We start from the raw sequence: 56734 nt of genomic DNA on the forward strand, positions 1-56734 counted from the left end.
GGCCTTGGCGTTGGCGATGGCCTCCTCGATCGCGACGACGTTCTCGCCGCCCTCGATCTCCTGCACGTGCCAGCCGTAGGCGCGGTACCGCGCGGCGGTGTCCTCGCACAGCGCGATGTTGGTGTCGTCCTCGATGGAGATCTCGTTGTGGTCGTAGAAGACGATCAGGTTGCCCAGCTGCTGGACGGCCGCCAGCGACGAGGCCTCGGAGGTGACGCCCTCCTCGATGTCGCCGTCGGAGGCGATCACGTAGATGAAGTGGTCGAACGGGCTGGTGCCCGGGGCGGCGTCCGGATCGAACAGCCCGCGCTCGTAGCGCGCGGCCATCGCCATGCCCACCGCGGAGGCCAGGCCCTGGCCCAGCGGGCCGGTGGTGATCTCAACGCCCTTGGTGTGCCGGAACTCCGGGTGCCCGGGGGTCTTGGACCCCCAGGTGCGCAGCGACTCGATGTCGGACAGCTCCAGCCCGAAACCGCCCAGGTACAGCTGCAGGTACAGCGTCAGGCTGCTGTGCCCGCAGGACAGGACGAACCGGTCGCGGCCCAGCCAGTAGGTGTCGCTGGGATCGTGGCGCATCGTCCGCTGAAACAGGGTGTAAGCCAGCGGCGCCAGGCTCATCGCCGTCCCGGGATGGCCGTTGCCGACCTTCTGCACCGCGTCGGCGGCCAGCACCCGAATGGTGTCGACGGCGGCCGAGTCGAGCTCGGACCAGTCGTCGGGAAGGTGCGGTTGGGTCAGCGTGGAGATCTCTTCGAGTGTCGTCACAGACTCAGTCCTTGGGTCATCGAGCTGATCAATCCCACCCTAGTGCGGGAGGGCCGGCTCTTGCAGCGCAGGATTTCGGGTACCCACGGCCGGCAGATGTGAAAATTACGCGCCCGTCGAAACCCGCTAACATTCAGTTCGCCGAATCTGGGAAAAGGCTGCGGGAACGGACCCGTGGGCGGGCCATCCCCACAGCGCGGTCTACCATCGTGTGTAGTAGATGCTGCGCGCCGCTGCGACCCCAAGGAGTTATTGCGTGAGCGTTCGCGGGCGCGTCGCGCCGAGCCGATTGCCAAGCCGGATACAAGGCACGGTGCTGGCTTATCTCGCGCTGACCAAGCCGCGGGTCATCGAACTGCTGCTCGTCACCGCGATCCCGGCCATGCTGCTGGCCCAGCGGGGCACGGTGAACCCGCTGCTGATCGTCAACACGCTGATCGGCGGGATGCTGGCCGCCGGCGGCGCCAACACGCTGAACTGCGTGGCCGACGCCGACATCGACAAGGTGATGAAGCGCACGGCCCGCCGGCCGCTGGCCCGCGCGGCGGTGCCCACCCGCAATGCCCTGGTGTTCGGCCTGGTGCTGACGGTGGCGTCGTTCTTCTGGCTGTGGTGGACGAGCAACCTGTTGTCCGGGCTGCTGGCCCTGGCGACGATCGCGTTCTACGTGTTCGTCTACACCCTGCTGCTCAAGCGCCGCACCTCGCAGAACGTGGTGTGGGGCGGCGCGGCCGGCTGCATGCCGGTGATGATCGGCTGGTCGGCGGTCACGGGCACCATCGGCTGGCCCGCGCTGGTGATGTTCGCGATCATCTTCTTCTGGACGCCGCCGCACACCTGGGCGCTGGCGATGCGCTACAAGGACGACTACAAGGCGGCGGGCGTGCCGATGCTGCCGGCCGTGGCGACCGAGCGTCAGGTGACCAAGCAGATCCTGATCTACACCTGGCTGACGGTCCTGGCCACGCTGGCGCTGGCGCTGGCGACCGGCTGGCTGTACGCCGCGGTCGCCCTGGCGGCCGGGGTGTGGTTCCTGGCGATGGCCCACCAGCTCTACGCGGGGGTCCGCGCCGGCGAGCCGGTCAAGCCGCTGCGGTTGTTCCTGCAGTCGAATAACTATCTGGCGGTGGTGTTCTGCGCGTTGGCCATCGACTCCGCCATCGGGCTGCCGCACCTGTTCTGAGCCGGTCGTCGACTCACGTCGCCCGGCGAACTCAAGAACTGATTTCTTATCTGGGATCGGTAGCCGGTCCACCGGATCACACTTCAGGCATGGCAACTAACCGCATCGTCAGGACGTTGGCCGCCGCAACGCTGCTTTCGGCCGGCCTGTCCTTCTGCGACATGGGGATCACCACGGGTATCGCCGAAGCCCGACCCGGGCCGATGCCGCTGGACGCGTGGCCCGGCTGTCCCAACGACCACCCCCAGGGGCCGTGCCGCTGGTGCCCCGGGCAACCGTTGCCGCCGACCGGCAACCATGTCACCAACCCCGTCGTCTGGGACAACAACGTCTGCCACACCTACTACTACGTCTGGTTCGGACAGGGCAATGTCGCCCAAAACATCTGGGACGGCGACGACCCGCCGGCACCGCCACCACCACCGCCGCCGGGCCTCATCAATAGAGACAATTGCCAGCAGCTTCTGGGCATCTTCTGTCCCCACGCGTAGCGGCTCGAAATAGCTAGGGCAGCAGCACGATCGAGCCGGCCGTCTTGCGGCCCTGCAGATCCTGGTGGGCGCGCGCCGCGTCGGCCAGCGGATAGCGGCCGCCGACCTCGACGGTGATGTCGCCGCCGGCGATCGCGGTCAATAATTCCTCTGCCCGCCAACTGAATTCCTGGCCGGTGCGGACGAAGTGCGCCAGCGACGGCCGGGTCAAGAACACCGAACCGGCGGCGTTGAGGCGCTGCGGGTCGAACGGCGGAACGGGCCCGCTGGCCGCGCCGAACAGCGCCAGCGTCCCCCGGACGGCCAGGCTGGCCAGGCTCGCGTCGAAGGTGCTCGCGCCCACGCCGTCGTACACCGCGGCCACCCCGGCGCCGTCGGTCAGCGAGCGGATCCGCTCGCCGAACGCCGCGGCGTCCTCGGGGTAGGGGAGCACCTCGTCGGCGCCCGCCCGCCGGGACATCCGCTCCTTCTCCGGCGTCGAGACCGTGGTGATCACCCGCGCCCCGAGCAGGTTGGCCCACTGCGTCAGGATCAGGCCGACGCCCCCGGCACCGGCGTGCACCAGCACCGTGTCACCCGCCTGCACCGGATACACCGACTTGAGCAGGTAGTGGGCGGTCAGGCCCTTCAGCAGCGCCGAGGCCGCCACGTCGGCGCTCACACCGTCGGGCACCTCGGCGGTCAATTGCGCTGGGGCCGTGGCATATTCGGCATAACCGCCGGACGCCGCGGCGCTGACAACCCGGTCGCCGACGCCGAACCCGTCCACGCCGTCGCCGAGGGCTTCGACGGTGCCGGCCAGCTCCGAACCGAGGACGAACGGCAACTCGCGCGGGTACTGCCCGGAGCGGAAATAGGTGTCGATGTAGTTGACGCCGATGGCCTCGGCCTTGATCAGTACCTCGCCGGGCCCGGGAGCCGGCTGGGGCGCCTCGACGTAGCGCAGCACCTCGGGGCCGCCGGTCTCGCTGACTTCGATAGCGTGCATCCGCTTATCATGCCCGGGCATGAAACTCGCTCGCCCGGACGTCTTCCATCCCCGCATCGTGCTGGCGGGGTCGGCCGACGACGCCGGCCTGGTGGCCGCGCTGCGCCGGCGCGGGCTGCACGCGCGCTGGCTGTCCTGGGACGACCCGGACGCCGCCCAGGCCGATCTGGTGATCCTGCGGGCCGCGCCGCACGAGCGGGGCCGCCGCGACGAATTCCTGGCCTGGACGCGCCAAGTGCGCCACCTGCTCAACCCGCCCGCCGCGATCGCGTGGAATTTCGATGAGCGCTATCTGCGCGATCTCGCGGACGACGGAGTCCCGACGGCACCTGGCGCGACGGGTCGGACGACGTTGATCTTTCTCGGCGGGAAGCAATCGCACGCCTGGCCGGTCGAGGCGGAGTTCGAAGCGTGGGACCTCGGCCACGCCGCGCTCGCATCGGCCGCGCGCCGTGCCGGTATATCCCCGGGGGAGCTGCTCTACGCCCGCGTGGACCTGGCGGGCGAAAGGGTGGCCGCGCTCGACCTGGTCGCGCCGGTGCTGGGCTGGCGCCGGCTGGACCCCGCGGCCCGCGAGCGCGCCCAGCGCCAGTTCGCGGTGGCCGTGCAGTCAGCCTGCGAGCGGCTCGGCCTGGGCCCGCTCTCGCATCGCCGCCCATAGCGCCGCGGTGGCCGCGGTGCACGCCGCGGCCCCGGCCACGTGCAGGGCGACCAGCACGGCCGGAACCCCCGTGTAGTACTGCGCGGTGCCGACGGCGGCCTGGGCGACCACCAGGACCAGCAGCACCGCGAGCCGCACCAGCACGGGCCGGGCGGCACGCACCGCCAGCAGCCCGAAGCCCAGCCCCACCAGCAGCGTCAGGTAGGCGATCAGCAGCGACGAGTGCAGGTGCACCAGGGTGTCGACCTCGACCTTGAGTCGCGGCACCGTGCGGGTGGGGCTGCGATCACCGGCGTGCGGGCCGGCGGCCGTCACCAGCGTGCCGGTGACCAGCACCGCGGCCAGGTTCAGGCCGGACAACGCGGTCAGCGCGCGCAGCGGCCGGACCACGCGCTCGCGGACCACCCCGTCGTCGGGCTCGCCCACTTTCACGTAGAGCAGCACCGACAGCCACACCATCGTCATCGAGGTCAGCAGGTGGACGGCCACCGTCCACCACAGCAGCCCGGTGCGCACGGTGATGCCGCCGATCACCGCCTGCACGACGGTGGACACCGGCATCAGCCAGGCGTAGACGAGTACCTCGCGGCGCCGGCGCGCCCGCGTCACCGCCAGCACGGCCAGCGCCGCCGTGATGACCACGGCGAAGGTGACCATCCGATTGCCGAATTCGACGGCCTGGTGGATGCGCGGCACCTCGGCGTGGGCCACCGGCACGAAGCTGCCTGGAAAGCACTGCGGCCAGGTGGGGCAGCCCAGGCCCGACGCGGTGACCCGCACGATCGCGCCGGTGATCGCGATGCCGCCCTGGGTGAGGATGACGGCCGCGGCGATCAGGCGCTGCACGCCCGCGCTGGGGTTGGGCAGCAGGTCCACCACGCGCAACAGCATCCGTCCCACCACGGCCCGATCCTAAGCCACCGAAAACTACGGCCTGTAGTACGCCCGGGCGCGCCGAGACTTAAACCACGTACACCGGTCTCGGCGTGTCGTGTGCGTGGTTTAAGTGTCGCGAGTCCGACGCGACCGTCAGGTGAAGAAGCCAGGCCCGCGGGCGAGCGTCAGGTGAAGCGGAACCAGCGCAGCGCGCTCAGCGCGCCGACCGCGCCCCACGCCACCAGGACGATCACGCCGAACCAGTCCACCGACATCGTCATCGCCTGCGAGAGCGCCTCGGTGAGCGCTCCCGACGGGGTCAGCCGGGCCGCCAACTTGACCGCAGTCGGGGTGATGCCGGTTTCCAGCGTCAGCGCGCCGAGGCCGGCGAAGACGAACCACATCAGGTTGGCGACCGCGAGCACGATCTCGGCCCGCAGCGTCCCGCCCAGCAGCAGCCCCAGGGCCGCGAAAACCACGGTGCCCAGCGCGATCACGCCCGCCCCCAGTGCCAGCGCCGCCGGCGCGGGCCGCCACCCGAGCGCAAAACCGATGGCGCCCAACAGGATTGCCTGCAGGAACACCACGGTGACCACGGCCAGCGACTTGCCGGCGATGATGCCCCACACTGGCAGCGGGGTGGCCCCGAGCCGCTTGAGCGCGCCGTAGCGCCGGTCGAAGGCGACCGCGATCGCCTGCCCGGTGAACGCCGTCGAGATCACCGCCAGCGCCATGATGACCGGGGTGAACGTGGCCGCGCGGTGCTGTCCGAACGAGCCGAGCGGCAGCAGCGTCAGCCCGACCAGCAGCGTGATCGGGATGAACATGGTCAGCAGCAGCTGCTCGCCGTTGCGCAGCAACAGCTTGAGCTCCAAACCGAATTGCGCGGCAAGCATTTTCGGCACCGCGCTGGGCCGCGAATCGGGTGCGAAGGTGCCCGCGGGAAAGACGCTGGATTGAATCTCGTTGTCCGTCAAGGCCGTAACTTCCTGCCGGTGAGGTCGAGGAAGACGTCCTCGAGGCTGCGTTGCTCGACGCGCATGTCGGTGGCCAGCACGTCGATCCGCGCGCACCACGCGGTGACGGTGGCCAGCACCTGGGGGTCGACGTGGCCCTCGACCAGGTACTCACCCGGCGTCACCTCGGTCGCCTTGTAGTCCTCCGGCAGGGCGGCCGCGAGCAGGGACAGGTCCAGGCGCGGCGGGGCGCTGAACCGCAGCTGGTCCTTGGCGCCGCTGCGCATCAGCTCCGTCGGCGTGCCCGAGGCCACCGTCGCCCCGTGGTCGATGATCACCAGCCGATCGGCCAGCTCCTCGGCCTCCTTGAGCTGATGCGTGGTCAACAGCACCGTCACCCCGTCGCGGCGCAGCGCGTCGATCAGTTCCCACACCAGCAGCCGCGCGTGCGCGTCCATGCCCGCGGTGGGCTCGTCGAGGAACACCAGCTCGGGGCGGCCGACCAACGCACACGCCAGCGCCAGCCGTTGCTGCTGGCCGCCGGACAGCCGACGGTAGGTGGTGCGGGCGGCGTCGGTGAGGCCGAGCGTGTCCAGCAGCCACGCGGGGTCCAGCGGGTCGGCGGCGTAGGAGGCCACCAGGTTGAGCATTTCGCCGGCCCGGGCCGCGGGATAGCCGCCGCCGCCCTGCAGCATCACCCCGATCCGCGCCCGCAGCCGCGTGTTGTCGGCGATCGGGTCCAAGCCCAGCACCTCGATCGTGCCGGCGTCGGGGCGAACGAAGCCCTCGCACATCTCCACCGTCGTGGTCTTGCCGGCGCCGTTGGGGCCGAGCAGGGCCAGCACCTCGGCGGCGTGCACCTCGAGATCGAGGTTGGCGACAGCCTCGACGGCCGTCGAGCCGGACCCGTACGTCTTGGTGACCCCGCGCAGCCGCACCACTGTGTCGGGGGATCTGCGCGATTCTGGAAAGGCCGAGCTCACGTGGAATCAGCGTAGGCGTCGTGCGCCGGCGCCGGGCGGGGGGTCGACGGATGCTGCGGCGGTGCCGTGGTGCCGGTGACGGGTTGTCCGTTGGATTCGGGGCCCCGGACGGGCGGGCGGCGCCACGGCAGGCGGGTGTAGGTCAGCGCGATGAGCGCCACGACGATCACGGTGCTGGCCAGGGTGGCGTCGATGATCTGGAACAGCGCGAACCGGTCGCCGTTCGCGGTGGGGCCGAAGATCCCGACGACCAGGCTGATGACGATGGCCGCCACCCGGAAGCCGGTGCGGGTCGCCCAGGCGGCCAGCGGGATGATCGCCCACAGCAGGTACCAGGGCTGCACGACGGGGAACAACAGCACGGTGATGCCCAGCGCCACACCCAGCCCGCCGATCGGGTGCAGCCGGCCGCGGAAGACGGCCAGCAACAACCAGGCCACCATGACCGTGATGATCAGCACGCCGATCGCACGGGTCAGCCCCAGCACCGCGGTGGTGTGATCGCCCAGGCCCAGCAGGATGCCCACCTGCCCGGTGCCCAGCGCCAGCAGGGTCGGCGGCGACATCCAGCTGCGCACCACGTTGGCGGTGCCCAGCGTGTAGATCCAGCCGAAGCCCAGGCCGCTGGCCCAGCCCACCACCGCCATCACCGCCAGCGACAGCGCCGCCATGCCGCCGCCCGCCAGCAGCAGCGCGCGCAGGGTGCCACCGCAGCGGTAGGCCAGGGCCATCGTGACGAAGCCCAGCGCCAGCAGCGACGGCAGCTTGACCTGCGACGACAGCACGATCAGCACGGCGCCGGCGGCCAGCATCCCCAGCGGCTCCCAGTCGGGGGCGATCCTCCAGGACGAGGGCAGCAGCCGCGGGGCGTCGATGCCGCGCAACGCGAATTCCGCGCCGGCCAGCATCAGGCCCAGCATCAGCGCCTCGTTGTGGACGCCGGCCACCAGATGCATGATCAGCAGCGGATTGGCCGCGCCCAGCCACAGGGCGCTGACCTCCGCGACGCCGCAGCGCCGGGCCAGGCGCGGGGTCGCCCACACGATCAGGGCCACCCCGAGCAGCTCCACCAGGCGGTGACAGAGCACGGCGGCGACGATGTTCTCCCCGGTGATCGCCGAGATGCCGCGCCCGATCCACAGGAACAGCGGACCGTACGGCGCGGGGGTCTCGCGCCACAGCGTCGGCACGGACAGCGTGAAGATGTGGGACAGGCCCAGGCCGGAGGCCGGGCCCACCCGGTAGGGGTCCAGGCCCTCCAGCGAGATCTGGCTCTGCGCCAGGTAGGAGTAGACGTCCTTGCTGTACATGGGCGGGGCGATCAGCAGCGGCAGCACCCATAGCAGCAGGGTGCGGTCCAGGTCGCCGCGCGACATCCGCCGGCTGCCCAGCGCGAACCGGCCCAGCATCAACCAGGCCAGCGCCATCATGACCGCGCCGGTGGTGGTCATGGTCAACGACACCGTCTGGATCCGCGACGGGAGGTTGAGCAGCCGCACCCCGAAGGTGGGGTCCTGCACGACGGGACGCGCGCCGGCGCCCAGCGCGCCGATCGCCATCACCACGGTGCCGGTGGCGCCGAACAGGCGGGTGCGGCGCAGCGTGGTGAGCTCGGTATCGTTCAGCGGCGAGCCCACCGCTTGCTCGTCGCCGTGCAGACTCGCGATCGACGAGCTCAGCGTGTGGTGGCGGGCTGCCATCAGAGCAGCCTAGCCCGGCCGACGAGGCGGGCCGCACGTTGCGGACCGGTGTGAGCAGTGCAACGCCAGGACAGGGGACCCTTGCTAGACCGATCCCCGGAATTGCGTCACACTGGTGTTGTGAAAATCCGAACCAGCCCCGATGGGGCCACTGGTGTCGGCGCCGCCGCGACCGGGGTGGCGGACGTCGGTGCGCCGGTGCCGGATGGTCACACCCGCCGCGCGATCGTGCGCCTGCTGCTCGAGTCCGGATCGATCACCGCCGTCGAGATCGGCGACCGGCTGGGTCTGGCCGCCGCCGGCGTGCGACGCCACCTCGACGCCCTGATCGAGGCCGGCGACGCCGAGGCCACGCCGCCCGCGGCGTGGCAGCAGGTCGGGCGCGGCCGTCCCGCCAAGCGCTACCGGTTGACCGCGGCCGGGCGGGCCAAGCTCGACCACGCCTACGACGACCTGGCGGCGGCGGCCATGCGGCAACTCCGCGAGATCGGCGGCGAAGAGGCCGTGCAGGCGTTCGCCCGGCGGCGGATCGACACCATCCTGGCCGACGTCCCCGCGGCCGCCAGTGCGGCGGACACCGACGTCGAGGCGGCCGCGGACCGGATCGCCACCGCCCTGACCAAGGCCGGCTACGTCACCACCACCACGCAGGTCGGCGGGCCGATCCACGGCGTGCAGATCTGCCAGCACCACTGCCCGGTGTCGCACGTGGCCGAGGAATTCCCCGAGCTGTGCGACGCCGAACAGCAGGCCATGGCCGAGGTGCTGGGCACTCACGTCCAGCGGTTGGCGACCATCGTCAACGGCAACTGCGCCTGCACGACGCACGTACCCCTGACCCAGGCATCCACGGCGCCCAGCCCGCGCCACACGACCGACACCACGAGCATCAAAGGAGCGTCTCGATGACCCTCACCCCCGAGGCCAGCAAGACGGCTACCGCGCCGTTGACCCAGGAAGAGGCGATCGCCTCCCTGGGGCGGTACGGCTACGGCTGGGCGGACTCCGACCTCGCCGGCGCCAGTGCCCAGCGCGGGCTGTCCGAGGCCGTCGTCCGCGACATCTCGGCGAAGAAGAACGAGCCCGAGTGGATGCTGCAGACCCGGCTCAAGGCGCTGCGCATCTTCGACCGCAAGCCGATGCCGAACTGGGGTTCGAACCTCGACGGCATCGACTTCGACAACATCAAGTACTTCGTGCGCTCCAGCGAGAAGCAGGCGGCGACGTGGGACGACCTGCCGGCGGACATCAAGAACACCTACGACCGGCTGGGCATCCCGGAGGCCGAGAAGCAGCGGCTGGTCTCCGGCGTCGCGGCGCAGTATGAGTCCGAGGTCGTCTACCACTCCATCCGTGAAGACCTGGAAAAGCAGGGCGTCATCTTCCAGGACACCGACACGGCGTTGCGCGAGCACCCGGAGATCTTCCAGGAGTACTTCGGCACCGTGATCCCCGCCGGGGACAACAAGTTTTCCGCGCTGAACACCGCGGTGTGGAGTGGGGGCTCGTTCATCTACGTCCCCAAGGGCGTGCACGTCGACATCCCGCTGCAGGCCTACTTCCGGATCAACACCGAGAACATGGGCCAGTTCGAGCGGACGCTGATCATCGCCGACGAGGGCTCCTACGTGCACTACGTCGAGGGCTGTACCGCGCCGATCTACAAGTCGGACTCACTGCACTCGGCGGTGGTCGAGATCATCGTGAAACCCAATGCGCGCGTTCGCTATACGACGATCCAGAACTGGTCGGGCAACGTCTACAACCTGGTCACCAAGCGGGCCCGCGCCGAGGCCGGCGCCACCATGGAGTGGATCGACGGCAACATCGGGTCGAAGGTCACCATGAAGTACCCGGCGGTCTGGATGACCGGCGAGCACGCCAAGGGCGAGGTGCTTTCGGTCGCCTTCGCCGGCGAAGACCAGCACCAGGACACCGGCGCGAAGATGCTGCACCTGGCGCCGAACACGTCGAGCAACATCGTGTCCAAGTCGGTGGCCCGCGGCGGCGGCCGCACCTCCTACCGCGGCCTGGTCCAGGTGAACAAGGGCGCGCACGGATCGCGTTCCAGCGTGAAATGCGATGCGCTGCTGGTGGATACGATCAGCCGCAGCGACACCTACCCCTACGTCGACATCCGCGAGGACGACGTCACCATGGGCCACGAGGCCACCGTGTCCAAGGTCAGCGAGAACCAGCTGTTCTACCTGATGAGCCGCGGCCTGACTGAGGACGAGGCGATGGCCATGGTGGTCCGCGGCTTCGTCGAGCCGATCGCCAAAGAGCTGCCCATGGAGTACGCGCTTGAGCTCAACCGGCTGATCGAGCTGCAGATGGAAGGCGCGGTCGGCTAGTGACGAATCTGACCGAAGCGGTTGAGGGTTCAGCCCTCACCGCGGCCAACAAGGGCGAGGTCTTCTCCTCGTTCGACGTGGACGCGTTCGAGGTCCCGCACGGCCGCGACGAAATCTGGCGGTTCACCCCGCTGCGTCGGCTGCGCGGCCTGCACGACGGCTCGGCGCGCGCCACCGGCAAGGCCGGGATCAGCGTCGCCGAGCAGCCCGGCCTGCGGGTCGAGACCGTCTCCCGCGGCGACGAGCGGCTCGGCCAGGCCGGTGTGCCCACCGACCGGGTTGCCGCGCAAGCGTTTTCGTCGTTCAACTCCGCGACCCTGGTCACCGTCGAGCGCGGCACCCGCATCGCCGAGCCGGTCGGCATCACCGTCACCGGACCCGGCGAGGGCGCGGTCGCCTACGGGCACCTGCAGGTCCGGGTCGCCGAGCTCGCCGAGGCCGTCGTCGTCATCGATCACCGGGGCAGCGGAACCCTGGCCGACAACGTCGAATTCGTCGTCGACGACGCCGCACGGCTCACCGTGGTGTGGCTCGCCGACTGGGCCGACGACGCCGTGCACGTCAGCATGCACCACGCCAAGCTGGGCAAGGACGCGGTGCTGCGCCACGTCGCCGTCACGCTCGGCGGTGAAGTGGTGCGGCTGACGGCCAACGTGCGCTACACCGCCCCGGGCGGGGACGCCGAGCTGCTGGGCCTGTACTTCGCCGACGACGGCCAGCACCTGGAGTCGCGGCTGCTGGTGGATCACGCCCAGCCCGACTGTAAGTCGAACGTGCTGTACAAGGGTGCGCTGCAAGGCGATCCGGACTCCGCGCTGCCCGACGCGCACACCGTCTGGATCGGCGACGTGCTGATCCGGGCCGAGGCGACCGGCACCGACACGTTCGAGGTGAACCGCAACCTGGTGCTCACCGACGGGGCGCGCGCCGACTCGGTGCCCAACCTGGAGATCGAGACCGGCGAGATCGTCGGCGCCGGACACGCCAGTGCCACCGGCCGTTTCGACGACGAGCAACTGTTCTACCTCCGCTCCCGCGGCATCCCCGAGGAGCAGGCCCGGCGCCTGGTGATCCGCGGCTTCTTCGCCGAAATCATCTCCAAGATCGCGGTGCCCGAGATCCGGGAGCGCCTGACCGCAGCCATCGAACACGAACTGGCCTTAACGGAAAAGACGGAAACAACAGCCTCATGACCACTCTGGAAATCAAAGATCTGCACGTCAGCGTCGTCAACCCGAACGCGGCCGAGTCCGAGCGCGAGATCCCCATCCTCAACGGCGTCGACCTGACGGTGAAATCCGGTGAGACGCATGCGTTGATGGGCCCCAACGGGTCGGGCAAGTCGACGCTGTCCTACGCCATTGCCGGTCACCCCAAGTACACGGTGACGTCGGGCTCCATCACGCTGGACGGCGAGGACGTGCTGACGATGAGCATCGACGAGCGCGCCCGGGCCGGAATCTTCTTGGCCATGCAGTATCCCGTCGAGGTGCCCGGCGTCTCGGTGTCGAACTTCCTGCGCTCGGCGGCGACCGCCGTGCGCGGTGAGGCCCCGAAACTGCGGCACTGGGTCAAAGAGGTCAAGGCGGCGATGGGCTCGCTGGAGATCGACCCGGCATTCGCCGAGCGCAGCGTCAACGAGGGTTTCTCCGGCGGTGAGAAGAAGCGCCACGAGATCCTGCAGCTGGAACTGCTCAAGCCCAAGATCGCCATCCTCGACGAGACGGACTCCGGGCTCGACGTCGACGCCCTGCGCGTGGTCAGCGAGGGCGTGAACCGATACGCCGAGGCAGAGCACGGCGGCGTGCTGCTGATCACCCACTACACCCGCATCCTGCGCTACATCCGGCCCGAATACGTGCACGTGTTCGTCGGCGGGCGCATCGCCGAATCCGGCGGTCCCGAGCTGGCCGACGAACTCGAGCAGAACGGCTACGTCCGCTTCACCCAAGCGGCGGCCGCCGGGGCCTGACATGGCTACACCTGCGGCGGCCTCATCTCTGGATGTCGCGGCCATCCGTGCCGACTTCCCGATCCTCAAGCGGGTCATGCGCAGCGGAAACCCGTTGGCCTATCTGGATTCCGGTGCGACGTCGCAGCGCCCGCTCCAGGTACTCGACGCCGAACGGGAGTTCCTGCTGACCTCCAACGGCAGCGTGCACCGCGGCGCGCACCAGCTGATGGAGGAGGCCACCGACGCCTATGAGCAGGGGCGCGCCGACATCGCCGCGTTCGTGGGCGCCGACGCCCACGAGCTGGTGTTCACCAAGAACGCCACCGAGGCGCTCAACCTGATCTCGTACGTGCTGGGCGACAAGCGTTTCGAGCGCGCGGTCGGACCGGGCGACGTCGTCGTCACCACCGAGCTCGAGCACCACGCCAATCTGGTGCCGTGGCAGGAACTCTGCCGGCGCACCGGGGCGACCCTGCGGTGGTACGGCGCCACCGACGACGGGCGCATAGACCTCGACTCGCTGCAGCTCGACGAACGCGTCAAAGTCGTCGCCTTCACCCATCATTCAAATGTGACCGGTGCGGTGGCCCCGGTGGCCGAACTGGTCAGCCGGGCGCGGGCCGTGGGCGCGCTGACCGTGCTGGACGCCTGCCAGTCGGTGCCGCACCAGCCCGTCGACTTCCATGCGCTGGACGTCGACTTCGCCGCATTCTCCGGACATAAGATGTTGGGCCCCAACGGTATCGGTGTGTTGTACGGCCGCAGCGAGGTGTTGTCGGACCTGCCGCCGTTTTTGACCGGCGGCTCGATGATCGAGGCCGTCACCATGGAAACGTCCACCTACGCGTCGGTGCCGCAGCGGTTCGAGGCCGGCAGCCCGATGACGTCGCAGGTGGTCGGGCTCGGCGCGGCCACCCGCTATCTCGGCGCCCTCGGCATGGAGGCCGTGCAGGCCCACGAGCATCAGCTGGTCGCCGCGACCATCGACGGGTTGTCCGGCATCGACGCCGTGCGCATCGTCGGGCCGGCGTCCATGGCGAACCGCGCCTCGCCGGTGTCGTTCGTCGTCGACGGCGTGCACGCCCACGATGTCGGGCAGGTGCTCGACGACGAGGGCATCGCCGTGCGGGTGGGTCACCACTGCGCCATGCCGCTGCATCGCCGGTTCGGCATTGCGGCCACCGCCCGGGCGTCCTTCGGGGTGTACAACACCGCCGAGGAGGTCGAGCGTCTGATCGCCGGCGTGCGGCGTGCTCTGGATTTCTTTGGGAAAGGCTGACGTTGCGGCTCGAGCAGATGTATCAGGACGTGATCCTGGACCACTACAAGCACCCGCAGCACCGCGGGCTGCGGGAACCGTTCGGCGCCGAGGTGTTTCACGTCAACCCGGTCTGCGGTGACGAGGTCACCCTGCGGGTCGCGCTGTCCGACGACGGCGACACCGTCGCCGACGTGTCCTACGACGGGCAGGGCTGCTCGATCAGCCAGGCGGCGACCTCGGTGCTCACCCAGCAGGTGATCGGGCACACCGTCGGCGACGCGCTCAAGACCGTCACCGCCTTCACCGAGATGGTGTCCTCGCGTGGCACCGTCGAGGGTGACGAGGACGTGTTGGGCGACGGGATCGCGTTCGCCGGGGTGGCCAAATACCCGGCGCGGGTGAAATGCGCGCTGTTGGCATGGATGGCGTTCAAGGATGCGTTGGCCAAGGCGGCTACGGACTTCGAGGAGGTCAGGAGATGAGCGAAACCACCGCGCAGGACGAGGAATTCCTCGCCGACCTCGAGGAGGCGATGCGCGACGTCGTCGACCCCGAACTCGGCATCAACGTCGTCGATCTGGGACTGGTCTACGGCCTGAACGTCGAGGCGGGTGATGAGGGGACCGTCGCGCTGATCGACATGACGCTGACCTCCGCGGCCTGCCCGCTGACCGATGTCATCGAGGACCAGTCGCGCAGCGCGCTGGTGGGCGCCGGCCTCGTCGACGACCTGCGGATCAACTGGGTGTGGAACCCGCCGTGGGGGCCGGACAAGATCACCGAGGACGGCCGCGAGCAACTGCGTGCGCTCGGCTTCACCGTCTGAGCAAGGCTTTTCGCTCCCAGGCCACTAGATGTGGAACGGGAGATGCGGCAGATGCAGGTGGTGGTGCGGGTGCCCCATCGGCGGGCAGGTCTCCACACTGATCATCGTCGCGTGCAAGACGCCGCCGTCCTGAGTCCCTTGTGCCCCAATGCATTTACCGTTGGTGATCGCCTGGGTGTCCGAGGGGACCTGCCGCTGGTATGACGTCGAGCCGGCGACCGTCACGTTGGTGGAGGCGCCCGGGCCGCCGGGGCCCAGACCGTTGACGGCGATGGTGTTGCCCGAGACGGAGGCGACCGTGCCGTAGAACCCGGCGGGTGGAGGGCATTTCCCGTCCACGGATGGGGTGACGGTCACCGCCTGCGCCGTGATGGCACCCGGCGGCGGCGCGCTCTGCGGGGTGGCCTTAATGTTCACGCAACTGCCGGGCGTCACATCGGCCAGCTTGGCCGGGGTGACGTCGACGACCCGGGTCTGGGGCGTGTAGTTCACCGTCGCCGAGCCGGTCCGCGTCCGAAGTGCGACCGTGCCACCCGAATTCGACTGCACCATGCCCTCGACGTAGTCCTTGCCCATCGGCGGCGGTGGCGGGGGCCCCGGTGCCGGTGGCGGCGCCGCGCTGGGTGCCGCGCCGGGCGGCACGGCCGTGACGGCGCGCGGGGCGGCGCCGTTCGACGCGTCGTGGGAGGGCCCACACATGGCGACGCACAGCGCGACGAAGGCGATGACTGCGCCGAGCGCGATCTGCGTCCGCCGCGTCTTCAACGATAGGGCAGGCACAGCACTCATCTCCGATCACGCGTTCGGCCGTCCCCGCCAAATACCCCCGCCGGACGCGGTTTTCACGCCGCGCCGGCGGGAGTGACGACAATCTCAGTCAGCCCTGGGTCAGTGACCCTGGCCGGGCTGCTTGGGCTTGCCGCATTTGCCGTCGACAGCCTGTCGTAGGTTGATGCTCGTCGCCTGCAGCGCGCCGCCGTTGTCCTGCGTTCCACGCGCGTACAGGCATTTGCCCGGCGTGATCGCGTCGGTGTTCGCGGCCGTCCGCTTGGTGTATTTGGTCTTGTCGTCGACCGTCACGGTCGTCTGGGTGGTGTTGCCGCTGGGATCGGTGTTGGTGAGGTTGATGGTGTTGCCGGACACCGACGCCACCGAGCCGCGCACCCAGGCCGGCTTCGTGGGCGCATTCGACGGCGGGAGGGACGGCGGCGTGGTGGTGGAGGCGCCGGGCGCGTTCTGCGGCGGCTTCGGGCAGGCGCCGTTGACGGACTCGCTGATCTTCACCGACGCGGCGGTGACGGCCTGTCCGGGCGCCGATCCCTCCGTCGGCTTCACGCTGAGACAGCTGCCTGGGGTGACGTCCGGCAGCCCGGCCGGCACGGCCTCGGTGATCTTGGTGGTCGAGGTGAAGTTCACCGCGGCGGTCGCGTTGTCTTCCTTGGTGACTTGAATGGAGTTGCCCGCCACCGAGGCGATCAGGCCGTTGACCCGCGCTTCGGCGTTCGGGGTGGCCGAGGTGGTCGTCGACGTCACGACCGAGGTCGAGGTCGAGGTCGAGGTGGACGGGGGACTGGATTTGTTCGAGGAGCCGCAGGCGGACAGGGATAGTGCGGTGGCCCCCGCGACGGCGACGACCGCGAGTCGGGTGAACCGGGGCACGTGAGGGCTGGCAGACATCAACGTTTCTCCATTCGTCGGTTAAAGCCAACGTAATGGTTTACCCGTTTAACCTGTGCCCAACCTGTGGGCAGCACTCAGAAGGCCTCTTCGGCCACCTTCATGATGTCGTCGTCGATGGATTCGATCACCCCGCGCAGCGCGGTCAGCCTGGGCAGCAAGTTCTTGGCGAAGAAGCCCGCGGTCGCGATCTTGCCCCGATAGAACGGTTCGTCGTCGCCCGCGCCATCGGCCAGCGCCCGGTGCGCGATGTCGGCCTGCGCCAGCAACCTCCAGCCGATCAGCAGATCGCCGACCGCCAGCAGATAGCGCACCGATCCCAGCCCCACCTTGTAGATCTCGTCGGCCTGCTGCGCCGCGGACATCAGGTAGCCCGTCAGCGCGCCGGTCATCGCCGTCACGTCGTCGTACGCGGTCTGCACCAACTGCGCGACCGGCTTGAGCGCCTCGTCCACGTTGTCGATGGTCGCCGTGATCTGAGCCGTCAGGAACTGCAGGGCCTGGCCCCGGTCGCGCACGATCTTGCGGAAGAAGAAGTCGAGCGCCTGGATCGCGGTGGTGCCCTCGTAGAGCGAATCGATCTTCGAATCGCGGATGTACTGCTCGAGCGGATAGTCCTGCAGGAAGCCCGAACCGCCGAGCGTCTGCAGCGACTCGGTCAGCACCTCGTAGGCCCGCTCCGAGCTCACCCCCTTGACGATCGGCAGCAGCAGATCGTCTATCCGGTGCGCCATTTCGTGATCGGCGCCCGAAACACGTTGTGCCACAGCGTCATCCTGATGGGCGGCGGCATACATGTAGAGCGCGCGCAGGCCCTCCGCGTACGCCTTCTGCGTCATCAGGCTGCGACGCACGTCGGGATGGTGAATGATCGTCACCCGCGGCGCGGTCTTGTCCGACATCTGCGTCAGGTCCGCACCCTGCACCCGCTCCTTGGCGAAGGCCAGCGCGTTCAGGTAACCCGTGGACAGCGTGCCGGCGGCTTTGACACCGATCGTCATGCGCGCCTGCTCGATGACGGTGAACATCTGCGCGATGCCCCGGTGCACGTCGCCGACGAGGTAGCCGACCGCGGGCACATCCGTTGCGCCGAAAGTCAATTCGCACGTGGGGGAGGACTTGATGCCCATCTTGTGTTCCACCCCGGTGACGTACACACCGTTGCGCGGGCCGAGCTCGAAGGTGTCCGGGTCGAACAGGAAGTTGGGCACGTAGAACAGGCTCAGGCCCTTGGTGCCCGGGCCCGCACCCTCGGGACGGGCCAGCACCAGATGGAAGATGTTCTCGGCGGTGTCGCCCACGTCGCCGCCGGAGATGAAACGCTTGACGCCCTCGATGTGCCACGTGCCGTCGGGTTGTTCGACGGCCTTGGCGCGCCCGGCGCCGACGTCGGAACCCGCGTCGGGTTCGGTGAGCACCATGGTGGCCGCCCAGCCCCGCTCCACGCCTTCGGCGGCCCATCGCCGCTGCTGCTCGTTGCCCTCGAGGTACAACGCCTGAGACATGAAGGGGCCCAGGCAAAAGAAATTCGCCGACGGGTTCGCGCAGATCAGCATCTCGTTGACCGCCCAGGCCAGCGGCGGCGGGGCGGGCATGCCGCCGATCTCTTCGGCCATGCCCAGCCGCCACCAACCGGCCTCCTTGAGCGCGGCCACCGTCTTGGCCAACTCCTCGGGCACGCTGATTTTGTGCTCGGCCGGGTCGAATACCGGCGGATTGCGGTCGGCGAACGCGAAGGATTCGGCCACCGGCCCCTCGGCGAGGCGCGCGGCTTCGGCCAGGATCGTTTTGACCGTGTCCTCGTCGAGATCGCTGTAGCCGCCGGCGCCCAGGACGGCGCCGACATCGAGAACCTCGAACAGGTTGAATTCGATATCGCGGACGTTAGCGATGTAGTGGCCCAACGCGATTCCCTCACTGGTCCTCGAGGCGGCGGATCGTCAGGCACAGTCTGTCGGACGCGGGAAAACGTACGCAACCGTAACCAACGGCGGTCCGGCGCCGGCGCGACGCCGCGCGACGGGAACATCGCGTCGGGTCCGGGCGTTGTGGCAAATGTGACAACACTTGATCTCACCGCTGAGAAGTTCAACGAAACCATCGAGGGCAACGACATCGTGCTCGTCGACTTCTGGGCGTCATGGTGCGGTCCGTGCCGCCAGTTCGGTCCCACCTTTCAGGCGTCCTCGGAGAAGCACCCCGACATCGTGCACGCCAAGGTCGACACCGAGGCCGAACAGCAGCTGGCTGCGGCCGCGCAGATCCGTTCGATCCCCACGCTGATGGCCTTCAAGAAGGGCAAACTGCTGTTCAATCAGCCCGGCGCCCTGCCGCCGGCCGCCCTGGAGGACCTGGTCGCGCAGGTCCGCGCGTTCGACGTCGACGCCGCCGAGGCCGGACAGGGCGAATAGGCCCCCGCCGCGCTGCAGCGCAAGGGCACGGTCGGCGACGCGCTAGGTTGCATGGGTGAGTTTGGTACTGGTAGACCGCCCGCGGCCCGGCGTCGCGTTGATAACCCTGAATCGGCCCGAGCGGATGAACTCGATGGCGTTCGACGTCATGGTTCCGCTCAAGGAGGCCCTGGACAAGGTCACCTACGACAATTCGGTGCGCGTGGTCGTGCTGACCGGCGCCGGCCGGGGCTTTTCCTCCGGCGCCGATCACAAGTCAGCGGGCTCGGTGCCCCACGTCGAGGGCCTGACCCGCCCGACCTATGCGCTGCGCTCCATGGAGATCCTCGACGAGGTCATCCTGGCGCTGCGCCGGCTACATCAGCCGGTGATCGCCGCGGTCAACGGCGCGGCCATCGGCGGCGGGCTGTGCCTGGCCCTGGCCGCCGACATCCGGGTGGCCTCGACCGGCGCCTACTTCCGCGCCGCCGGCATCAACAACGGGCTGACCGCCAGTGAGCTGGGCCTTTCCTACCTACTGCCGCGGGCCATCGGCTCGTCCCGCGCGTTCGAGATCATGCTGACCGGCCGCGACATCACCGCCGAGGAGGCCGAGCGCATCGGGCTGGTGTCTCACCAGGTTCCCGACGAGCAGCTGCTGGACACCTGCTACGCCATCGCCGCGCGCATCGCGGCGTTCTCCCGCCCGGGAATCGAGTTGACCAAGCGCACGCTGTGGAGTGGACTGGACGCCGGTAGCCTGGAAGGGCACATGCAAGCCGAAGGCTTGGGACAGCTATTCGTCCGCCTGCTCACCGCCAACTTCGAAGAAGCGGTTGCCGCGCGCGCAGAACGACGACCACCGGTGTTCACCGACGACAAATAGGCGTCTTTTCCCCCAAGGAGAGCGATCGTGATCACGGCCACGGACCTCGAGGTCCGCGCTGGTGCGCGCATCCTGCTCTCACCGGACGGGCCCGATCTGCGCGTGCAGCCCGGCGACCGCATCGGGCTGGTGGGCCGCAACGGCGCCGGTAAGACGACCACCCTGCGCGTCCTGGCGGGGGAGACCGAACCCTATGCCGGCGCGATCAACCGCGCCGGTGAAATCGGTTATCTGCCACAGGATCCCAAAGAGGGCGACCTCGACGTGCTGGCCCGCGACCGGGTCCTGTCGGCCCGCGGGCTCGACGTGTTGCTGACCGATCTGGAAAAACAGCAGGCGCTGATGGCCGAGGTCGCCGACGACGACGCCCGCGACCGCGCGATCCGCCGCTACGGGCAGCTGGAGGAGCGTTTCGTCGCGCTGGGCGGCTACGGCGCCGAGAGCGAAGCCAGCCGCATCTGCGCGAGTCTGGGCCTGCCGGAACGGGTGCTGACGCAGCAGTTGCGCACCCTGTCCGGTGGGCAGCGCCGCCGGGTGGAACTGGCCCGCATCCTGTTCGCCGCGTCCGAGGGCGGTGCCGGGGTGTCGGGCTCGTCGACCACGCTGCTCCTCGACGAGCCGACCAACCACCTGGACGCGGATTCCATCGGCTGGCTGCGGGACTTCCTGCGCGCCCACACCGGCGGCCTGGTGATCATCAGCCACAACGTCGAATTGCTCGCCGACGTCGTCAACCGGGTGTGGTTCCTGGACGCGGTGCGCGGCGAGGTCGACGTCTACAACATGGGCTGGCAGAAGTACCTCGACGCGCGGGCCACCGACGAGCAGCGCCGCCGCCGGGAACGCGCGAACGCCGAACGCAAGGCCACCGCCCTGCGCTCGCAGGCCGCCAAGCTCGGCGCCAAAGCCACCAAAGCCGTTGCCGCACAAAATATGTTGCGTCGCGCCGACCGGATGATGGCCGCGCTCGACGACGAGCGGGTGGCCGACAAGGTGGCCCGGATCAAGTTCCCCAACCCGGCCCCCTGCGGGCGCACACCGCTGGTGGCCACCGGGCTGAGCAAGTCCTATGGGTCGCTGGAAGTGTTCACCGGCGTCGATCTGGCGATCGACCGCGGCTCGCGGGTGGTGGTGCTGGGCCTCAACGGCGCCGGCAAGACCACGCTGCTGCGCATCCTGGCCGGCACCGAGGCCCCCGACACCGGCGGCCTCGAGCCCGGGCACGGGCTGCGGATCGGCTACTTCGCCCAGGAGCACGACACGCTCGACAACGATGCGACCGTGTGGGAGAACATCCGCCACGCCGCACCGGATTCGGGCGAGCAGGATCTGCGCGGCCTGCTGGGCGCGTTCATGTTCAGCGGTCCCCAGCTCGACCAGCCGGCGGGCACGCTGTCCGGCGGTGAGAAGACCCGGCTGGCGCTGGCCGGTCTGGTGGCCTCCACGGCCAACGTGCTGTTGCTCGACGAACCGACGAACAACCTCGACCCGGCCTCACGCGAACAAGTGCTCGACGCGCTGCGCAGCTACCAGGGAGCGGTGGTCTTGGTGACGCACGACCCCGGCGCCGCCGAGGCCCTCGACCCGCAACGCGTCGTGCTGTTGCCCGACGGCACCGAGGACTTCTGGTCCGACGAATACCGGGATCTCATCGAACTCGCCTGAGTCGATGGTTTTTGGCGAAAGCCGCCCGCGGCCGACAGTGGGTTCTTACTCTGGGTGCTTGCGATCGTGTCCCGCGTCGGAGGAGCCATGAAGAGAACACTGCAAAGGTCGGCCAAGGCACGCGACCAGTTGCTGGACGAGCTGCGCCACGCCTACGAAGGCGGCGCCAGTATCCGGACTCTGGTCGCCACGACCGGGAGGTCGTATGGGTCGATCCATAGCCTGCTGCGGGAGTCGGGCACCACGATGCGCAGCCGCGGCGGCCCCAACCGGACCGCCAAAACCGCGCGGGCGTAGCGTCACTGCGAAATCTCGTCCCCTTGTTCGCAGTGACGTTACGATCGCGTCCTAAGAATCGTTGCGGCGCACCGAGTTTTCCACCAGGTCGAGGACCGCGGATAGTCGCCGCGGATCCTCGCCGGACGCCGACCGGGCCACCAGGCCGTCGAGCACCAATTCCAGATAGCACTGCAGCACGTCCCCGGGCACGTCGTCGCGCACCCGGTGTGCCTCCATCTGCCGACGCAGCCGATCGGTGGTGGCCGCGCGCAGCTCGGCGGACCGCTCCGCCCATCCTTGGCTGAACGCGGGATCGTTGCGCAGTTTGCGCGCGATCTCCAATCTGGTTGCCAGCCAATCGAACTGCTCCGGCGCGGCCAGCATGTCGCGCATCACCTGGATGAGTCCCGCGCGCGAAGCCACGTCGGCCATCCGCTCGGCGTCCTCGTGGGCCAGCGCGAAGAACAGCGCGTCCTTGTCCCGGAAGTGGTGGAAGATCGCGCCGCGCGACATTCCGATCGCCTTCTCCAACCGGCGCACCGTCGCTTGCTCATAGCCGTATTCGGCGAAGCAGCGGCGGGCGCCGTCGAGGATCTGGCGGCGGCGAGCCGCCAGATGGTCCTCGCTGACCTTTGGCATCAGATGATCGGATTGGGTTGGGGTTAACCCGACTTGAGCATGTTGCGCAGCACGTACTGCAGGATGCCGCCGTTGCGGTAGTAGTCGGCCTCACCGGGGGTGTCGATGCGCACCACCGCGTCGAATTCGACGTCGTTTCCATCCTTACTTGCCTTGACCTTCACCGTCTTCGGCGTCTTGCCGTCGTTGAGCTCTTCGATGCCGGTGATGTCGAAGACCTCGGTGCCGTCCAGCCCCAGATCCGTGGCGGACTTGCCGTCGGGGAACTGCAACGGGATCACACCCATGCCGATCAGGTTGGAGCGGTGGATGCGCTCGAACGACTCGGCGATCACCGCGCGCACGCCCAGCAGGCGGGTACCCTTGGCGGCCCAGTCCCGCGACGAGCCGGAACCGTATTCCTTGCCACCCAGCACCACCAGCGGAATGTCTTGTGCCGCATAGTTTTGCGCCGCGTCGTAGATGAACGCCTGGGGCCCGTCGTCCTGGGTGAAGTCGCGGGTGTAGCCGCCGGACACGTCGTCGAGCAGCAGGTTACGCAACCTGATGTTGGCGAAGGTGCCGCGGATCATCACCTCGTGGTTGCCGCGCCGCGAGCCAAAGGAGTTGTAGTCCTTGCGCTCCACGCCGTGCTCGTCGAGGTATTGCGCCGCGGGGGTGCCCGGCTTGATGCTGCTGGCGGGGGAGATGTGGTCGGTGGTCACCGAGTCGCCCAGCAGCGCCAGCACCCGGGCTCCGGTGATGTCGCTGACCGGCTCGGGCTCGGCCGGCATGCCCTCGAAGTACGGGGGCTTGCGGACGTAGGTCGAATCCGCGTTCCACTCAAAGGTGTTGCCGCTGGGCGTCGGCAGGTTGCGCCAGCGTTCGTCGCCCTTGAACACGTCGGCGTAGTTCTTGGTGAACATTTCGGAGTTGATCGCCGAGGCGATGGTGTCGGAAACGTCCTTCTGGGAGGGCCAAATGTCTTTCAGGAAGACGTCATTGCCCTCCTTGTCCTGGCCCAGCGGCTGCTCGTCGAAGTCGAAGTCCATGGTGCCGGCCAGCGCGTAGGCCACCACCAGCGGCGGCGACGCCAGGTAGTTCATCTTGACGTCGGGGTTGATGCGGCCCTCGAAGTTCCGGTTGCCCGACAGCACCGCGGTCACCGAAAGGTCGTTGTCGTTGATGGCCTTCGAGATTTCCTCGGGCAGCGGACCGGAGTTACCGATGCAGGTGGTGCAGCCGTAGCCGACCAGGTAGAAGCCGAGCTTCTCCAGGTACGGCCACAGGCCGGCCTTGTCGTAGTAGTCGTTGACCACCTGCGAGCCGGGCGCCATGGTGGTCTTCACCCACGGCTTGGACGCCAGCCCCTTCTCAACGGCGTTGCGGGCCAACAGCGCCGCGCCCAGCATCACCTCGGGGTTGGAGGTGTTGGTGCACGACGTGATCGCGGCGATCACCACCGCGCCGTGGTCGAGCACGAATTCGCCACGCTCGTCGGAGCGCACCTGGACCGGGTTGCTCGGCCGGCCCTTGGCGTGCGCGGCGGCCGACTGCACGACGGGCCGGTCGTCGGCGTGTCCGTTCGACACCGCGCCCGGATCGCTGGCCGGGAAGGTCTCGTCGACCGACTCGTCCAGTTTCGAATAGCCCTGCTGGCCGTCCTCGTCGCCGTCGACGTAGCTGAGGATCTGCTCGCGGAACGTGGACTTGGCTTCCGACAACTGAATTCGGTCCTGCGGGCGCTTGGGTCCGGCGATCGACGGCACCACCGTGGACAGGTCGAGCTCGAGGTACTCGGAGAACACCGGCTCGTGGTCGGGGTTGTGCCACATGCCCTGTTCTTTGGCGTAGGCCTCCACCAGCGCCAGCTGCTCGTCGCTGCGGCCGGTGAACTTCAGGTAGGAGATGGTCTCCTCGTCGATCGGGAAAATTGCTGCGGTGGAACCGAATTCGGGGCTCATGTTGCCCAAAGTGGCGCGGTTGGCCAGCGGCACCTCCGACACACCCTTGCCGTAGAACTCGACGAACTTGCCGACGACGCCGTGCTTGCGCAGCATCTCGGTGACGGTCAGCACGACGTCGGTGGCCGTGACGCCCGCCTGGATCTCGCCGGTCAGCTTGAAGCCGACGACCCGCGGGATCAGCATCGACACCGGCTGACCCAGCATCGCGGCCTCGGCCTCGATACCGCCGACGCCCCAGCCCAGCACGCCCAGGCCGTTGACCATGGTGGTGTGCGAGTCGGTGCCCACACACGTGTCGGGGTAGGCCACGCCGTCGCGGGACATCACCACGCTGGCCAGGTATTCGATGTTGACCTGGTGCACAATGCCGGTGCCCGGGGGCACCACCTTGAAGTCCTGGAACGCGCCCTGGCCCCAGCGCAGGAACTGGTAGCGCTCGCCGTTGCGCTCGTACTCGATCTCGACGTTGCGCTCGAACGCGTCGGCGGTGCCAAACAGGTCGGCGATCACGGAGTGGTCGATCACCAGGTCGGCGGGGGCCAGCGGGTTGACCTTGTCCGGTTTGCCGCCGAGGTCGCCGATGGCCTCGCGCATGGTGGCCAGGTCGACGATGCACGGCACACCGGTGAAGTCCTGCATCACCACGCGGGCGGGGGTGTACTGGATCTCAATGCTGGGTTCCGCCTTGGGATCCCAGTTCGCGATGGCCTCGATGTGGTCTTTGGTGATGTTGCTGCCGTCTTCGTTGCGCAGCAGGTTTTCGGCCAGCACCTTCAGGCTGTAGGGGAGCTTCTCGGTGTTGGGGACGGCGTCTAGGCGATAGATTTCGTAACTCTGGTCGCCGACCTTCAGCGTGTCGCGGGCTTCGAACGAATTCACAGAATCAGTCACTTCAACTCCCAGAGTCTTTAGTTCTCCCACCGCGACGGGCCGTGTCGGCGGTGCCGTGCCAACTTTAACAGTACGCTTGTCCTGCATTACGAGGGCACTCCTGACTTCAGTCTTGTCGCCGCGGCCGCCGGTTTAAACCCTCGACGGTGAAGTCGCGGACGGTGCCGCGCCCGTGGGGCGTCACACTAGAGTGACCGCCGAGGCCGAGAGTCACGCTGGCGTGACGGCGCAGTAGGAAGGACGCGATGACCGGGCAACAGATGCTGCCGCTCTACATTCCGGTGGACGTCGACATGACGATGGTCAAGGCTCAGGTCGCCGCCACCGGCGTCAGCGCCCCGCCCGCCGCGATGCCCGGACTGCTCGATGTGGTCAACCAGGCGCATGCCGAGGGCATCAACCTCAAGATCGTGCTGCTCGACCACAACCCGCCGAACGACACCCCGTTGCGCGACATCTCGACGGTGGTCGGTGCGGACTATCACGATGCGACGGTGCTGACGCTGAGCCCGAGCTACGTCGGGAGCTACAGCACCCAGTTCCCGCGCGTGACGCTCGAGGCCGGCGAGGACATCGCCAAGACCGGCAACCCGGTGGTCTCCGCGCAGCATTTCCTGCACGAGCTCGACACGCCGGAGTTTCCCTGGACCGGCCTGACGATTTTCCTGTTGATTGCGGTGTTCGCGGCGGCCGTCGCGACGCGTCTCCTGCAAGTGCGCGGTCGGCGTTCAGCAACGCCGGATCTTTCGACCGGTGCGGAGGAAGTGACGCCCACCAACACGGCCTAGGCGCGCATATCGGTGCGGCCGGACCGCCCCGAATACTTCCTCGCTCGGCCGTGTGGCAAACCGGCCAGGTCACCGTTCGGTCACAGTAAACGCACGTAGAGAGTGCGATTTCGGTGGAGCGTTTGCACGCCCACGGGTGTGACGTACGGTGCAAATGATGCTGGTGTTGTCTTTGGCGCCTTTCGGGGAATCTGTGGCTGGCGCCACCCGTCGTGAGCCTTAGGAGACCTGAGTCGAATGAGACGCACACGCTGGGGGTCTTCTGCGCGACCGGCCGCAAGGCTGGTGCGGCCGATCGTTCCATCCGTTTTGAGCCTCGCCCTGCTGATCGCCACGCCGGGCCTCGCGGAGGCCGATCCCACCGCCGACAACCTGGCCGCCCTCATCGCCAACGTCGCCAAGGCCAACCAGCGGCTGCAGAACCTGAGCGCCGAAATCCAGACCGAACAGGAAAGCGTCAACAAGGCCCTCGTCGACGTGGAGACCGCGCGGGACAACGCGGCCACCGCCGAGCACGATCTAGAGGCCAGCCAGCAGGCGGTCAAAGACGCCAACATCGCCATCGCCGGTGCGCAGCGCCGCTTCGACACCTTCGCCGCGGCCACCTATATGAACGGCCCGTCGAACAGCTACCTGACGGCGAGCAGCCCCGACGACATCATCGCCACCGAAGCCGCCGCCAAGAACCTGACCACCAGCTCGCAGACCGTGATGGCCAAGCTGCAGCAGGCCCGCACCGAGCAGGTGAACAAGGAATCGGCGGCGCGGCTGGCCAAGCGGAACGCCGACAAGGCCGCCGCCGACGCCAAGTCCAGTCAGGACGCCGCCGTGGCGGCGCTGACCAACTCCAAGCAGAAGTTCGACCAGCAACGCGAGGACATCATTCGCCTTGCGGCCGAACGGGATCAGGCTCAGGTCAAGCTGGAGGCGGCCAAGCGCGAGGCCGCCCGGCAGTGGTCGGCGGGCGCCGGCGGGTCCGGCGCTGCGTCGTCGGGCGACCGGTGGGACAACGGGACGCCGGGCGCGCCGGCACCGTCGGCCGGGGGCCGCAAGTGGGACGGCGCCTGGGACCCGACCTTGCCGATGATCCCCAGCGCCAACGTCCCCGGCGACCCGATCGCGGTGATCAACCAGGTGCTCGGCATCTCGGCCACCTCGACTCAAGTCACCGCCGGGCTGGGCCGCAACTTCCTGCAGCAGATGGGCATCCTCAAGCCCGATGACACCGGCATCACCAACGCCGCCCCGGGCGGGGTCGGCGGACGCATTCCCCGGGTCTACGGGCGGCAGGCCACCGAATACGTGATCCGGCGCGGCATGTCGCAGATCGGCGTGCCCTACTCCTGGGGCGGCGGCAACGCGGCCGGCCCGAGTAAGGGCATCGACTCCGGGGCCGGCATCACCGGCTTCGACTGTTCGGGCCTGGTCCTGTACTCGTTCGCCGGCGTCGGCATCAAACTGCCGCACTACTCCGGCTCGCAGTACAACCTGGGCCGCAAGATCCCGTCCTCCCAGATGCGCCGGGGCGACGTCATCTTCTACGGCCCGGGCGGCAGCCAGCACGTGACGATCTACCTCGGCGACGGCCAGATGCTCGAGGCCCCCGACATCGGGTTGAAGGTGCGCGTCGCCCCGGTGCGCACCAGCGGCATGACGCCCTACGTGGTCCGGTACATCGAGTGGTGATCGAGTGAGCACTGAACGGACAGCCATGCGCCGCAACCGGTTTCGTCTCATCAATCTCGCCTGGATCACCGCTGTGGTGTCCGGGCTGATGTTGTCTGTGGCGGCGCCGGCTCCCCTCGCCATGGCCGACCCCGGCCAGTGGGACCCCACCCTGCCGGCCCAGATCAGCGCCGGCGCCCCCGGAGACCCGCTCGCCGTCGCCAACGCCTCGCTGCAGGCCACCGCCCAGGCCACCCAGACGACGATGGACCTGGGCAGGCAATTTCTCGGCGGTCTCGGGATCAACATCCTGGGCGATCCCGCGCCCGCCGCCGCGGCCACGCCCACCAACCCCGGCGGCAAGATCCCGCGGGTCTACGGCCGGCAGGCCATCGAGTACGTGATCAAGCGGATGGGGTCGCAGATGGGCGTGCCCTACTCGTGGGGCGGTGGCTCGCTGGACGGCCCCAGCAAGGGCGTCGGCGACGGCGCCAACATCACCGGCTTCGACTGCTCGGGGTTGATGCGCTACGGCTTCGCCGGGGTCGGCGTGCTGATCCCGCGGTTCTCCGGTGACCAGTACAACGCCGGGCGCCACATTCCGCCGGATCAGGCCAGGCGCGGCGACCTGATCTTCTACGGCCCGGGCGGCAGCCAGCACGTCACCATGTACCTGGGCAACGGGCAGATGCTCGAGGCATCGGGCAGCGCCGCCAAGGTTACGGTCAGCCCGGTTCGGAAGCCCGGCATGACACCGTTCCTGACCAGGATCATCGAGTACTGACCCCGGGTGCGTCCGGGCCGGCACGCCCCCAGGGCGGGTGCACCAGCGTCGACGGAATTCGGCGGGCCTGGAATAGTTGGACGCGGGCGCGTCGTGTCCGATTGAGCTTTGTCGGTTGAGCCGTGGAAGGTAGCAGTTCATGACATCAGCAGGTGGGCCGCCGCCAGGCGCCAGCGGTTACTCGGGCCCGGGCGGGCAATCCGGCCCGGCTCACGAAGCGCCGGCGGGCGGCGGTAACGGACTGGCCGCCGAGGTGCAGACTCTGGAACGCGCCATCTTCGAGGTCAAACGCATCATCGTCGGCCAGGACCAGCTCGTGGAGCGCATGCTGGTCGGCCTGTTGTCCAAGGGACACGTCCTGCTCGAGGGTGTGCCCGGCGTGGCCAAGACGCTGGCCGTCGAGACGTTCGCCAAGGTGGTCGGCGGGACGTTCGCGCGCATCCAGTTCACGCCGGACCTGGTGCCCACCGACATCATCGGTACCCGCATCTATCGCCAGGGCAAGGAGGAGTTCGACACCGAGCTCGGCCCGGTGGTGGTCAACTTCCTGCTCGCCGACGAGATCAACCGCGCGCCGGCCAAGGTGCAGTCGGCGCTGCTGGAGGTCATGCAGGAGCGCCACGTGTCGATCGGCGGCAAGACCTTCGCGCTGCCCAACCCGTTCCTGGTGATGGCCACGCAGAACCCGATCGAGCACGAGGGTGTCTACCCGCTGCCCGAAGCCCAGCGTGACCGCTTCCTGTTCAAGATCAATGTCGGCTATCCGTCGCCGGAGGAGGAGCGGGAGATCATCTACCGGATGGGCGTGCGCCCGCCGGAGCCCAAGCAGATCCTCAACACCGGCGACCTGTTGCGCCTGCAGGACATCGCGGCCAACGTCTTCGTCCACCACGCGCTGGTGGACTACGTGGTGCGCGTGGTGACCGCCACCCGCCATCCCGAGCAGCTGGGCATGAACGACGTCAAGACGTGGATCTCGTTCGGGGCGTCGCCGCGCGCGTCGCTGGGCATCATCGCCGCGTCGCGTTCGCTGGCGCTGGTCCGCGGCCGTGACTACGTGATCCCGCAAGACGTCGTCGACGTCATTCCCGACGTGCTGCGCCACCGGCTGGTGCTCACCTACGACGCGCTGGCCGACGAGATCTCGCCGGAGATCGTCATCAACCGGGTGCTGCAGACGGTGGCCCTGCCTCAGGTGAACGCCGTTCCGCAGCAAGGTCATTCGGTGCCCCCGGTGATGCAACCCGCCGGCGCGGCCAGCGGTCGGTGACCGATCCCAACAGGCGGGCGGTGGTGCATCCGCCGTCGATGCAGCGGGGCCAGATCGATGACCCGAAGCTGTCGGCGGCGCTGCGCACCCTCGAGCTCACCGTCAAACGCAAGCTCGACGGTGTGCTGCACGGCGACCACCTCGGGCTGATCCCGGGCCCCGGCTCCGAGCCTGGGGAGTCGCGCGAGTATCAGCCCGGCGACGACGTCCGCCGGATGGACTGGGCCGTCACCGCCCGCACGACGCACCCGCACGTGCGGCAGATGATCGCCGACCGGGAGCTGGAAACCTGGCTGGTGGTCGACATGTCGGCCAGCCTGGACTTCGGGACCGTGGGGTGCGAGAAGCGCGACCTGGCGGTGGCGGCGTCGGCCGCGATCACCTTCCTCAACAGCGGGGGCGGTAACCGGCTGGGGGCGATCGTCTCCACCGGGGCCAACATCACGCGGGTGCCCGCCCGCTCCGGTCGCCAGCACGAGCAGACGCTATTGCGCACCATCGCCACCACGCCGCGGGCGCCGGTCGGGGTGCGCGGCGACCTGGCGACGGCGATCGACGCCCTGCGCCGGCCGGAACGCCGCCGCGGCATGGCGGTGATCATCAGCGACTTCCTCGGGCCGATCAACTGGATGCGCCCGCTGCGGGCGGTCGCCGCCCGCCACGAGGTGCTGGCCGTGGAGGTGCTCGACCCGCGCGACGTCGAGCTGCCCGACATCGGCGACGTCGTGCTGCAGGACGCCGAGTCCGGCGTCACCCGCGAGTTCACCATCGACGCGCAGCTGCGCGACGATTTCGCCAAGGCCGCCGCGGCGCATCGCGCCGAGGTGGCGCGCACCATCCGGAGCTGCGGGGCCCCGATTCTGACGCTGCGCACCGACCGCGACTGGATCGCCGACATCGTGCGGTTTGTCGAATCCCGCCGGCGCGGTGCATTGGCAGGGCGGCAGTGACATTGCCGCTCCTGGGCCCGATGTCGTTGTCGGGCTTCGAACATTCGTGGTTCTTCCTGTTTTTGCTCGTCGTCGTCGGGCTCGCCGCGCTCTACATCCTGATGCAGCTGGCGCGCCAGCGGCGCATGCTCCGGTTCGCCAACATGGAGCTGCTGGAAAGCGTTGCGCCCAAACGGCCTTCGACCTGGCGCCACGTCCCGGCGATCCTGCTGGTGGCGTCGCTGGTGCTGTTCACCATCGCGATGGCCGGGCCCACCAACGACGTCCGGATTCCGCGCAACCGCGCGGTGGTGATGCTGGTCATCGACGTCTCGCAGTCCATGCGCGCCACCGATGTCGCGCCCAACCGGATGGCGGCCGCGCAGGAGGCCGCCAAGCAGTTCGCCGACGAGCTGACGCCGGGCATCAACCTCGGGCTGATCGCCTATGCGGGGACCGCGACGGTGCTGGTCTCGCCGACGACCAACCGGGAATCGACCAAGGCCGCGCTGGACAAGCTGCAGTTCGCCGACCGCACCGCCACCGGGGAGGGCATCTTCACCGCGCTGCAGGCCATCGCGACGGTCGGCGCGGTGATCGGCGGCGGCGACAAACCGCCGCCGGCGCGCATCGTGTTGTTCTCCGATGGCAAGGAGACGATGCCGACCAACCCGGACAACCCCAAGGGCGCCTTCACCGCCGCGCGCACGGCCAAGGACCAGGGCGTGCCGATCTCGACCATCTCGTTCGGCACCCCGTACGGGTTCGTCGAGATCAACGACCAGCGCCAGCCGGTGCCCGTCGACGACGAGACCCTGAAGAAGGTGGCCCAGCTCTCGGGCGGCAACGCCTACAGCGCGGCGTCATTGCAGGAACTGAAATCGGTGTACGCGACGCTGCAGCAGCAGATCGGCTACGAGACCATCAAGGGTGACGCCAGCGTGGGCTGGGTGCGGCTGGGCGCGCTGGTGTTGGCGCTGGCCGCGCTCGCGGCGCTGCTCATCAACCGCCGCCTGCCGACCTAGTTCCGCCCGTTGTGGCCCCTTCCAGAATCCGCGAGCGTAAGCGCACTGCGAATTTCGGCCCGAATTTGCACAGTGGGCTTACGCTCGCGAAGCGCGGGCCTCGCGCACACGGCGGATGATCTCGTCGCGGTGGTGCTCTGCGATGACCCGGACGACGATCCACCCGTGACGCTCGATCGTCTCCAGCCGGCGAATGTCCTTGACGTACTGATAGCGACTCGATCGATGCTGATCGCCGTCGTACTCCACGGCCACCTTGATGTCCTCCCAGCCCATGTCCAAATAGGCTTCTGCCCAGCCCCATTCGTTGCGGACTGGAATCTGTGTCTGGGGAGCGGGAAAGCCGGCCGCAATCAACAGCAGGCGTAGCCAGGTCTCCTTGGGCGACTGCGCTCCACCGTCGGCGAGTTCGAGGGCGGCGCGAGCGGCCTTCATGCCTCGGCGTCCGCGATACCGCTTGACCAGCAACTCGACGTCGGCCATCTTCACATCGGTCGCCCGCACGAGGGCGTCGACCGCAGCGACCGCAGCACCTAGCTGGCATCGCCTGGCCAAATCGAGCGCGGTTCGAGCGGGCGTGGTGACTCGCATGCTGTCGACGACGGTGATCTCGTCTGCCTCGATCCGCTCTTCCCACACATGCACGCCCGGCGCGGGCCACCGGTTGGTGTCGATGATCGCGGCGGGCACCGCCGGGTCGATCCACTTCGAGCCGTGCAGCGCCGAGGCCGAAAAGCCGGCGAGTATGCCGCGCCGGCGTGATCGCAACCAGCAGGCCTTCGCGCGCAACACCGCCGTCAGCTCGAGGTCGCTGGCCACGTACACGTCTTTGTGCAGCGCCGTATACCGCCTGCGCAGCTCGTGCGGAGTTACCGCGCCGGCGGCTAGGGCCTCGCTGCCCAAGAAGGGGCCTGTCATGCCCGCCATGGGCGGAAGTGTGCTCCGCCACACCGACAGCGCTCCGCGAGCGTAAGCGCACCGCGGAAATCCGGCCCGAAAGTCGCAGCCTGCTTACCCTCGCGGTGCTAACCGGGGGAGATTTCAGTCCCGCCGCACCGAGGCGATAAGTTGGCCGGGTGACTGACGCAGCCACCGAGAACACCTCCACGCCCGCCACCAACGGCGGCAAGCCGGCATTCGTATCCCGTTCAGTCCTGGTCACCGGCGGAAACCGGGGGATCGGGCTGGCGATCGCGCAGCGGCTGGCCGCCGACGGCCACAAGGTGGCCGTCACGCACCGCGGATCCGGGGCGCCCGAGGGGTTGTTCGGCGTCGTGTGCGACGTCACCGACAACGACGCGGTCGACCGCGCCTTCAAGGAGGTCGAGGAGCACCAGGGTCCGGTCGAGGTGTTGGTGTCCAATGCCGGCATCTCCAAGGACGCGTTTCTCATCCGGATGACCGAGGAGCGGTTCGAGGAGGTCATCAATGCCAACCTCACCGGGGCCTTCCGGGTGGCCCAGCGCGCCTCACGCAGCATGCAGCGCAAGCGTTTCGGCCGGATCATCTTCATCGGGTCGGTGTCGGGCAGCTGGGGCATCGGCAACCAGGCCAACTATGCGGCCGCCAAGGCCGGCCTGATCGGCATGGCCCGCTCGATCTCCCGGGAGCTGTCCAAGGCCAACGTGACCGCGAATGTGGTGGCGCCGGGCTACATCGACACCGAGATGACCCGCGCCCTCGACGAGCGGATCCAGGAGGGCGCGCTGGACTTCATCCCGGCCAAGCGGGTCGGCACCGCCGAGGAGGTCGCCGGGGCGGTCAGCTTCCTGGCGTCCGAGGACGCCAGCTACATCGCCGGCGCGGTCATCCCGGTGGACGGCGGCATGGGCATGGGCCACTGACTTCGGCCCCGACACATCGACATTAAGGACGGACATGGCAGGACTGCTCGACGGCAAACGGATTCTGATTTCGGGGATCATCACCGATTCGTCGATTGCGTTTCACATCGCCAAGGCGGCCCAGGAGGCGGGCGCGCAGTTGGTGCTGACCGGGTTCGACCGGTTGCGCCTGATTCAGCGCATCGCCGACCGGCTGCCGGAGAAGGCGCCACTGATCGAACTCGACGTGCAGAACGAAAAGCATCTGGACTCGCTCGCCGAGCGGGTGACCGCCGAAATCGGCGAGGGCAACAAGCTCGACGGCGTGGTGCACTCGATCGGCTTCATGCCACAGACGGGGATGGGCATCAACCCGTTCTTCGACGCGCCGTATGAGGATGTCTCCAAAGGCATTCACATCTCGGCGTATTCGTATGCCTCGCTGGCCAAGGCGACGCTGCCGATCATGAATCCCGGCGGCTCCATCGTGGGTATGGACTTCGACCCCAGCCGGGCGATGCCGGCCTACAACTGGATGACGGTGGCCAAGAGCGCGCTGGAGTCGGTCAACCGGTTCGTGGCGCGCGAGGCGGGCAAATTTGGCGTGCGGTCGAATCTCGTTGCCGCGGGCCCGATCCGGACGCTGGCGATGAGCGCGATCGTCGGCGGGGCGCTCGGCGAAGAGGCCGGCGCGCAGATGCAGCTGCTCGAAGAGGGCTGGGATCAGCGCGCACCCATCGGCTGGAACATGAAGGACCCGACCCCGGTCGCCAAGACGGTGTGCGCGCTGCTCTCGGACTGGCTGCCGGCGACGACGGGAACCATCATCTACGCCGACGGCGGCGCAAGCACCCAATTGCTGTAAAGCCTAATGGAATTCGACGCCGTCCTGCTGTTGTCCTTCGGCGGTCCGGAAGGTCCGGAGCAGGTTCGGCCGTTCTTGGAGAACGTCACCCGGGGCCGCAACGTGCCCCCGGAACGCCTCGATGACGTCGCCCAGCACTACCTGCATTTCGGCGGGGTGTCGCCGATCAACAACATCAATCGCGCGCTGGTGGCGCAATTGGAAGCCGAGCTGGGCAACCGCGGCCTGGACCTTCCGGTCTATTTCGGCAACCGCAACTGGGAGCCCTACGTCGAGGACACCGTCGCCACGATGCGCGACAACGGAATTCGTCGGGCCGTGGTGTTCACCACCTCGGCGTGGAGCGGCTATTCCAGCTGCACGCAATACGTCGAGGACATCGCCCGGGCGCGCGAGGCGGCCGGGCCGGACGCGCCCGAATTGGTCAAGCTGCGGCCCTATTTCGACCACCCGAGGTTCGTGCGGATCTTCGCCGACACCATCGGCGCGGCCTCGGGGGCGCTGACCGCCGCGCAACAGGCCGGCGCGCGGCTGGTGTTCACCGCGCATTCCATTCCGGTGGCCGCCGACGACCGCGTGGGCCCGCGGCTGTACAGCCGCCAAGTCGCCTATGCCGCAAGCCTTGTGGCGGCCGCCGCCGGGTATGCCGATTACGACCTGGCGTGGCAGTCGCGCTCGGGCCCGCCCCAGGTGCCCTGGCTGGAGCCCGATGTCGCCGACCACCTGGCCACGCTGGCGCAGGCCGGGACCGAAGCCGTCATCGTCTGTCCGATCGGGTTCGTGGCCGACCACATCGAGGTGGTGTGGGATCTCGACAACGAGCTGGCAGGCCAGGCCGAGGCGGCGGGCGTGGCGCTGGTGCGGGCGTCGACGCCCAACGCCCACCCGCGTTTCGCGCAGCTGGCCGCGGACCTGATCGACGAATTGCGATACGGGCGCGAGCCCGAGCGGACGACCGGACCCGACCCGGTGCCCGGTTGCGGTGCCAGCGTCAACGGCGCGCCGTGCCGCCCGCCGCACTGCGCGGCCGGCCGCTAGAAACGGTCAATCGCCCCAGGCGGAATGCAGGATCGCGGTCACGGCCGCCATCCGCGCCGAACGCACCACCGCGGTGAGCGGTCGCAGCGCGTCGCTGGCAATGCGGGCCTCCGAAGAGGATTGGGTTCCCAGGGGTTCCACGCCGGCGGCGACGGGCGCGGTGAAGCGGTCCGGAGAGTCGGATCGGCTCAGTCCCGCGCTGACCGCGATGATGGCGTCGACGTGGGCGGCGTTCTCCAGGACCCGCAGCGCGCGCGTCGGCGCGTGGTCGGGAATGCGGTGCTGCCGTGCGGATTCCAGGAGTTGCTCGACCAGGCCCCGCGGGTCGTCGACGTCGGATGCCGCGGCCCCCAGCCCGATGGCGCCCAGCGCATCGGCGGCCGAGCGCACGGCCGACCGCAGCGTGTACTCCGCGTCGCCGAGCTCGTAATGGTCCAGCACGGGTGCGCCCGGCAGCGAGTACACGGTCCACGTGAGCGCGCACAGTTCGGCAAGCCGCGTCTCGTAGTCCTCCGGCACGTCCTCGTCGTCCTCATAGGAGAATTCGGGCACCAGGCCGACGGCGGTGGCGGGGTTTCGGGGGTTGGCGATGATGACGGCCTCGCCGGCCGCGAGCGCGTCGCGCTCGAACTGGGTTCCGGGGGCCAGCCCGCGCACGTCACCCGGCACCGGCAAAATCACGTTGATCGATCCGCGCATCAACCCTGTGCCGTCCGGCGCCGCGGTCGGCCGGCCGATTGCGGCACGCAGTGTCTGCAGCAGCGTGACCGTTCCGGCGTCGTGCACGTCGGGCCAGGGCAGCCCGGTGTGGCCCGCGGCGACCGCATCATACGCGGTCACCGATTGCTTTGGCGCCCAGACGGATAACGCGTCCAGGACGTCGTCGGGCGCGGCCTTTCCGGCGAGCCACGCATTGGCCCACAGGGACAGCGAAACACTGGGACACCACACGAGAACGCAGTGTAGTTGTTTTGCCCGGCGAAGGCGGATCACGCGTATTCTTGCCGCATGCACGCCGCGGTGCTTTGGCTAATATTCGCGCTGGTGCTGGCCGGTGCGGAGGCGCTCACCGGCCATTTGTTTCTGGTGATGCTCGGCGGGGGCGCACTGGCCGCGGCGCTCACCAGTTGGGTGACCGACTTTCCGGTGTGGGCGAACGGCGCGGTGTTCCTGGTCGTCTCGGTGCTGCTGCTGGTGTTGGTCCGCCCGCCGCTGAAGCGCCGGCTGACGCCGGGCGGGGCGCCGCGGTTGGGAATCGAGGCGCTGCAGGGCAAAACCGCGCTGGTGCTCGAGCGGGTCGCGCGCGATGCGGGTCAGGTCAAACTCGACGGCCAGGTGTGGTCCGCGCGCCCGCTCAACGAGGCCGAGGTGTACGAACCCGGCGAGCCGGTCACCGTCATGCAGATCGACGGCGCCACGGCGGTGGTCTTCAGGAGCAGTCTGTAGCGGCGAGACGAAGCCGCCAACGACTGGTAGAGAGAGGAAGTTCGATGCAAGGTGCGGTTGCTGGTTTGGTGCTGCTGGCCGTCTTGGTGATTTTCGCCATCGTCGTGGTGGCCAAGTCGGTTGCGCTGATACCTCAGGCGGAGGCCGCGGTGATCGAACGGCTGGGACGATACAGCCGCACGGTCAGCGGGCAGCTGACGTTGTTGGTGCCGTTCATCGATCGGGTTCGCGCCCGGGTTGATCTGCGCGAGCGGGTGGTGTCGTTCCCGCCGCAGCCGGTGATCACCGAGGACAACCTGACCCTCAACATCGACACGGTGGTCTACTTCCAGGTCACCGTTCCCCAGGCGGCCGTCTACGAGATCAGCAACTACATCGTCGGCGTCGAGCAGCTCACCACCACCACGCTGCGCAACGTCGTCGGCGGCATGACGCTCGAGCAGACGCTGACGTCGCGCGACCAGATCAACGGGCAGCTGCGCGGCGTGCTCGACGAGGCGACCGGCCGCTGGGGGTTGCGGGTCGCCCGGGTCGAGTTGCGCAGCATCGATCCGCCGCCGTCGATTCAGGCGTCGATGGAGAAGCAGATGAAGGCCGACCGCGAGAAGCGGGCGATGATTCTGACCGCCGAAGGTATGCGCGAGGCGGCGATCAAGGAGGCCGAGGGCCAGAAGCAGGCGCAGATCCTGGCGGCCGAGGGCGCCAAGCAGGCCGCGATCCTGGGCGCCGAGGCCGACCGGCAGTCCCGGATGCTGCGTGCCCAGGGTGAACGCGCCGCGGCTTATCTGCAGGCGCAGGGGCAGGCCAAGGCCATCGAGAAGACGTTCGCCGCCATCAAGGCCGGCCGGCCCACGCCGGAGATGCTGGCCTACCAGTATTTGCAGACGCTGCCGGAGATGGCGCGCGGCGACGCCAACAAGGTGTGGGTGGTGCCCAGCGACTTCAACGCGGCGCTGCAGGGATTCACCAAGTTGCTGGGGACGCCGGGCCAGGACGGGGTGTTCCGCTTCCAGCCGTCGCCCGTCGACGACGCCCCCAAGCACAGCGCCGACGACGACGCCGAGGTGGCCGACTGGTTCTCCACCGAGACCGACCCGGCGATCGCCCAGGCGGTGGCCAAGGCGGAGGCGATCGCGCGCCAGCCGGCGGACGGCCCGGCCGGCGAGCTGACTCCATAGGATTGCGGCATGAGTGCGTTGACTTCACCGAAGACCTATGCGGCGCTTGGCGCCTTCCACGCCGTGGACGCGGTTCTGTGCGGCGTCCAGGTGGCCCCGATCAAGAAGGTGCTGGATGACGTGGGCCTGCCGGAGAACGTCCGGCCCGTGCTGCCCGCGGTGAAGGCGGCCGCGGCCGTCGGATTGCTGTCGGTCAACCGTTTTCCGGCCCTGGCGCGGCTGACGACGGCGATGCTGACGCTGTACTTCGTGCTGGCCCTCGGCGCGCACGTGCGGGTGCGCGACAAAGTCGTCAACGGCGTTCCGGCCGCCCTGTTCTTGGCGCTGGTGGCCGCGATGACGATCAAGGGGCCGGACCAGAACTAGTCGAGGCGCAACTCGACCAGCGGCAGCGGGGTGTCGGTGTCGGTGATCGGGACGCCGAGTGTCTCTTCGAGCACCGGGCGCATCCGCTCCCACGCCTTGGGGTGACGGGTGCGGTAGGCGGCCAGGGTGCGATCGGCTTCGGGCGTGGTCATCACCCGCGCGGTGGCCGTTCTGGGCGCGTGGCTGCCGGCGTAGACCCGCACCCGCGGGTTGGCTTCAATGTTGCGGAACCACTGGGCTTTTCGACCGAAGCCCGACGCGACCACATAGGTGTCGGGTGACGAGTGGTCGAGAACTTCCAGCACCACGAAGCGCGGTGCACCGGATTTGCGGCCGATGTGCTCGAGCATCAAGATCCGCGAGCCGAACAGCGCGCCCGCGCGGGCTTTATAGATCCAGATCGGTGCGCGCATCAGGCGACGCGACCGCAGCACGCGTGCGCCGGCGTTGACGAAAAGGGTTGTGTTGGACACCTTTACCTTCATTTCTCCTTCATCTGCCGATAAGTCCTTCGCGATAGATGGCGAAGACCTCGCCGGCCCACCGCCGCATTCCCTCCTCCGAGAGCGGATCCACTCCGAGTGCCTCGGTGAGGCGGGGCCGCAGCGTCAGCACCGCGAGGTCGTTGACAAGCAAAAACGCCGCCCGCACCGCTGCGTCCGCACCGCGGCTGGCGGTGCCGACCGCGACCATCGCGTTAAGAGTGGTTTGGCTGAGCCGGAATAGCCGGTCGAACAATGCCGAACCGGCGCTCCCTCCGTTGATCAGCAGCCGGCTCAGGTACGCCGGGATCGGCGAGTCGGGCGGCAGGTAAGTGGCCAGGCCGTCGAGCAGGCTCGGCACTGCGGTCGGCTCGAGCCCGACCACGGCGGTCTGCTCGGTCATCTTCGTCAGCAGCACTTCGAATGTGGCGACGACGTGATTGTCGACGATCTCGACGAGCCCGTCTTTCGAGCCGTAATGCCTGATGAGCAGGGCCGGCGAAACGCTCGCCGCGTTCGCTATGTCGCGCAGGGTGACCGCATCGGGGCCGCGCTGGGCGAACAGACGCAGCGCTTCGTCCCGGATCCGCGCCCGGGCCGTGCGGTCATCCGGTAGTGGTGAATGCACGTTCACAATTATAAACAGATGTTTACAACCGGTGGCAGGCTCCGGGCCGACCGCCGCGTACGTACCTCAGGACTGGGGTGCCGGCGGCAGGGGCGGTACGGCGCCCGGCGCGGCGGTGGGTGATCGGGGTGGCTCTCGACGGCGGCGGGATAACCGAGACGGCACTGGCCCGACGCCTGTCGCCGTCACGATTTCGGGCATCGTGACGGCGACAGGCTCGGTGGTCAGGGATGCGGCGCGGGCGACGGTGGCGTCGGCGAGGCCGGTGACGGGAATCCCTCGCCCGGGGGCGGCGGCCAGTAGCCACGCGGGGGTCCGGGCGGACTGGGCGGCGGAGCAAATCCGAACCCACCCGGCGCGGGTCCGCCCAGCGGAGGAGGCGGGGACCCGTGGAACGGCGCCGCCAGCATCGGCGGCGGACCGGGAGGTGGCGGGAGCGGCCCGACGCTGACGATCCAGGCGAACGCGATCGCCGTGACGGTGCCGACCGCGCCGAGCAGCGCGCCCGCCACTGCGGCGCCGATCACCACGCCGGTGGGGTAGCGGCGTCGCTCCGGTGCTGGGTGGGCGACCGGCGGCGGCGCCGGGGGACTGGTGTTGATGTCGTCGTTCGTGGTCATGTCTCGGAGGTTAAGAACCCGGGCTGAAGTGGATCTGAAGAATTCGGGCGGCTGGCGAGCGTGCTCAACCGTCACAGCCGTCACCGGCAAAAGGGCAACCACCTTTGCCCGCCTTCGAGCGACAACGCGCCGACGCTGGGGCACCGAACGGTGCGCCGCCGGGGCACCCCCGGGGCACCGAACGGGGTTGTCGCTCAGAGGCGGGCAACTGCCACATACCTCGCCTTTGGTGACGAACGCGATCGCTGGGACGCCACCTTCAGGTTCGTTTCAGGGCCGGCGCCGACAATGGGGGCATGACGGATTGCCTTCGTGCGGCCGGCCAGTTCAGCGTCGGCACGCCGCGGGTGTTGGTCGTCGAGGACTCCGAAACCATCCGGGAGATGGTCGGCGAAGCGCTCACCGAGGTCGGCTATCACACCGATGCCCGCTGCGACGGCGACGGCCTGGAAGAGGTCCTCGACGGGATGCGGCCCGACCTGGTGGTGCTCGACGTCATGCTGCCGGGACGCGACGGGTTCGAACTGATCGACGTGATCCGCGAATGGGGTGACGTCGGGATCGTCTTGATCACGGCGCGCGACGGGCTGCCGGACCGGCTGCGCGGGCTCGACGGCGGGGCCGACGACTACGTCATCAAGCCGTTCGAGTTGGCCGAACTGGTGTCACGGGTCGGCGCGGTGTTACGCCGCCGCGGACGGCTGTCCCAGGTGATCCAGGTGGGCGACGTCACGCTGGACCTGGGCGCCGGTGTGGCGGCACGCGGCGGTCACCCGCTGGATCTCACCGCAACCGAGCTGCGGGTGCTGTCGTTCCTGGTGGAGCAGCGGGGCCGGATCGTCAGCGCGGGTCAGATCCTGAACGGGGTGTGGGGCTATGACGCCTACGACCCCAACCTGGTGCAGGTCCACGTCAGCGGTCTGCGGCGCAAGCTGGAGGCGCACGGGCCGCGGATCCTGCATACCGTGCGCGGCATCGGCTACCGCCTGCGGGCCGAGCGGTCATGACGGCCGCGTCGACGACACCGACGCCGTCGCTGCAGCGACGCGTGACCCTGGTGGTGCTCGCGCTGCTAGCCGTCCTGCTGGTGGTGCTCGGGGTCACCATCGACATCACCATTGGCGTTCTGGCGCAACGCAATCTGCACGACCGGCTGCTGGCCGCGACATCGCGCGCCGACGCGTTGAGCGCCGCGCGCACCTCACCCGATCTGCTCGCTGCCGAACTCAATGGTGGCGGGATCCGGGCGCTCGTCGTCACGGCCAACGGCAGCGCCTACGGTGACCGCGGGATCAGCCCCGAGCTGACTGACGGGGAGGTCGAACCGCCCCCGCCGCCGTATCCGCCACCGCCGCCGTATCCGCCCCCGCCGCCCTATCCGCCGTATCCGCCACCGCCGTACGCACTTCCGCCGCCGCCCGGCCCGCCACCGGATGCCACCGCGACGGCCATCGTGCACCCCCTGCCCGACGGCAGCCGGGTGATCCTGGTCGCCGACACCACGCAGACCACCCAAGTCGCGCATCAGCTGCGCGGCCTGATGATCGGGGCGGGCCTAGCGACCCTGGCGCTCGCGGCGCTGCTGCTGGTTGCGGTCAGCCGGGCGGCACTGCGGCCCCTGGACCGGCTCACCGCGCTGGCCAACGCCATCACCACCGGGGACCGCGGCCGCCGACTGCATCCGGACCGCATCGACACCGAATTAGGGCGCGCCGCAAGGGCTTTCGACGGGATGCTGGACGCCCTGGAAGCCTCCGAGCGCCGCGCCCGGCACGCCGCCGACACCGCGCAACGCGCCGAGTCCGCAACCCGGCGATTTCTCGTCGACGCCGCCCACGAGCTGCGCACCCCGATCGCCGGCATCCAGGTCGCCGCCGAACAGCTTGCCCACGGCGCCTCCGAACATGACGACGACGGGCAATACCGTCGGGCGAGCCTGCTGCTCTCCGACGCTCGTCGCGCCGGCCGGCTGGTCGCCGACATGCTGGACCTGAGCCGCATCGACGCCGGGCTTGCGCTCCAGCTGCACGACGTCGACGTGGCCGCCGTCCTCGATGGTGAAGCCGACCGGGCCGCCATGCTGGCGCCGCAAATCAGCGTCAGCCGCACCGGTTTGACCACGCTGAATCTCCACGCCGATGCGACCCGCCTGTCGCAGATCGTGTCCAACCTGCTCGACAACGCGCGACGGTATACCCCACCCGGCGGAGCCATCACGGTCGACCTGCGCGCAGACGATGGCATCGCGGAGGTGGCCATCACCGACACCGGGCCGGGCATCCCGGAAGACCAGCGGGACAACATCTTCGAGCGGCTCGTGCGCTTGGACGCCGGGCGCGCCCGCGACCACGGCGGCGCCGGCCTGGGCCTGGCGATCGCGCGGGCGCTGGCGCGCGCCCACGGTGGCGACCTGGTGTGCCTGTCCCACGAGGGCGGCGCCCAGTTCAGGCTCACGCTGCCGCGCCAGTAGGGGCACGAGTAAGGCAGTGACCGCCCCAATGGACCTGCGCGAGAGCATGATTGGGGCGGTCACCGTGTGACGCCTGCTAGCGCACCGGCCTCACCAACCCGGCGGCGGGGCCGGATGGAACGGCCCGCCCGGGGGCGGCGGTCCCACGGGTCCACCCGGGGGCGGCGGCCCACCCGGCCCGCCCGGCCCACCCGGTCCGCCGGGCCCCGGCCCCCACGGTTGCCCGGGACCGGGTGGCGGCGGGGGCGGATCCGCACTCGCCACGGCGGCACCGAAGCCCGCCGCGGCCACCCCAAGGGCACTCGCGAGCAACGAACCAGCGATTAGTTCTCTGATCTTCACTGGGTCCATCCATCCTCTCTGTCGACGGTTCCTTCACCCGGGCGGCGCGAAATCGGCTTGTTCGCACCGCGTTTACCGGTCACCGCGCCCCCACGTCGGCGAGTCGGAGGCGATGCCGCGACGGTAGGCAGTCAGCCTGAAGCGGACCTGAAGATGAAACGCCGCGCCTCGCGGCGCCAGGCAGCGCCGGTCAGCGCGGGGATGCGGGCGCGGTCACGGCGGTCAGGTGCCAGTTGTCCAGCCAGGGCCGCACCAATTCGGCGACGGAGAATTTGGCCCGGGCCGCGCATCCGGTCTTGACGGTGTAGGGGTCGCCGCCGCGGATGAGGATGCCGACGGCGCTGACGGTGCCGTCCCGTTCGTACAGATACACCGGGCCGCCCGAATCGCCGCACTGACCGCTCGCCAGGAATATGACCTTGCTGCCGGTGATCTCCACGATCTGCCCGCAGGCGTCCGCGCCGGAACCCATGCCGAACTTGCACAGCTGCTGGCCGATCTGCAGGTTGGTGGCGACACCGGTGACGGCCAACGACGAGGCGATCGCCGAGGACTGGGGAATGTTGTCGCCGTCCAGCGTGATCAGGCCGATGTCGTGCTGCTCGTTGTGCACACCCTCGTTGATCGTCTCGCGGAACGTGCCCACCGTCGCGTAGGGCAGCACGCCGCCCAGGTTCATCGTCACCTTGCTGGGTTGCCGGGGGCGGTTGCAATGACCGGCGGTGAGAATCCCGGGCGCGCCGGTGCTGGTGTGCACCAGAAAGCCTGCGGTGCAACCCATTCCGCTGGATCCGTCGGCGTAGGCGACGTAGATTCCCGCGCCCGGGCCTACCGCGCTCGCGGCCGGCAGATCGATCGGCGCCAGGATCGGCGGTGGCGGCGTCGGCTGGTGCGCCGGGGTGATCGCCCGGGGGAACAGGCAGACGGCCGCCACCAGTGCGGCGATGCTGCACACCGCCGCGAGCGTGAGCAACGTGGTGTGCAACTTGGCGCGCTCTGGCCGCGCGAACAGCGCGGCGAAGGCGTTCCTCCTCGGCCTGCGGCGCCGCACCTCCCGGCTGGGCAGCAGGCCTAGCACGGCGAGCACCGCCAACACCAGGGCGCTCAGTGGCAGCGCGACGGTACGAGCCGGCGAGTACGGCGTCCCCCAGCTCACGACCTCGAGCGCGTACACCTTCACCATTAGATCGATCTTTGCCGCGCCGCGTGGCGGTCTTACCGAAGTTGGTGATCAGCTGATGGTGGCCGGCTCGGGTGAGGTTTCGTCGGGGAAGGGACGGCGCGCGCGGCGGTGGTGGCGGCGAAAGTGGCGGATCTCGATGATCAGCCCGGCCAGTCCCAGCGCGCTGGTGATCGCGGACACCAGATACAGCAGCGCGCTGATGTGCCCGGCGAGCGCATCGCCGAGAACGACCACGGCGGTGGTGCCGGGCAGCAACCCGGCCAGAGTCGCCACCGCGTAGGGCAGCACCCGCACGCTCGACGCGCCCGCGGCGTAGTTGAGCGCCGAGAACGGCACCGCGGGAATCAGCCGCAGCGACAAGATGGCCAGCCAGCCACGTTGCCGCAGGCGCTCTTCCACCGTTTCGATCGATCGGTAGCGCGCCAGCCGGTTCAGTCGCCATCCGGCCGCGCGCACCAGCAGCAGCGCGATCATGGCGCTGGCCGTGCTGGCGACCACCGCGATGGCGACGCCGAGTAGGGGACCGAACAGCAGTCCGGCCGCCAGGGTGAACGCGGTGCGCGGAATCGGCACCACGGTCGCGACGATGTGGGCGATCAAGAATGCCAGGGGGAACCACGGTCCCACGGATTGCGCCCAGTCGCGCATCTGCACCGGTGAGGGCAGCGGAAGCCACGACGCCAGCACCACCAGCGCTGTGATGCCCACCACTGTCCAGGCGATCCGCGACCGGGACACGCTTCGCGCGGCGACGCCGATGGCGCAGCCCAGATCGCGCGCCGTTTCGGCGATTTTGCTGGTGGCGGAACCCGTCACGGCTCCCTAGGGTACGGGGCGCAGGTGAATACGGCCTTTCCCGACGCTGGTGTTTCATCGGCAATCGAACCCGCTCGCGGCACCTGGCGGTTTTTAGCGACGAGCGGTCATCAATTAGCCTCAGTAGCTAAGTGGTATCCCCAGAGCTGTAGCCCAAATGCTGGGAAAAGGGAGCAATCGGTGTCCATTGATGTACCCGAACTCGCCGACCTAGAACAGGTTCGCGGGCGTTGGCGCAGTGCGGTCGCCGGTGTGCTGGCCAAAAGCACCCGGAAGGACCCCGAGCAGTTGGGGGACGCGCCCGAGCGGCTGCTAGAAACCCCGACGTACGACGGGATCGCGATCCGCGCGCTCTACACCGCGCTCGACGAATTGCCCGAACCGCCGCTGCCGGGAGAGTGGCCCTTCGTGCGCGGCGGCGACGCGCTGCGCGACGTCAAGTCCGGCTGGAAGGTCGCCGAGGCTTTCCCCGCCACGCCGGTGCCCGGTGTGGCGGCACAGGACGTCAACTCCGCGGTGCTGGACGCGCTCGGCAACGGGGCCGGCGCCCTGGTTATGCGGATCGGGGAGTCGGGCGTGGCGCCCGACCAGCTGGGCCAGACCCTCGAGGGTGTCTACCTGGGCATGGCGCCGCTGATCCTGGAAGCCGGCGCCGACTACGCGGCGGTGAGCGACGTGGTGCTGGCGCTGGCGGACGCGGTGGAACCCGACCAGCGCGCCACCCTGTCGATCGACCTGGGCGGTGACCCGCTCAGTGCCGCCCTCAGTGAGCGGCCCGCGCCGAAGATCGAGGACGCTATCGCCGCGGCGAAGCGGGCCGTCGAGCACACTGGGGTGCGTGCGATCACCGTCGACGGGCCCGCCTTCCACAATCTCGGCGCGAACGCGACGTGGGAGCTCGCCGCGAGTGTGGCGGCCGCGGTGAGTTACCTACGGCTGCTTACCGAATCGGGGTTGCCGATCGGTCAGGCGTTGCGGCAGATCAGCTTCCGGTTCGCCGCCGACGACGACCAGTTCATCACGATCGCCAAGTTCCGCGCCGCGCGCAACCTGTGGGCGCGCGTCGCCGAAGTCGTCGGTGAACCGGACGCCGGCGCCGCCGTCATTCACGCCGAGACCTCGCTGCCGATGATGACCCAGCGTGACCCGTGGGTGAACATGCTGCGGTGCACCCTGGCCGCCTTCGGCGCTGGCGTCGGTGGCGCCGACTCCCTTTTGGTGTTCCCCTTCGACGTCGCCATCGACGGCGGGTTCCCGGACGTGGCAACGAGTTTCGCCCGCCGCATCGCGCGCAACACCCAGCTGCTGCTGCTCGAAGAGTCACATGTGGGCCGTGTGCTGGACCCGGCCGGCGGTTCCTGGTTCGTGGAGGACCTCACCCGCCGGCTGGCCGAGCAGGCCTGGGAGCACTTCCAGGCCATCGAGGCGCAGGGCGGATTCAGCCAGGCCCGCGACTTCATCGCCGCTCAGATCGCCGAGGTCGCCGCCCGCCGCAGCGACGACATCGCGCACCGCCGGACCGCCATCACCGGCGTCAACGAGTTCCCTGACCTCACCGAACCGCCTCTGCCGCAAAGCGATTCGACGTATTCGCCGCTCGCCGCCGGAAAGCTGGTGCGCTATGCCGCGGAGTTCGAGGCGTTGCGGGACCGCTCCGACGCCTACCTGGCCCGCACCGGATCCCGCCCGCGGGTGCTGTTGCTGCCGCTGGGTCCGCTGGCCGAGCACAACATCCGCGCGACGTTCGCGTCGAACCTGCTGGCTTCCGGGGGCATCGAGGCGATCAACCCGGGAACGGTCGATGCCGACGGTGTTGCCTCGGCGGTGTCCGACGCGGGGTCGCCGGCGGTGGCGGTCATCTGCGGCACCGACAAGCGCTACCAGGACGAGGCCTCGGGCGTCGTGCAGGCGGCGCGGGACGCCGGCGTCGCGCGGGTTTATCTGGCCGGGCCCGACAAGGCCGTGGCCGAGGCCGAGCACCAACCGGACCAATTCCTGACCGCGAAAATCAATGCGGTCGAAGCTCTGTCGGATCTCCTCACCAGGCTGGGGGCGTAGGCACGATGACGACCACTGCACCCGCTGTCGGCAGCTTCGCCGATGTTCCGCTGCACAGCGAGCGGACGATTGCCCCGGCGACCGAGGCCGCCGTCGACGAACACGTGGCCGCCGCCGCTGCCGCGCACTCGTACACGCCCGATCAACTGCAATGGCAGACGCCGGAAGACATCGACGTCAAACCGGTCTACATCGGCGCGGACCGCGCCGCGGTGGAAGCCGACGGGTATCCGCTGCACAGTTTCCCCGGCGAGCCGCCGTTCGTGCGCGGTCCCTACCCGACGATGTATGTCAACCAGCCGTGGACGATTCGGCAGTACGCCGGCTTCTCCACCGCCGCGGAGTCCAACGCCTTTTACCGGCGCAACCTGGCCGCGGGCCAGAAGGGCTTGTCGGTGGCCTTCGACCTGGCCACCCACCGCGGATACGACTCGGACCACCCGCGCGTGCAGGGTGACGTCGGAATGGCCGGTGTGGCAATCGATTCCATCCTCGACATGCGCCAGCTGTTCGACGGCATCGACCTGTCGACGGTGTCGGTGTCGATGACCATGAACGGCGCGGTGCTGCCGATCCTGGCGCTGTATGTGGTGGCCGCCGAGGAGCAGGGGGTGCCGCCGGAGAAGCTGGCCGGCACCATCCAGAACGACATCCTCAAAGAGTTCATGGTGCGCAACACCTACATCTATCCGCCCAAGCCGTCGATGCGCATCATCTCCGACATCTTCGCCTACACCAGCGCCAAGATGCCCAAGTTCAACTCCATCTCGATCTCCGGCTACCACATCCAGGAGGCCGGTGCGACAGCCGATTTGGAGCTGGCCTACACGCTGGCCGACGGGGTCGACTACATCAAGGCCGGCCTGGACGCCGAGCTGGACATCGACAAGTTCGCGCCCCGGCTGTCCTTCTTCTGGGGCATCGGGATGAACTTCTTCATGGAGGTGGCCAAGCTGCGGGCGGGCCGGCTGTTGTGGAGCGAGCTGGTCTCGCAGTTCGAGCCCAAGAACGCCAAATCGCTGTCGCTGCGCACACATTCGCAGACTTCCGGGTGGTCGCTGACCGCGCAAGACGCGTTCAACAACGTCGCCCGCACCTGCATCGAGGCGATGGCCGCAACGCAGGGGCACACGCAGTCGCTGCACACCAACGCGCTCGACGAGGCGCTGGCGCTGCCCACCGACTTCTCGGCGCGCATCGCCCGCAACACCCAGCTGGTGCTGCAGCAGGAGTCGGGCACCACGCGGCCCATCGACCCGTGGGCGGGCTCGTATTACGTCGAATGGCTCACGCATCAACTCGCGCAGAAGGCCCGGGCCCACATCGCCGAGGTCGCCGAGCACGGCGGCATGGCCCAGGCCATCAGCGACGGCATCCCCAAGCTGCGCATCGAGGAGGCGGCCGCGCGCACCCAGGCCCGCATCGACTCCGGCATCCAGCCGGTGATCGGGGTCAACAAGTACCAGGTGGAAGAGGACCAGGAAGTCGAGGTCCTCAAGGTCGAGAACAGCCGGGTGCGGGCCGAGCAGCTGGCGAAACTGCAAGAGCTGCGGGCGAATCGGGACCAGAAGGCCGTCGATGCGGCACTGGCGGAGCTGTCGCGCGCCGCCGCGGCCCACGGCCGCGCGGGTGACGACGGCCTGGGCAACAACCTGCTCGCGCTGGCCATCGATGCGGCCCGGGCCAAGGCCACCGTCGGCGAGATCTCCGACGCGCTGGAGAAGGTGTATGGCCGTCACCAGGCGGAGATCCGTACTATCGCCGGGGTCTACCGCGACGAAGCTGGAAAGGCCACAAACATGGCAACCGCGACCGAACTCGTCGAGAAGTTCGCGGAAGCCGACGGTCGCCGCCCTAGGATTCTGGTGGCCAAGATGGGCCAGGACGGCCACGACCGCGGCCAGAAGGTGATCGCGACGGCGTTCGCGGACATCGGATTCGACGTCGACGTCGGGTCGCTGTTCTCCACGCCCGAGGAGGTGGCCCGCCAGGCCGCCGATAACGACGTGCACGTGGTCGGGGTGTCCTCGCTGGCGGCCGGTCACCTGACCCTGGTGCCCGCGCTGCGCGAGGCGATGGCTGAGGTGGGGCGGCCCGACATCATGATCGTGGTCGGCGGCGTCATCCCGCCGGGTGACTTCGACGAGCTGTACGAGGCCGGGGCCGCCGCCATCTTCCCGCCCGGGACGGTGATCGCCGACGCCGCAATCGGCTTGCTGCACAAGCTCGCCGAGCGGCTGGGTTACGACCTCGGCTAAATGGCTGACGATCTCTTCCGCGAGCGTAAGCACGCCGCGAAAAATCCCGGCCGAATCCGCAGTGTGCTTACGCTCGCGGGCCAGGAGAACTGGAAATGAGCTCGGAACTGGCCGAGGCGGTCCGCAACGGCGACCGCGCGGCGTTGCCGCGGGCGATCACGCTGCTGGAGTCCACCCGCGCCGACCACCGCGAGAAGGCGCAGCAGCTGCTGCTGGAGCTGACGCCGGATTCGGGCAACGCCTATCGCGTCGGCATCACCGGAATCCCCGGGGTGGGCAAGTCCACCAGCATCGAGGCCCTCGGCATGCATCTGATCGGGCTGGGGCACCGGGTGGCGGTGTTGGCCGTCGACCCGTCCTCGACGCGGACCGGCGGCTCGATCCTGGGCGATAAGACCCGGATGGCGCGCCTGGCCATGCATCCGGATGCATACATTCGGCCGTCACCCACGTCGGGCACCCTGGGCGGGGTGGCCAAGGCCACCCGGGAAACGGCGGTGCTGCTCGAGGCCGCCGGCTTCGACGTCATCCTGATCGAGACCGTCGGGGTCGGACAGTCCGAGGTGACGGTGGCCAACATGGTCGACACCTTCGTGCTGCTGACCCTGGCGCGCGGGGGCGATCAGCTGCAGGGCATCAAGAAGGGTGTGCTGGAGCTCGCCGACATCGTGGTGGTGAACAAGGCCGACGGGGATCACCTCGCCGAGGCCCGGGCGGCGGCGCGCGAGCTGTCCGGGGCGATCAGGTTGATCCATCCGCGTGAAACGCTCTGGCGGCCGCCCGTTCTCACGATGAGCGCGGCCGAGGGGACCGGCCTCGAGGAACTGTGGGAGACCATCGAACGGCATCGCCAGGTGCTCAGCGAGGCGGGCGAGTTCGAGGCGCGCCGCCGGGATCAGCTGGTCGATTGGACCTGGCAGATGGTGCGCGACACCGTGCTGGACCGGCTGTTGTCCAGCCCGGCGGTGCGCAGGATCCGCGCCGACGTGGAGCGAAAGGTCAAGGCGGGCGAGCTGACGCCCGCCCTGGCGGCCCAGCAAATACTGACGGCCGCGTCGGGCTAACGGTTAGGTCAATAATCGCCGATTTCGCTCCTACCGGTTGTGTAATTCAAGTAAATTCAAAGTTGTGACGGTGGATACCCGAGTCGATCGCCGCGCGGTCCGTGTCCACGATGACCTTGACGCAGGTCATCGTGTGTCCGGCGCGGCGGACTCACACTTCGGTTGCGTCGTTCGTAGTTTCGCCAGCATGTTCCCCGCGCGCCGGTTCGGTGGCGGGGCGCTGGCCGTCTATGTCGACGGCCAGCCCGTCGTCGACGTGTGGACGGGTTGGGCCGACCGAGCCGGGCAGCGGCCGTGGACGGAGAACACCGCCCCGATGGTGTTCTCGGCGACCAAAGGGATGGCCGCCACCGTCATCCACCGGCTCGCTGACCGGGGGCTCATCGACTACGAGGCGCCGGTCGCCGAGTACTGGCCACAGTTCGCGGCCAACGGCAAGGCCGACATGACCGTGCGCCAGGTGATGCGGCACCAGGCCGGGCTGTCCGGCCTGCGCGGCGCCACCAAGGAAGAACTGCTCGATCACGTCGTGATGGAGGAGAAGCTGGCCGCCGCGGCGCCCGGGCGCCTGCTGGGCAAATCGGCGTATCACGCGCTGACGTTCGGCTGGCTGATGTCGGGCCTGGGCCGGGCCGTGACCGGTAAGGGCATGGGTACGCTGATCCGCGAGGAGCTCGCCGAGCCGTTGGGCACCGACGGCCTGCACCTCGGCCGGCCGCCGGCCTACGCTCCGACGCGGGTCGCCGAGATCATCGGTCCACAACACCTGATCGGCAATCCGGTCGTCAGCTACGTGACGCGCAAGGTCGCCAACGAGATGTCCGGGGCGTACCGGTCGATGTACTTCAAGGGTCTGGTCGCCGCGGTCCAGGGTGACACCCCGTTGCTGGACGCGGAGATCCCGGCGGCCAACGGCGTGGCCACGGCGCGCGGGCTGGCCCGAATGTATGGCGCCATCGCCAATGGCGGCGAGGTGGACGGCGTCCGCTTCCTGTCCCGTGAGCTGGTCGCGGGCCTGACGGGGGAGCGGAGCCTGCGCCCGGACCGAAACCTGTACGTGCCGTTGGCTTTCCACTTGGGATATCACAGTTTGCCGATCGGCAGCGTGATGCCCGGCTTCGGTCACGTCGGGCTCGGTGGCTCGCTCGGCTGGGCCGACCCCGCCTCGGGGGTGGCGTTCTCGCTGGTGCACAACCGGCTGCTGACGCCCCTGGTGATGACCGATCACGCGGCGTTCGTCGGGATCTATGCGCTGATCCGCCGGGCTGCGGAGAAGGTGCGCAAGCGCGGCTTCCGCCCGGTCACCGAGTTCGGGGCGCCGTTCGCCGAGCCGGGAGCCGCCGTGGGCTGAGGCCCCAACGGCGTTAGGACACACGGGGGATGTCCTTTAGAAGCAGCTTGCTCCGAGCCGAGCTCATTGGCGTTGATGTTCAAGGATTTCGACGACCGCGAGCAGCGCGGTGACAGCGAAGTTTTCGGCCATTCCTAGTGACTTGATTTTGCCGTGACCGCTCGCTCGGTGAACAGAGGGTGCGAGCGACCCGCGGCTTCGGTGCAGTCGACGGTTCACACGCCGATGGGATCGAACGTCGCCCGAAGGCGCGGGGAGTCGGGATAATGGTCGTTGGCCTGATGTCACATGAGCCCCAGCATCCGAAAGGTTTAGGTCTGCCATGAAAACTGACCTGGCGCGACACTCATGACTGAAGCACTCGGGATTGCGATGGTGAAGAACGAGGCAGATGTTATCGAGGCTTTTGTTCGGCACAACCTGTGCTACATGGATGCGCTGGCTATCGTGGATAATGACTCGGTCGACGACACCCGCAACATTCTTGTGCGGTTGCAGCGGGAAGGCTTACCCGTAATTCTGTTCGACGACCCGATAGTGGGTCACTTTCAAGCCGAGATTGTGACTGCGGTGTATCGGAAGGTTGTGCCCAACTTCAAGCCGCGCTTTGTGTTCTTGCTGGACGCCGATGAGTTTATCGTCGCGCCCTCGCGGGCCGCTCTGCGCACCCAATTGCGCTCAATGCGCCCGGGTACGCAAGCTCAGTATCGCTGGCGGACTTACATTCCCGCCCCGACGGGGCTCGAAGGGGATGCTTCCGATCCATTACGAAGCATTACCCACCGGAAGGCGGAAGAGCCCACCTGGTGGAAACCAATCATCGTCACCAAGCCGAAGATTGATATGAAATTGCGGATCAAGCAAGGCAACCACGGCGTTTCGTATGTTGGTTGGCCGCTGCGTAAGACGAAACTGAAGGACGTGACGATAGCTCACTTCCCGGTCCGAAGCGTTGATCAGTTCACGAGCAAGATTTTGGTCGGCTGGATCGCCAATTTAGAGCGCAATCGCTACCGACTCGACCTAGCACATGCGATCCACTGGAAAGTGGTATATGAACGCATCATTCGCGGACCTTCATTTACAGCGGAGGACTTGACCCGCGAAGCACTCAAATATGCAGACTTCTCCGGAACGGAATTGACGTGGCCACGTGATGTCGTCCATGATCCCGTCCTGCCAGGTTATTCAATGTTGACCGCGCAACCGGCAATGAGCTGCACCCCGCTCCAAAAGGTCGTGCGGTCCATCGACAGAATATTCAATCCGGAGGCCGACCGCACCGGTCTGGCGTCCGACATCCGCCTCCTGCAGAATTCGCGCGAAAGGGGTGCGGGCCGACGACACCTAAAGCGGCCGTTCGGGAAGGGTGGATCAGATACTGCCCTATATGTGGATTTACCGCCTTTCCGCTATCTGGCGGAGCGCTATTGCCCCGGATCCGTCCTCGCGATCGGCCAGGGGTCAGAGGCGTATCTGAAATATTTCGCTTCACATGGCGCCAAGCGAACAGCGGGCGTCGACGGCTGCGAACACGGACTAAGCGATCTCGGAGCCGGCGGACGCATGCAGGCTGATTTAGGCGGACCGGTAGACCGCGCGGAAACCTTTGATCTGGTGATATGCGTCGGGCTCCCCCGACATATCTCTGCCGAGTCTGAGCCCACCCTTGTCGAAAATATTGTGCGCCATGCCCGCGAGCGCATCGTCCTTTCTGGCACGCCGGCAAAGCGGCCCGGTGCAGGCCATTTCAGTGGGCGACCGGCGTCGCACTGGCTCGCCCTATTTGCTTCAGCGGGATGGCACCCTTGCCAATTCGATTCCGCTGCGCTGCAATCGCTTTCGACCTTTCCCTGGCTTCGCGGCAGCCTCGTGGTCCTCACGTACGACAGGTCGGACTCTGGGGTAGCTCGCGAACGCCTAATGGAGTCCGAGCGCCGGTCGACCAAACGAATCAAGCAACGGCGACCGGCCGTCATCGCCCACTCGTTCACCGATGAAGAGGCTAAATTGTTGGCGCATCGGGACTCTCGGGCTGTGGCAGCTGCGAACGTATGGCTGCGCGCACTGATATCGCGCGTTTGGAAATGAGTTGACCGTCCATAGCTCACCGCGGCGCCTGGTTACCGGTGTCCCGCCATCGGCGGGCATCTTGCGAGACCACCCATACCGTCAACGCGCAGCGACGCACCATGAAATACTCCGACCGTGAGCCCACTGGCGATCGAGGTTGTCGGCCTCACGAAAACATTCGGCGGATCCACGCCTGCGCTGAACGGCGTGAGCTTCTCGGTTCCGGCCGGTACGGTGTGCGGCGTGCTCGGCCACAATGGTGCCGGCAAAACGACCACTGTCAACATCCTGTCCACGTTGATCCGTCCCACGTCGGGTCGTGCGGTAGTCAGCGGATTCGACGTCGTTCAGCAGGCCGGTCAGGTGAGGGCGAGCATCGGGATGGCGGGGCAATTCACCGGCATGGACCCTTTTCTCACCGGGCGGGAAAACCTCGTCCTGTTTGGAAGGTTGCGCGGGCTGCGGCGCCCGCAGGCCAAGGCCCGCGCCGACGAGCTTCTTGAACAATTCGACCTCGTCGCGGCGGCCGATCGCCGGGTGTCCACCTACTCCGGTGGCATGCGGCGTCGTGTCGATTTGGCCAGCGCCCTAGTGGTGCTTCCACGGGTGCTTTTTCTAGATGAGCCGACGACGGGACTCGATCCACGTAGCCGACGCTCAATGTGGTCGCTGGTGAGCTCGCTAGCGCTGCAGGGCGTAACCGTGCTGCTGACTACCCAGTACCTGGAAGAGGCCGATGTACTGAGTGATTCGATCGTGGTCATCGACCACGGGCAGGTGCTCGCTAACGGGACGGCCGAGGACCTCAAGCGCAGGGTCGGTGCCAGCTACTGCCAGGTGACCCCGGCCAATCCCGCTGACTTGCCCCAGGTCGCGGCGGCACTGGCTGGCCTCGAAGGGGTTGATGTCGACGCCGACATGAACTTCGTGTCGGTGCCGGCCCCTGAAGGGGTGACGACATTGGGGGAGGTATTCAGACGCGTTGATGCCATCGGCATCGAACTAATCGATATCTCGTTGCGTAAACCTTCGCTCGATGAGGCTTTTTTGCACTTAACAGAGCGAACTGTCGCCCAGCCATGACCGCCTTGGGCGCCCTCACTGAACGTGCACTGCGCGCCGCGGCGCGTGATGGCGGTCTGATGTTCGAGATTTTCTCGCCCGTCGGCTACCTGGTCGGCTTTTCCGTGGCGCTGCATGGGCTTGTCGACACCGGGCACGTCAGCTATTCGCAGTACCTAGTCCCGGCGGTCGCCATCCAGGCAGTGGTCCTGGTCGCGATGCTGACTGCGGACCGCGCAGCGCGCGATCACCTGCATGGGTTGGGGGAGCGGTTGAGGACACTGCCGATCGCGGCCGCCGTCCCGGTGAGTGCCCGGATCGTGGCGACCCTCATCCGGGCCGCGCTCGCCTTGGCCGTAGCGATCGCCGCCGGCTACGGCTTCGGATTCCGGATGACCGGTGGTCCGGCGTACGCCGTGGCCTTCGTTGTCATCGCGTTGCTGTTGGGCCTAGCCGTGTCCCTGGGTGCCGACGCCTTAGGTTCGATTACTAGCAGTCCCCAAGGGACCAGCCACGTGTTGTTCGTGCCTCAGCTCTTGCTATTCATGCTGTCCACAGGGATTGCCCCCGAGAGCACCTTCCCCGAGTGGTTGCGCCCGTACGTGCGTAACCAGCCGTTGTCACTGGTCGCCGAGACACTGCGCGGACTGAGTTCTGGCTACGTGGCTGTGGGCAATCTGACGGCCAGCCTGGCTTGGTGCGTGGGGATGGTGCTGGTATTCGGCGCGATCACCTTGCGGCTACAGAGGCGCAGCTAGTGGTGCCGGAGCGTCGGGTGCGCGGCTCGCTTTTGACCCAGAGCTGGGTGCAGGCTGGCCGACTCCTCACCGAGTGGCGCCGTGAGCGGGCGGTGCTGGTGGGGTCTTTGATCGTGCCGGTATGCCTCTTAATTGTCTACGTTGCGGTGCTGGACGAACGAGTCCACAAGATCACCGGCGTCCAGAGCGTGTACGGCCTGGTCCCGGTGTGTGCGGTGCTGTCGGGGGTGTTTGGCGCCCTGAGCACTTCGCTGGGCATCGCGATGGAGCGTGATTCTGGCCTGCTGAGCCGGATGTGGGTGCTGCCCGTACACCGGGCAAGCGCGATAATCGGACGGTTGACTGCGGAGGCTGTACGCGCTCTCATCGGAACAATCCTGATCACCGCGATCGGTCTGGGGATGGGCCTGCGCTTCACGCATGGCTGGGCAACCGCACTGGTGTACGTCCTGATCCCCCCCATAATGGTGATTGGGTTCACGGCGCTGATCATGGCGCTGGCTATCCGGACCAACGGTGTCGCGCTCATGACATGGCTGGCCGCCGGAACGGTTGGGCTTGCGTTCCTCAACCCTGGTACGACGCCGATCATGCTCTACCCTGATTGGCTCCGGCCGTTTGTTCGTTCCCAACCGATATCTGCACCTATTGAGGCGATGTGGGGACTGGCCCAGGGTGGTCCGCTATTCTGGCCCTTGGTGCTAACTCTCCTCTGGACCACCATGCTGCTCTTTACGTCTATCCCGATCGCCGTCCGCGGTTATCAGAGTGCCGCTGAATCTGACGCTTAGCAACCGACCGATGTCTGCGCCCGCGCTCAGGCTACCGCCGTCGAGCCTTTTGGCTGCCAAATGATTGCGACATCACATCGCGTGCTCGAGACGCTCTGATCCGAAACCACCGAAGATACGCAAGGAAGATTTCGCGCCGGCCCTCCCTTGTCATCCCGCGGGTCAAGTTTGAGATCCAGAGGTATAGGGGGAGCCGTTTCATGAACTCTTTGTCCTTGCTCATGCTGATG

53 protein-coding genes and 1 pseudogene (1 of these 54 cut by a window edge) are annotated in these 56734 nt (G+C 68.2%); 36 read left to right on the plus strand and 18 right to left on the minus strand.

Going from position 1 to position 56734, the window contains the following annotated elements:
- Positions 1–765, minus strand: the 5' portion of a protein-coding gene (gene tkt, locus AC5Y5B_RS18205) for a transketolase (RefSeq protein ID WP_112633969.1). 1335 nt of this gene lie to the left of the window's left edge; 765 of the gene's 2100 nt are visible here — the first part of the coding sequence; the start codon lies at positions 763–765; its stop codon lies beyond the left edge, outside the window.
- 256 nt (positions 766–1021) lie between these two features.
- On the opposite strand from tkt, the gene AC5Y5B_RS18210 reads away from it, so the two are divergent.
- Both AC5Y5B_RS18210 and AC5Y5B_RS18215 read left to right on the plus strand, forming a co-directional pair.
- A complete protein-coding gene (locus AC5Y5B_RS18210; protein WP_112633970.1) occupies positions 1022–1948 on the plus strand; it encodes a heme o synthase in 927 nt (308 codons plus the stop codon).
- An 89-nt stretch (positions 1949–2037) separates the two neighbouring features.
- Positions 2038–2439 (plus strand): hypothetical protein, encoded by a 402-nt coding sequence (locus AC5Y5B_RS18215; protein ID WP_112633971.1) that lies wholly within the window; start codon positions 2038–2040, stop codon positions 2437–2439.
- A 13-nt stretch (positions 2440–2452) separates the two neighbouring features.
- Here the strand turns inward: AC5Y5B_RS18215 and AC5Y5B_RS18220 are convergent, their stop codons facing one another.
- A complete protein-coding gene (locus AC5Y5B_RS18220; RefSeq protein WP_112633972.1) occupies positions 2453–3427 on the minus strand; it encodes a quinone oxidoreductase family protein in 975 nt (324 codons plus the stop codon).
- Positions 3428–3446: 19 nt separating this feature from the next.
- On the opposite strand from AC5Y5B_RS18220, the gene AC5Y5B_RS18225 reads away from it, so the two are divergent.
- Positions 3447–4088: a DcsG N-terminal domain-containing protein gene (locus AC5Y5B_RS18225; protein ID WP_289176529.1), complete on the plus strand. Its 642-nt coding sequence runs from the start codon at positions 3447–3449 to the stop codon at positions 4086–4088.
- On the opposite strand, the gene AC5Y5B_RS18230 is transcribed toward AC5Y5B_RS18225, so the two are convergent.
- The 4 genes from AC5Y5B_RS18230 to mptB all read right to left on the minus strand — a co-directional run bounded on the left by AC5Y5B_RS18230 (position 4038) and on the right by mptB (position 8603).
- Positions 4038–4979, minus strand: a complete 942-nt coding sequence (locus AC5Y5B_RS18230; protein WP_289176533.1) for a COX15/CtaA family protein — start codon at positions 4977–4979, stop codon at positions 4038–4040. The genes AC5Y5B_RS18225 and AC5Y5B_RS18230 overlap by 51 nt on opposite strands.
- 170 nt (positions 4980–5149) lie before the next feature.
- Positions 5150–5860, minus strand: a complete 711-nt coding sequence (locus tag AC5Y5B_RS18235) for an ABC transporter permease (protein ID WP_240631896.1) — start codon at positions 5858–5860, stop codon at positions 5150–5152.
- Between the two features lie 77 nt (positions 5861–5937).
- The gene (locus AC5Y5B_RS18240) at positions 5938–6903 is read right to left on the minus strand and encodes an ABC transporter ATP-binding protein (protein WP_165821910.1); all 966 of its coding nucleotides are present in this window, start codon (positions 6901–6903) and stop codon (positions 5938–5940) included.
- Complete coding sequence (gene mptB, locus AC5Y5B_RS18245) at positions 6900–8603, minus strand: polyprenol phosphomannose-dependent alpha 1,6 mannosyltransferase MptB (RefSeq protein WP_112635764.1); 1704 nt, start codon at positions 8601–8603, stop codon at positions 6900–6902. The genes AC5Y5B_RS18240 and mptB overlap by 4 nt, the downstream gene beginning before the upstream one ends.
- 57 nt (positions 8604–8660) lie before the next feature.
- Here mptB and AC5Y5B_RS18250 point away from each other — a divergent pair, with 57 nt between their 5' ends.
- The 7 genes and pseudogenes from AC5Y5B_RS18250 to AC5Y5B_RS18280 all read left to right on the plus strand — a co-directional run bounded on the left by AC5Y5B_RS18250 (position 8661) and on the right by AC5Y5B_RS18280 (position 14998).
- Positions 8661–9512 (plus strand): helix-turn-helix transcriptional regulator, encoded by an 852-nt coding sequence (locus AC5Y5B_RS18250; protein WP_289176528.1) that lies wholly within the window; start codon positions 8661–8663, stop codon positions 9510–9512.
- Positions 9509–10957: a Fe-S cluster assembly protein SufB gene (sufB, locus tag AC5Y5B_RS18255; RefSeq protein WP_112635712.1), complete on the plus strand. Its 1449-nt coding sequence runs from the start codon at positions 9509–9511 to the stop codon at positions 10955–10957. Before AC5Y5B_RS18250 ends, sufB begins: the two co-directional genes overlap by 4 nt.
- The gene (sufD, locus tag AC5Y5B_RS18260; RefSeq protein WP_112635710.1) at positions 10957–12150 is read left to right on the plus strand and encodes a Fe-S cluster assembly protein SufD; all 1194 of its coding nucleotides are present in this window, start codon (positions 10957–10959) and stop codon (positions 12148–12150) included. The genes sufB and sufD overlap by 1 nt, the downstream gene beginning before the upstream one ends.
- Positions 12147–12929: a Fe-S cluster assembly ATPase SufC gene (gene sufC / locus AC5Y5B_RS18265; RefSeq protein WP_112635708.1), complete on the plus strand. Its 783-nt coding sequence runs from the start codon at positions 12147–12149 to the stop codon at positions 12927–12929. The genes sufD and sufC overlap by 4 nt, the downstream gene beginning before the upstream one ends.
- A 1-nt stretch (position 12930) precedes the next feature.
- On the plus strand, positions 12931–14190 hold the full coding sequence (locus AC5Y5B_RS18270; protein ID WP_112635706.1) for a cysteine desulfurase: 1260 nt from the start codon (positions 12931–12933) through the stop codon (positions 14188–14190).
- Positions 14187–14673: pseudogene (gene sufU, locus AC5Y5B_RS18275) on the plus strand (Fe-S cluster assembly sulfur transfer protein SufU); the annotation flags it as partial. The gene AC5Y5B_RS18270 and the pseudogene sufU, both read left to right, overlap by 4 nt.
- Positions 14651–14998: a metal-sulfur cluster assembly factor gene (locus tag AC5Y5B_RS18280; protein WP_112635702.1), complete on the plus strand. Its 348-nt coding sequence runs from the start codon at positions 14651–14653 to the stop codon at positions 14996–14998. The pseudogene sufU and the gene AC5Y5B_RS18280, both read left to right, overlap by 23 nt.
- A gap of 24 nt (positions 14999–15022) precedes the next feature.
- Here AC5Y5B_RS18280 and AC5Y5B_RS18285 read toward each other — a convergent pair whose 3' ends face one another.
- The 3 genes from AC5Y5B_RS18285 to AC5Y5B_RS18295 form a co-directional block, all read right to left on the minus strand.
- Positions 15023–15763 (minus strand): DUF5666 domain-containing protein, encoded by a 741-nt coding sequence (locus tag AC5Y5B_RS18285; protein ID WP_289176532.1) that lies wholly within the window; start codon positions 15761–15763, stop codon positions 15023–15025.
- Positions 15764–15886: 123 nt separating this feature from the next.
- A complete protein-coding gene (locus AC5Y5B_RS18290; RefSeq protein WP_240631833.1) occupies positions 15887–16675 on the minus strand; it encodes a DUF5666 domain-containing protein in 789 nt (262 codons plus the stop codon).
- 77 nt (positions 16676–16752) lie between these two features.
- Positions 16753–18579 carry an acyl-CoA dehydrogenase gene (locus AC5Y5B_RS18295; RefSeq protein ID WP_112634630.1) on the minus strand — a complete coding sequence of 609 codons (1827 nt, stop codon included), beginning with the start codon at positions 18577–18579 and terminating at the stop codon, positions 16753–16755.
- Between the two features lie 153 nt (positions 18580–18732).
- Here AC5Y5B_RS18295 and trxA point away from each other — a divergent pair, with 153 nt between their 5' ends.
- From trxA to AC5Y5B_RS18315, 4 genes are all read left to right on the plus strand, one after another.
- On the plus strand, positions 18733–19086 hold the full coding sequence (trxA, locus tag AC5Y5B_RS18300) for a thioredoxin (protein ID WP_066868658.1): 354 nt from the start codon (positions 18733–18735) through the stop codon (positions 19084–19086).
- A 55-nt stretch (positions 19087–19141) separates the two neighbouring features.
- Positions 19142–19951, plus strand: coding sequence for an enoyl-CoA hydratase (locus tag AC5Y5B_RS18305; RefSeq protein ID WP_112634629.1), 810 nt, complete (start codon positions 19142–19144; stop codon positions 19949–19951).
- A gap of 27 nt (positions 19952–19978) precedes the next feature.
- Positions 19979–21616 (plus strand): ABC-F family ATP-binding cassette domain-containing protein, encoded by a 1638-nt coding sequence (locus tag AC5Y5B_RS18310; protein WP_112634628.1) that lies wholly within the window; start codon positions 19979–19981, stop codon positions 21614–21616.
- Between the two features lie 87 nt (positions 21617–21703).
- Complete coding sequence (locus AC5Y5B_RS18315; RefSeq protein ID WP_430919890.1) at positions 21704–21913, plus strand: helix-turn-helix domain-containing protein; 210 nt, start codon at positions 21704–21706, stop codon at positions 21911–21913.
- 51 nt (positions 21914–21964) lie between these two features.
- Here the strand turns inward: AC5Y5B_RS18315 and AC5Y5B_RS18320 are convergent, their stop codons facing one another.
- On the minus strand, positions 21965–22534 hold the full coding sequence (locus AC5Y5B_RS18320; RefSeq protein ID WP_112634627.1) for a TetR/AcrR family transcriptional regulator: 570 nt from the start codon (positions 22532–22534) through the stop codon (positions 21965–21967).
- A 23-nt stretch (positions 22535–22557) separates the two neighbouring features.
- Entirely contained in the window at positions 22558–25371 is a 2814-nt protein-coding gene (locus AC5Y5B_RS18325) for an aconitate hydratase (RefSeq protein WP_112634626.1), read from the minus strand.
- Between the two features lie 245 nt (positions 25372–25616).
- Here AC5Y5B_RS18325 and AC5Y5B_RS18330 point away from each other — a divergent pair, with 245 nt between their 5' ends.
- From AC5Y5B_RS18330 to AC5Y5B_RS18355, 6 genes are all read left to right on the plus strand, one after another.
- A complete protein-coding gene (locus tag AC5Y5B_RS18330; RefSeq protein ID WP_112634625.1) occupies positions 25617–26159 on the plus strand; it encodes an Rv1476 family membrane protein in 543 nt (180 codons plus the stop codon).
- A 237-nt stretch (positions 26160–26396) separates the two neighbouring features.
- The gene (gene ripA, locus AC5Y5B_RS18335; RefSeq protein WP_112634624.1) at positions 26397–27845 is read left to right on the plus strand and encodes an NlpC/P60 family peptidoglycan endopeptidase RipA; all 1449 of its coding nucleotides are present in this window, start codon (positions 26397–26399) and stop codon (positions 27843–27845) included.
- Positions 27846–27870: 25 nt separating this feature from the next.
- The gene (gene ripB / locus AC5Y5B_RS18340; protein ID WP_112634623.1) at positions 27871–28608 is read left to right on the plus strand and encodes an NlpC/P60 family peptidoglycan endopeptidase RipB; all 738 of its coding nucleotides are present in this window, start codon (positions 27871–27873) and stop codon (positions 28606–28608) included.
- A gap of 139 nt (positions 28609–28747) precedes the next feature.
- Positions 28748–29878 (plus strand): chaperone MoxR1, encoded by a 1131-nt coding sequence (gene moxR1 / locus AC5Y5B_RS18345; RefSeq protein WP_112634622.1) that lies wholly within the window; start codon positions 28748–28750, stop codon positions 29876–29878.
- Between the two features lie 38 nt (positions 29879–29916).
- A complete protein-coding gene (locus AC5Y5B_RS18350; protein WP_112634634.1) occupies positions 29917–30828 on the plus strand; it encodes a DUF58 domain-containing protein in 912 nt (303 codons plus the stop codon).
- Positions 30825–31832, plus strand: a complete 1008-nt coding sequence (locus tag AC5Y5B_RS18355; protein ID WP_112634621.1) for a VWA domain-containing protein — start codon at positions 30825–30827, stop codon at positions 31830–31832. The genes AC5Y5B_RS18350 and AC5Y5B_RS18355 overlap by 4 nt, the downstream gene beginning before the upstream one ends.
- Before the next feature lie 78 nt (positions 31833–31910).
- On the opposite strand, the gene AC5Y5B_RS18360 is transcribed toward AC5Y5B_RS18355, so the two are convergent.
- Positions 31911–32750, minus strand: coding sequence for a type IV toxin-antitoxin system AbiEi family antitoxin (locus tag AC5Y5B_RS18360; protein ID WP_500006090.1), 840 nt, complete (start codon positions 32748–32750; stop codon positions 31911–31913).
- A 158-nt stretch (positions 32751–32908) separates the two neighbouring features.
- On the opposite strand from AC5Y5B_RS18360, the gene fabG1 reads away from it, so the two are divergent.
- Genes fabG1 through AC5Y5B_RS18375 form a run of 3 tightly spaced genes read left to right on the plus strand, consistent with a single transcriptional unit; the run spans position 32909 to position 35558 of the window.
- Positions 32909–33676, plus strand: a complete 768-nt coding sequence (gene fabG1 / locus AC5Y5B_RS18365) for a 3-oxoacyl-ACP reductase FabG1 (RefSeq protein WP_112634620.1) — start codon at positions 32909–32911, stop codon at positions 33674–33676.
- A 34-nt stretch (positions 33677–33710) separates the two neighbouring features.
- The gene (inhA, locus tag AC5Y5B_RS18370; protein ID WP_067097838.1) at positions 33711–34520 is read left to right on the plus strand and encodes an NADH-dependent enoyl-ACP reductase InhA; all 810 of its coding nucleotides are present in this window, start codon (positions 33711–33713) and stop codon (positions 34518–34520) included.
- Between the two features lie 6 nt (positions 34521–34526).
- The gene (locus AC5Y5B_RS18375; protein ID WP_112634619.1) at positions 34527–35558 is read left to right on the plus strand and encodes a ferrochelatase; all 1032 of its coding nucleotides are present in this window, start codon (positions 34527–34529) and stop codon (positions 35556–35558) included.
- Between the two features lie 6 nt (positions 35559–35564).
- On the opposite strand, the gene AC5Y5B_RS18380 is transcribed toward AC5Y5B_RS18375, so the two are convergent.
- A complete protein-coding gene (locus AC5Y5B_RS18380; RefSeq protein WP_112634618.1) occupies positions 35565–36509 on the minus strand; it encodes an Rv1486c family protein in 945 nt (314 codons plus the stop codon).
- Positions 36510–36566: 57 nt separating this feature from the next.
- Between AC5Y5B_RS18380 and AC5Y5B_RS18385 the strand changes: the two genes are divergently transcribed.
- The 3 genes from AC5Y5B_RS18385 to AC5Y5B_RS18395 are packed head-to-tail and all read left to right on the plus strand — an operon-like array spanning position 36567 to position 38548.
- Positions 36567–37004 carry an NfeD family protein gene (locus tag AC5Y5B_RS18385; protein ID WP_112634617.1) on the plus strand — a complete coding sequence of 146 codons (438 nt, stop codon included), beginning with the start codon at positions 36567–36569 and terminating at the stop codon, positions 37002–37004.
- A gap of 44 nt (positions 37005–37048) precedes the next feature.
- Positions 37049–38182 (plus strand): SPFH domain-containing protein, encoded by a 1134-nt coding sequence (locus AC5Y5B_RS18390; protein ID WP_112634616.1) that lies wholly within the window; start codon positions 37049–37051, stop codon positions 38180–38182.
- 9 nt (positions 38183–38191) lie between these two features.
- A complete protein-coding gene (locus tag AC5Y5B_RS18395; RefSeq protein WP_112634615.1) occupies positions 38192–38548 on the plus strand; it encodes a DoxX family protein in 357 nt (118 codons plus the stop codon).
- On the opposite strand, the gene AC5Y5B_RS18400 is transcribed toward AC5Y5B_RS18395, so the two are convergent.
- The 3 genes from AC5Y5B_RS18400 to AC5Y5B_RS18410 all read right to left on the minus strand — a co-directional run bounded on the left by AC5Y5B_RS18400 (position 38545) and on the right by AC5Y5B_RS18410 (position 40278).
- Positions 38545–38961, minus strand: coding sequence for a nitroreductase family deazaflavin-dependent oxidoreductase (locus AC5Y5B_RS18400; protein WP_500006091.1), 417 nt, complete (start codon positions 38959–38961; stop codon positions 38545–38547). The two genes, AC5Y5B_RS18395 and AC5Y5B_RS18400, sit on opposite strands and share 4 nt — an antisense overlap.
- Before the next feature lie 79 nt (positions 38962–39040).
- Positions 39041–39658, minus strand: a complete 618-nt coding sequence (locus AC5Y5B_RS18405) for a TetR/AcrR family transcriptional regulator (RefSeq protein WP_165821863.1) — start codon at positions 39656–39658, stop codon at positions 39041–39043.
- Between the two features lie 224 nt (positions 39659–39882).
- A complete protein-coding gene (locus AC5Y5B_RS18410) occupies positions 39883–40278 on the minus strand; it encodes a hypothetical protein (RefSeq protein WP_112634612.1) in 396 nt (131 codons plus the stop codon).
- Between the two features lie 296 nt (positions 40279–40574).
- On the opposite strand from AC5Y5B_RS18410, the gene AC5Y5B_RS18415 reads away from it, so the two are divergent.
- The gene (locus AC5Y5B_RS18415) at positions 40575–41285 is read left to right on the plus strand and encodes a response regulator transcription factor (RefSeq protein WP_500006081.1); all 711 of its coding nucleotides are present in this window, start codon (positions 40575–40577) and stop codon (positions 41283–41285) included.
- Positions 41282–42748, plus strand: coding sequence for a sensor histidine kinase (locus AC5Y5B_RS18420; RefSeq protein WP_500006082.1), 1467 nt, complete (start codon positions 41282–41284; stop codon positions 42746–42748). The genes AC5Y5B_RS18415 and AC5Y5B_RS18420 overlap by 4 nt, the downstream gene beginning before the upstream one ends.
- A gap of 532 nt (positions 42749–43280) precedes the next feature.
- Here AC5Y5B_RS18420 and AC5Y5B_RS18425 read toward each other — a convergent pair.
- On the minus strand, positions 43281–44273 hold the full coding sequence (locus AC5Y5B_RS18425; protein ID WP_500006083.1) for a chymotrypsin family serine protease: 993 nt from the start codon (positions 44271–44273) through the stop codon (positions 43281–43283).
- Positions 44274–44321: 48 nt separating this feature from the next.
- Complete coding sequence (locus tag AC5Y5B_RS18430) at positions 44322–45089, minus strand: TVP38/TMEM64 family protein (RefSeq protein ID WP_112634847.1); 768 nt, start codon at positions 45087–45089, stop codon at positions 44322–44324.
- A 180-nt stretch (positions 45090–45269) separates the two neighbouring features.
- Here AC5Y5B_RS18430 and mutA point away from each other — a divergent pair, with 180 nt between their 5' ends.
- The 8 genes from mutA to AC5Y5B_RS18470 all read left to right on the plus strand — a co-directional run bounded on the left by mutA (position 45270) and on the right by AC5Y5B_RS18470 (position 56504).
- Positions 45270–47147 (plus strand): methylmalonyl-CoA mutase small subunit, encoded by a 1878-nt coding sequence (gene mutA, locus AC5Y5B_RS18435; RefSeq protein ID WP_112634846.1) that lies wholly within the window; start codon positions 45270–45272, stop codon positions 47145–47147.
- 5 nt (positions 47148–47152) lie between these two features.
- Positions 47153–49405, plus strand: coding sequence for a methylmalonyl-CoA mutase (gene scpA / locus AC5Y5B_RS18440; RefSeq protein WP_112634845.1), 2253 nt, complete (start codon positions 47153–47155; stop codon positions 49403–49405).
- Positions 49406–49500: 95 nt separating this feature from the next.
- On the plus strand, positions 49501–50469 hold the full coding sequence (gene meaB, locus AC5Y5B_RS18445; protein WP_112634844.1) for a methylmalonyl Co-A mutase-associated GTPase MeaB: 969 nt from the start codon (positions 49501–49503) through the stop codon (positions 50467–50469).
- Positions 50470–50533: 64 nt separating this feature from the next.
- Complete coding sequence (gene lipL, locus AC5Y5B_RS18450) at positions 50534–51820, plus strand: esterase/beta-lactamase LipL (RefSeq protein ID WP_112634843.1); 1287 nt, start codon at positions 50534–50536, stop codon at positions 51818–51820.
- Positions 51821–52168: 348 nt separating this feature from the next.
- Positions 52169–53911, plus strand: coding sequence for a glycosyltransferase family 2 protein (locus tag AC5Y5B_RS18455; RefSeq protein ID WP_500006084.1), 1743 nt, complete (start codon positions 52169–52171; stop codon positions 53909–53911).
- Positions 53912–54028: 117 nt separating this feature from the next.
- Entirely contained in the window at positions 54029–54976 is a 948-nt protein-coding gene (locus tag AC5Y5B_RS18460) for an ATP-binding cassette domain-containing protein (RefSeq protein WP_500006085.1), read from the plus strand.
- Positions 54973–55713 carry an ABC transporter permease gene (locus AC5Y5B_RS18465; protein WP_500006086.1) on the plus strand — a complete coding sequence of 247 codons (741 nt, stop codon included), beginning with the start codon at positions 54973–54975 and terminating at the stop codon, positions 55711–55713. Before AC5Y5B_RS18460 ends, AC5Y5B_RS18465 begins: the two co-directional genes overlap by 4 nt.
- A gap of 17 nt (positions 55714–55730) precedes the next feature.
- Positions 55731–56504, plus strand: a complete 774-nt coding sequence (locus AC5Y5B_RS18470; RefSeq protein WP_500006087.1) for an ABC transporter permease — start codon at positions 55731–55733, stop codon at positions 56502–56504.
- The last annotated feature ends 230 nt before the right edge of the window (positions 56505–56734 follow it).

Source organism: Mycobacterium sp. NGS33, assembly GCF_059812885.1.

Coding starts and splice junctions, on each gene's coding strand:
- AC5Y5B_RS18215 (WP_112633971.1), top strand. CDS start 2,038: ATGGCAACTAACCGCATCGTCAGGACGTTGGCCGCCGCAACGCTGCTT.
- AC5Y5B_RS18220 (WP_112633972.1), bottom strand. CDS start 3,427: ATGCACGCTATCGAAGTCAGCGAGACCGGCGGCCCCGAGGTGCTGCGC.
- AC5Y5B_RS18225 (WP_289176529.1), top strand. CDS start 3,447: ATGAAACTCGCTCGCCCGGACGTCTTCCATCCCCGCATCGTGCTGGCG.
- AC5Y5B_RS18230 (WP_289176533.1), bottom strand. CDS start 4,979: ATGCTGTTGCGCGTGGTGGACCTGCTGCCCAACCCCAGCGCGGGCGTG.
- AC5Y5B_RS18235 (WP_240631896.1), bottom strand. CDS start 5,860: ATGCTTGCCGCGCAATTCGGTTTGGAGCTCAAGCTGTTGCTGCGCAAC.
- mptB (WP_112635764.1), bottom strand. CDS start 8,603: ATGGCAGCCCGCCACCACACGCTGAGCTCGTCGATCGCGAGTCTGCAC.
- sufB (WP_112635712.1), top strand. CDS start 9,509: ATGACCCTCACCCCCGAGGCCAGCAAGACGGCTACCGCGCCGTTGACC.
- sufC (WP_112635708.1), top strand. CDS start 12,147: ATGACCACTCTGGAAATCAAAGATCTGCACGTCAGCGTCGTCAACCCG.
- AC5Y5B_RS18270 (WP_112635706.1), top strand. CDS start 12,931: ATGGCTACACCTGCGGCGGCCTCATCTCTGGATGTCGCGGCCATCCGT.
- AC5Y5B_RS18280 (WP_112635702.1), top strand. CDS start 14,651: ATGAGCGAAACCACCGCGCAGGACGAGGAATTCCTCGCCGACCTCGAG.
- AC5Y5B_RS18290 (WP_240631833.1), bottom strand. CDS start 16,675: ATGTCTGCCAGCCCTCACGTGCCCCGGTTCACCCGACTCGCGGTCGTC.
- AC5Y5B_RS18315 (WP_430919890.1), top strand. CDS start 21,704: ATGAAGAGAACACTGCAAAGGTCGGCCAAGGCACGCGACCAGTTGCTG.
- AC5Y5B_RS18320 (WP_112634627.1), bottom strand. CDS start 22,534: ATGCCAAAGGTCAGCGAGGACCATCTGGCGGCTCGCCGCCGCCAGATC.
- AC5Y5B_RS18330 (WP_112634625.1), top strand. CDS start 25,617: ATGACCGGGCAACAGATGCTGCCGCTCTACATTCCGGTGGACGTCGAC.
- ripA (WP_112634624.1), top strand. CDS start 26,397: ATGAGACGCACACGCTGGGGGTCTTCTGCGCGACCGGCCGCAAGGCTG.
- ripB (WP_112634623.1), top strand. CDS start 27,871: ATGCGCCGCAACCGGTTTCGTCTCATCAATCTCGCCTGGATCACCGCT.
- moxR1 (WP_112634622.1), top strand. CDS start 28,748: ATGACATCAGCAGGTGGGCCGCCGCCAGGCGCCAGCGGTTACTCGGGC.
- AC5Y5B_RS18350 (WP_112634634.1), top strand. CDS start 29,917: ATGCAGCGGGGCCAGATCGATGACCCGAAGCTGTCGGCGGCGCTGCGC.
- AC5Y5B_RS18360 (WP_500006090.1), bottom strand. CDS start 32,750: ATGACAGGCCCCTTCTTGGGCAGCGAGGCCCTAGCCGCCGGCGCGGTA.
- inhA (WP_067097838.1), top strand. CDS start 33,711: ATGGCAGGACTGCTCGACGGCAAACGGATTCTGATTTCGGGGATCATC.
- AC5Y5B_RS18375 (WP_112634619.1), top strand. CDS start 34,527: ATGGAATTCGACGCCGTCCTGCTGTTGTCCTTCGGCGGTCCGGAAGGT.
- AC5Y5B_RS18385 (WP_112634617.1), top strand. CDS start 36,567: ATGCACGCCGCGGTGCTTTGGCTAATATTCGCGCTGGTGCTGGCCGGT.
- AC5Y5B_RS18390 (WP_112634616.1), top strand. CDS start 37,049: ATGCAAGGTGCGGTTGCTGGTTTGGTGCTGCTGGCCGTCTTGGTGATT.
- AC5Y5B_RS18395 (WP_112634615.1), top strand. CDS start 38,192: ATGAGTGCGTTGACTTCACCGAAGACCTATGCGGCGCTTGGCGCCTTC.
- AC5Y5B_RS18400 (WP_500006091.1), bottom strand. CDS start 38,961: ATGCGCGCACCGATCTGGATCTATAAAGCCCGCGCGGGCGCGCTGTTC.
- AC5Y5B_RS18410 (WP_112634612.1), bottom strand. CDS start 40,278: ATGACCACGAACGACGACATCAACACCAGTCCCCCGGCGCCGCCGCCG.
- AC5Y5B_RS18415 (WP_500006081.1), top strand. CDS start 40,575: ATGACGGATTGCCTTCGTGCGGCCGGCCAGTTCAGCGTCGGCACGCCG.
- AC5Y5B_RS18420 (WP_500006082.1), top strand. CDS start 41,282: ATGACGGCCGCGTCGACGACACCGACGCCGTCGCTGCAGCGACGCGTG.
- AC5Y5B_RS18425 (WP_500006083.1), bottom strand. CDS start 44,273: ATGGTGAAGGTGTACGCGCTCGAGGTCGTGAGCTGGGGGACGCCGTAC.
- scpA (WP_112634845.1), top strand. CDS start 47,153: ATGACGACCACTGCACCCGCTGTCGGCAGCTTCGCCGATGTTCCGCTG.
- meaB (WP_112634844.1), top strand. CDS start 49,501: ATGAGCTCGGAACTGGCCGAGGCGGTCCGCAACGGCGACCGCGCGGCG.
- AC5Y5B_RS18455 (WP_500006084.1), top strand. CDS start 52,169: ATGACTGAAGCACTCGGGATTGCGATGGTGAAGAACGAGGCAGATGTT.
- AC5Y5B_RS18465 (WP_500006086.1), top strand. CDS start 54,973: ATGACCGCCTTGGGCGCCCTCACTGAACGTGCACTGCGCGCCGCGGCG.